The sequence below is a fragment of the Pseudomonas sp. P1_C12 genome, assembly GCF_056406435.1.
In genome coordinates this window covers 343,222-400,892 of the sequence record NZ_JBFUAE010000005.1, presented here as the reverse complement: position 1 = coordinate 400,892, position 57,671 = coordinate 343,222, and the positions used below count along the sequence as shown (strand labels likewise).

Sequence of the window (57,671 nt, the reverse complement as noted above, 5' to 3'; positions counted from 1 at the left end):
AGTTTTAGCGGCAGTAAAACAAAAGGCGACGCCCGTGAGGACGTCGCCTTTTTTGTGGCCGCAGATTTCAAATCCCCCCGGACCACTGTAGGAGTGGGCTTGCCCGCGAAAGCGGTGAGTCAGACGATGTAAATGCAGTCTGGCCCACCGCTTTCGCGAGCAAGCTCGCTCCTACAGGGGCCGTGTCGTGCCGAATCCCAGCTAACCTGTCTCTCTCCTGAACACGCCTGCGAAACACCGCTTCGCAGAAAATGACCGTTGAAACCACCGCCAACCTGCCCCATCTAAGACCCATACCCATTGCGCAGGTGCCCCCATGAGCGACCAGCAGGAATTCCCCGAAGACCCGAGTGAATACGCCGATCCGCAAAGCGCTCCACAACACAAACCCGGCAAAGGCCTGGCCTTGCCCGGCCAGAACCTGCCGGACAAGGTCTACGTCATCCCGATCCACAACCGACCGTTCTTCCCGGCCCAGGTCCTGCCGGTCATCGTCAACGAAGAGCCGTGGGCCGAGACGCTCGACCTGGTGGCCAAGTCCGAACACCACTCCCTGGCTCTGTTCTACATGGACACGCCCCAGGATGACCCGCGCCACTTCGATACCTCGGCCCTGCCGCTCTACGGCACGCTGGTCAAGGTGCACCACGCCAGCCGCGAAAACGGCAAACTGCAGTTCGTCGCCCAGGGCCTGACCCGCGTACGCCTCAAGACCTGGCTCAAGCATCACCGCCCGCCGTACCTGGTGGAAGTCGAATACCCGCACCAGCCCACCGAGCCGACCGACGAGGTCAAGGCCTACGGCATGGCGCTGATCAATGCGATCAAGGAACTGCTGCCGCTCAACCCGCTGTACAGCGAAGAGCTGAAGAACTACCTCAACCGCTTCAGCCCCAACGACCCGTCGCCGCTGACCGACTTCGCCGCCGCGCTCACATCGGCGACGGGCAGTGAGCTGCAGGAAGTCCTCGACTGCGTGCCCATGCTCAAGCGCATGGAAAAAGTCCTGCCGATGCTGCGCAAGGAAGTCGAAGTCGCGCGCTTGCAAAAAGAGATTTCTGCCGAAGTTAATCGCAAGATCGGTGAACATCAGCGTGAGTTCTTCCTCAAGGAGCAACTCAAGGTCATCCAGCAGGAGCTGGGACTGACCAAGGATGACCGCAGTGCCGATCTCGAACAGTTCGAACAGCGGCTGACCGGCAAAGTCCTGTCACCACAAGCGCAGAAACGCATCGAAGAGGAAATGAACAAGCTGTCGGTGCTCGAAACCGGCTCACCGGAGTATGCGGTCACCCGCAATTACCTCGACTGGGCGACCTCGGTGCCGTGGGGCGTCTACGGCGATGACAAACTCGACCTCAAGCACGCGCGCAAGGTGCTGGACAAACATCACGCCGGTCTCGACGACATCAAGGACCGCATCCTCGAGTTTCTCGCGGTCGGTGCCTATAAAGGCGAGATCAGCGGCTCCATCGTATTGCTGGTCGGTCCGCCGGGCGTGGGCAAGACCAGCGTCGGCAAATCCATCGCCGAGTCCCTGGGCCGGCCGTTCTATCGCTTCAGCCTTGGCGGCATGCGTGACGAAGCCGAGATCAAGGGCCATCGTCGCACCTACATCGGCGCACAGCCGGGCAAGCTGGTGCAGGCGTTGAAGGACGTCGAAGTGATGAACCCGGTGATCATGCTCGACGAGATCGACAAGATGGGTCAGAGCTACCAGGGCGACCCGGCCTCGGCGCTGCTGGAAACCCTGGATCCTGAGCAGAACGTCGAATTCCTCGACCACTATCTCGACCTGCGTCTGGACCTGTCGAAAGTGTTGTTCGTGTGCACCGCCAACACCCTCGATTCGATCCCCGGCCCGTTGCTGGACCGAATGGAAGTGATTCGCCTGTCGGGATACATCACCGAAGAAAAAGTCGCCATCGCCAAGCGTCACCTGTGGCCCAAGCAGCTTGAAAAAGCCGGCGTGTCCAAGGGCAGCCTGAGCATCAGCGACAGCGCGCTCAAGGCACTGGTCGACGGTTATGCCCGTGAAGCGGGCGTGCGTCAGCTGGAAAAAAACCTCGGCAAACTGGTGCGCAAAGCGGTGATGAAACTGCTCGACGAGCCGAAAGCGGTGATCAAGCTCGGGCCGAAAGACCTGGAGGCCTCGCTCGGCAAACCGGTGTTCCGCAACGAGCAGGTGCTGTCGGGTGTCGGCGTGATCACCGGGTTGGCCTGGACCAGCATGGGCGGTGCGACCCTGCCAATCGAAGCCACACGCATCCACACCCTCAACCGTGGGTTCAAGCTCACCGGGCAACTGGGTGACGTGATGAAAGAATCGGCGGAAATCGCCTACAGCTACGTCAGCTCGCACCTGAAGTCGTATGGCGGCGATCCGAAGTTCTTCGACGAAGCCTTCGTCCACCTGCACGTGCCAGAAGGCGCAACGCCGAAGGACGGCCCGAGCGCCGGCGTGACCATGGCCAGTGCCCTGCTGTCGCTGGCGCGCAACCAGCCACCGAAAAAAGGCGTGGCCATGACCGGTGAGTTGACGTTGACCGGGCATGTCCTGCCGATTGGCGGGGTGCGGGAAAAGGTGATTGCGGCGCGGCGGCAGAAGATATTCGAGCTTATCTTGCCTGAGGCCAACCGAGGGAGCTTCGAAGAGCTGCCGGAGTATTTGAAGGACGGTATTACCGTGCATTTCGCCAAGCGGTTTGCGGATGTGGCGAAGGTGTTGTTCTGACAGTCATGTAGCGCCAGTACCACCGCTTTCGCTGGCAAGCCAGCTCCTACAGTGGTTGGCGCTGTTCACACAATGTGTGTTCACTGCAAAACCCTGTAGGAGCTGGCTTGCCAGCGAAAGCGTCAGTCCTGGCACTGCAGCCCTTGGCTGGCCATCACACTTTGTCTCATCTTAAGTTATGCTCGCCGTTCGTCGTGAACGCCGGAGCCCCTGAGCCTATGTCCTCCATTCGCCTGCTTGCCCCCTTCGCCCTCGCCCTGCTGGCCGGATGTGCCACGCAACCTGCGCACAACGTGACAGTGGAAAACCAAAGCGAATGTCCGGTGAAACTCACCAACGGGCAAAACCTGATCCTGGCCTTGCCGAGCAATCCGACCACGGGCTATCGCTGGGCGATCCAGGATTCGGCCGGCGGCGTGTTGCACGCCCTGGGGCCAGAGGTTTATCGAAACCCGGAAGATGCCGGCATCGTCGGCGCAGCCGGGGTCTCGACCTGGCGCTTTCAGGCTTTTGCGACCGGCACCGGGCGTTTGCGCCTGACCTCGCAACAGCCGTGGGCGCCGGAAGTGCTGCCGGTGGACTCGTTCGACTGCGCGATCTCGGTTAACTGACCGTGGGCTGGCTGATTCTGGCGCTGATGGGCGCGGTGACCTTTCTTTACGGCCTGAGCGTGCATGCGTCTCTGCTGTGCCTGCTGGTCAAACCGCTGCCCGTGCTGGCCTTGCTCGGCTGGTTGCATGACGCTCCGCCCGGTGAATATCGGCGCTGGATCAGCCTGGGGTTGATTTTCTCCCTGGTCGGCGACGTGTTGCTGGCGTGGCCGGGGGACTTGTTTATATTTGGGCTGGGCGCGTTTCTGGTCGCTCATCTGGCCTATCTGAAAGCATACTTGAGCGACTGCCGGCGTCTGGCGCTGTTGTCGCTGATTGTCGCCCTCGGTGTTGGTGCCGTACTGCTGGGGATCCTGATCAATCATGGACTGGGGCCATTGCTGGTTCCGGTGATCGTCTACGGTCTGGCCATCAGCGCCATGCTCTGGCGCGCACTGGCCCGGCTCGGCACCGAGGTGCCCAAGCGTTCGGCGCTGTGGGCAGCAGCGGGCGCAGTGGCGTTCGTGTTCTCCGACAGCGTGATTGGCATCAGCCGGTTTGTGGTGCCGTTCGATGCCGCGCCTTATGTGATCATCCTCAGCTATTGGCTGGGGCAATGGGGTATCACTGCCTCGGCTTTCAGCAAAAAAACGCAACCAGCATGAGAAAAAGATCGCAACCTGCGGCAGCTCCTACAGGGATCGCGTTTGCAGGGTAGGAGCTGCCGCAGGCTGCGATCTTTTGATTTGGCGCTTTATCAGACAACCCGCGCATCCCCGCGCCAACTTGGCTAAAATGCCGGCCTTTTCCACCTGCACCGCTGGAACCGCCGTGAGCAAAGAACCCGATCGCCTTTTCGCCCAGCCTTTGGCCCAGGTGCCTGACTTCGCCTTTAACGAGGACGTGGTGCGGGTGTTCCCGGACATGATCAAGCGCTCGGTGCCGGGCTATCCGACCATCGTCGAAAACCTCGGCGTGCTTGCCGCGCAGTTCGCCCAGCGGGACAGCGTGCTTTACGACCTGGGCTCGTCGCTGGGTGCCGTGACCCAGGCCCTGCGCCGGCACGTGCGCACCGATGGTTGCCGGGTGATCGCTGTGGATAACTCCGCGGCGATGGTCGAACGCTGCCGCGAGTACCTCAACGGGCAGGATTCGATGTTCCAGGAGTTGCTGCCGGTCGAGGTGATCGAAGGCGACATTCTCGCGCTGGAGTTCCAGCCGGCCTCGGTGGTGGCGCTGAACTTCACCCTGCAATTCATCGCCCCGGACCAGCGCACGGCGTTGCTGTCGCGCATCCGTCAGTCGCTGTTGCCCGGTGGTGCCCTGATCCTCTCGGAAAAACTGCGCTTCGAAGACGAGCAGGAACACGCACTGCTCACCGATCTGCACATCGCCTTCAAACGCGCCAACGGCTACAGCGAGCTGGAAATCGCCCAGAAGCGTAGCGCCATCGAAAACGTCATGAAGCCCGACAGCCTCGAAGAACACCGCGAGCGCCTGCTGGCCGCCGGGTTCTCGAAAGTCGTGCCGTGGTTCCAGTGTCTTAACTTTGCCTCGTTGATTGCCTTGCCATGATTGATCTGTCCCCCCTCGCCCGCCGTCTGGCCGGCACCCCGCTGGCCGACTGGGCCATCACCCTGCAAGCACAACTCGACAAGAAAATGGAAAAAGGTCATGGCGATCTGGAGCGCTGGCAAAGCGCACTGGACGCCCTGCCGAAGATCCAGCCGAGTGAAGTCGATTTGCTCAATGGCCTGAAGCTGGACACCGATTGCGACGATGAAACCCGCGCGCAAATGCGCACTGCGTTGATGGGCCTGTCGCCATGGCGCAAGGGGCCGTTCGACCTGTTCGGCGTGCACGTCGACACCGAATGGCGCTCGGACTGGAAATGGTCGCGGGTCGCCCCGCACCTGGACCTTGCGGGCAAGCGCATCCTCGATGTCGGCTGCGGCAACGGCTACTACATGTGGCGCATGCTCGGCGCCGGTGCCGACAGTGTGATCGGTGTCGATCCGAACTGGCTGTTCTTCTGTCAGTTCCAGGCGGTGCAGCGTTACCTGTCCGAGCCGAATGCCTGGCACCTGCCCTTCCCGTTCGAAGACCTGCCGCCAAACCTCGAAGGTTTCGACACAGTGTTTTCCATGGGCGTGTTCTACCACCGCCGCTCGCCGATCGAACATTTGCTGGCGCTGAAGGATTGCCTGGTCAAAGGTGGTGAACTGGTGCTGGAAACGCTGGTGGTCGAAGGCGACAAGCATCAGGTGCTGGTGCCGGAAGACCGCTACGCGCAGATGCGCAACGTGTGGTTCCTGCCGTCGGTGCCGGCGCTGGAGTTGTGGCTGCGTCGTGCAGGGTTCACGGACGTGAAGTGCGTGGATGTGAGCACCACCACGGTCGAGGAACAGCGCGGGACGGAGTGGATGAAGTATCAGTCGCTCAGTGACTTCCTCGATCCCGAGGATCACAGCAAGACCGTTGAAGGTTTGCCGGCGCCGATGCGGGCAGTGATTGTGGCGAAGAAGTAACCCAATCCCCCGAACACCGAATTACCCTGTAGGAGCTGGCTTGCCAGCGAAGGCGTCGGCAAATCAAACATTGATGTCGACCGATTCACCGCTATCGCTGGCAAGCCAGCTCCTACAGGGCTCACTGTCTTATTCAGAAGGTTTGGCGCGGCGGGCCTTGAAGAACTCGCTGAGCACCGCCCCACATTCCTCCGCCAACACCCCGCCTTCATACAACACCCGGTGATTCAAAAAGCCCTGGGTAAAGAACTGCCCCTGGCTCTGCACGATCCCGGCTTTCGGCTCCAGCGCGCCGTACACCACCCGCGCAATCCGCGAATGCACGATCAGGCCTGCGCACATGCTGCACGGCTCCAGCGTCACATACAGCGTACTGCCCGGCAGGCGGTAGTTGCTCACGGCCTGGGCGGCGGCGCGGATGGCGACCATCTCGGCGTGAGCGCTCGGGTCGCTGGCACTGATCGGGCAATTGAAACCGCGCCCGATGATTTCCCCGTTCTGCACCAGCACCGCGCCCACCGGCACTTCGCCAAGGGCCGCGCCTTGGGCCGCCAGTGCCAGGGCTTCACGCATGAACTCGCGATCACGGCTGCGGTCGATGATGGCGGCGGGACGAATCTGACGCATCACGCCACCTCGATGGCGGCCATCAGGCCGGTTTCCATGTGGTCGATCACATGGCAGTGAAACATCCATACACCCGGGTTATCCGCCACCAGCGCTACCTGCGCGCGCTCGTTCTTGCCCAGCAGGTAGGTGTCGGTGAAATACGGAATGACCTTGTGCCGGTTCGAGGCAATGACCTTGAAGCTCATGCCGTGCAGGTGAATCGGGTGTTGGTACTGAGTCATGTTCTTCAATTCGAAAATGTAGCTCTTGCCCTTCTCAAGTTTGGCAATCGGGCGGTCGGCGCAAGTCTTGTCGCTGATGTCCCAGGCCTTGCCGTTGATCTGCCACAGGCTCGGCGGCTTGCCGTTATCAACGTTGACCGATACCGAGCCGACCCATTCGAAATTGAAGTTGAGTTTCTCGGCATTGGCCAGGTCCGGCTCGGCGATCGGGTTGGCCGGCAGTGCCGGCGGCCACTCGGTCGGCGCATCGGCATTGGCCACCGAACGGAACGTACCCAGGCGTACCGGGCCGTTGCGCAGCGACAACTCCTCACCGGCCGGCGGGGCCTTGATCGCCAGGCAAATACGCATGCCCGGACCGAGCCAGTACTCCTTGCCGAGCGGTCGTGGCTCGACCGGGTTGCCGTCCAGTGCATAGATCTGCGCTTCGACGCCGGGAATGTTCAGGCGATAAGTCAGGGTGTTATCGAGGTTGAGCAGGCGTACACGGGTGATCTGCCCGGCCGGCAAGTCGATCATCGCTTGCGGCACACCGTTGATGGTTGCCAGGCGCCCCGCCGTACCGCCACGGGCCGCTTCACGGGGAATGCTGAACTCGACGAAATTGCCGACGTCATCGACATGCCAGCTCTTGAGGCTCAAGGTCTTTTCATACTTGAAACCGGTCGGCTCACGCTCTTCGATGATCAACGGCCCCACCAGGCCACGGCCGAGCTCTTCGCTGCTGTTCACATGCGGGTGATACCAGTAGCTGCCGGCATCCGGCACGCGGAATTTGTAATCGAAGTATTCACCCGGCAGCACCGGCAGTTGCGAGACGTACGGCACGCCATCCATTTCCAGCGGCAGACGAATGCCGTGCCAATGAATGGTGGTGGCGACTGGCAGGTGGTTGATGAAGCGTACCCGCAACCATTCACCCTGGCGCACCCGCAACTCGGTCCCCGGTGCGGACGGGCCGAACGCCCAGGCCTGAGTCTTGTGCCCGGCCACCAGCTCAACGTCCAGCGGCGCAGCGATCAACTCGTAGTCATGACCGGCGTCAGCATCGGCCATCTTGCCCAGCCAGTAACGCGACGCGCCACCGGCTCCGACACCAACGACAACAAGACCGGCCAGGCCACCGAGGATTTGGCGACGGGTAAAGGACATGAACTCAACTACCTCACGTATCAACCACAGGCGAGGGGCCTGCAAAAGGCGAATACGATACACCTGCGGTTGAGAAACAGTAAGGGCAGCGCGGCGGATGATCACAGTCAGATCACAGGTGGCAATGCATCTGTGGCGAGGGGGCTCGCCCTCTCGCCACAGAATTACGGTTACGCCTGAAGACCGGTGATCAAATGAACCACTCCATCCTCCAGCGTCATCACCCCCGGCACCCCCGCCGCCGTCAACGCCTGCCGATCCATCCGCGCCACATCCCGCAGTTCAACCCGAACCCGGGTCAGCGCCACTGGCTGTTGCGTCTTGAGGTTATCCACACCGCCCAGGGCGGCCACGACATTCGGGGCCAAACCGCAAACAGGCTGAGCCACCACTTTCGGCTCATCCACCACCAGGTCCGGCGTCAAAGCTTTCCAGAACGCCCGCTGCATTTTCTCGAACATGCTCAGTTCTCCAGAACCAGTGAAGTATTGACCGTTGCCTCGTGGTGCTGCCGCAATGCCTCGCGTACCTGCTCGGCACTTTCCAGCCCCAGCACCTGCTGGGCGATGGCCTGACAATCCAGCAGGTCCACTTCGCGAACCGCCGCTTTGATCGCCGGAATCAACGGTACGCTCACCGACAGCTCATCCACGCCAAGCCCCAGCAACAGCGGTACCGCCAGTTTTTCCGAAGCCAGGGCGCCGCACACCCCGACCCATTTGCCATGGGCATGAGCGGCTTTCACGGTGCTGGCAATCAAGCGCAGCACCGAGGGATGAAAACTGTCGGCCTGACTGGCCAGCCGTGGGTGATCGCGGTCCATGGCCAGGGTGTATTGGGTCAGGTCGTTGGTGCCGATGGAGAAGAAATCCACCTCGGGTGCAAACAGGTCAGCCATCAACGCCGCCGCCGGTACTTCGATCATGATCCCCAGTTTCGGCAGTTCCGTGAGCCCTGATGTCAGCGCCTCTTCTTCAAGCAGCTGACGGGCCAACCGCAACTCCGACAGCTGCGTGACCATCGGCAGCATGATGTGCAGGCGAGCCAGTCCGGCGCTGCTCAGAATTGCCTTGAACTGATCGCGCAACAGCTGCGGACGCTCCAGGCACAAACGAATCCCGCGCATACCCAAAAACGGATTGGTTTCGTGGTCCATCGGCACGTAGGCCAACGGTTTGTCACCGCCGACATCCAGGGTGCGCACCACCAGATTGCGCGCGGGCCCCAGGGCGCGGGCGATGGCGCTGTAGGTGGAAGCCTGCTCGTCATGGCTTGGCGCATGATTGCGATCCAGATAAAGAAACTCCGAACGCAACAGACCGACGCCCTCGCCACCCAGCGCCATCGCCTGTTCGGCTTCGGCTAGCGAAGCGATATTGGCGGTGATTTCAACGTGATGCCCATCACGGGTACAGGCAGCCAGCCCTGCATTGGCCAGCTCGTATTGCTGGCGTTTCTTTTGCTGCTGACGATGGGTTTGCAACTGCTCGATGGCGGTCAGTTCAGGATCCAGCTGCAACTCGCCCTTGTCGGCATCGAGCAACACCCGCGTGCCGTTGGCCAGTGCCAGCACCTGAACCGGCAAGCCGCAGATCGCCGGCAAGCCGAAGGCCCGCGCGAGAATCGCCACATGGCTGGTAGCTCCACCGCCGACCGTGGCGAACCCCAGCACCTTGCGCGTGTCCAGACCAGCCGTTTGGGAGGGCGTCAGTTGCTCGGCAATCAGAATCGCCCCGTCCGGCAACTCCATCGCACGATCTTCTACACCGAGAATCAACTTGAGTACCCGTTGACCGACGTCGGCCAGGTCGGCAGCCCGTTCGGCCAGCAAGGCATTGCCCAGGCTTTTGAACAAGGCTGCCGTCGACTCGGTGGCCGCACGCCAGGCGAAAGCGGCGCTTTTGCCTGCATCGATCAGTGCCAGTGCCTGATCCAGCAGGCCAGGGTCTTCGAGCAGTTCCTGATGCGCCTTGAAGATGTCTGCCTGAGCGTCGCCCGTGGCGTTGTCACGCAACTGCTGCAGGGCCAGAACCGCCGCCGCCAACGCCCGGGACAGGTGTTCGCGCTCAACCTGAGGGCTGACGCCGGACTCACTCACCTCGAGGGTCTGCTCCGCAATTTGCACCACCTGGCCAAACGCCGACCCCGGCGATGCACAGACGCCGCGCAGCACCTTCAGCGATGAGGCCTCAGCAGCAACCGTCTCAACCTCTGCCATCACCGTCACGACTTCCCCGCAACCGGCGGCCAGCAACTCGGCCAGCGTCTTGATCGCCATTTCGGCATCCGCGCCCTCTGCGCTGACCTGCAGGATGTCACCATGGCCGGTCTGCAAAGCCATGATCGCCACCAAGGATTTGGCGTTCGCGCTGTTCTGCTGTTTATGCAGGTAAATACTCGCCGAAAAGCCTTTCGCCGCTTGGGCAAACACTGCCGCAGGTCGAGCATGCAAACCGTTGGTATTGGGGAGCGTCACCGGTTTGGAGAACAGCGCTTCGCCCTCCTCCGGCATCGGCTCATCGGCCGCCTCTGCGGATGGATTCAGACTCAGCAGCGGCTGACCGCTTTCCACCACACCCGTTTCGGGTGTCAGCCAGGTGAACGGCTCACCGCTGACCACCAGCATCAAGGTCAACAAACTGCGGGCGTTCAAGGCGATGTAATCGGCGTCGAACTCGATCAGCGCCTGCCCCACTACTACCCGCTGACCTTCCTCCACCAACCGGGTGAAACCCTTGCCGGCCAGGTTCACGGTATCGAGGCCGATGTGCATCAGCACCTGCACGCCATTGTCGTCGGTGATGCTGACGGCATGCCCACTGACCTGCACATTGCTGATCACCCCGGCCAGCGGTGCGCACAAGGTTTGCGAAGTCGGATCAATGCACAGACCGTCGCCGATCACGCGACTGGAAAACACCTGATCGGGCACCATATCCAGCGGCATCAGCACGCCGGACAAGGGTGCCAGCAGTTGCAATTGTTGGGGTGTAGCCATGACGTCACCTGCTGTTTTGTTCTTTATAAAATACGTGCGGTACCCGGTAGGAGCTGCCGAAGGCTGCGATCTTTTGATCTTGGCGTCCTCAAGGACGCCAAAAGATCGCAGCCTTCGGCAGCTCCTACCCGGGGTCATGCGGCGTTTATTTCCACCAATACTCGACCTGCAATCCGACGTTCGAACCGTGTCGCGCCGTGCCGAAGGTGCCGGTGTCGGACAACGCCGAACCCGCCGCCAGTTCGTTGGCCGCCCGTTTGGCCGCCTCGTTCCAGCTGGCATAGGTGTAATACAGACGCACCTCGGGGCGCGCCCAGAATTCCGGGCCCTTGGGCGACCAGGTCGGGGCGAAGGTGAACTTGCTCAGCTTACGCGTCCCGCCCGTGGCTTCGACCTGATCGTGGCCCAGTTCGGTCAGCAGTTTGAACTGCTCGGTGAGCGCATACGCCGGGCGAATCCCAAGGGAAATCCAGTTCTGGTCAGCACCATCCGGGCGAATGTCTTTCTGATAGACCGCTTCGACCTGCCCGCCAAATCGTGGCGTCACTTGCCAGTCAAAGAACTCCACCACCCGGTAGCTTTTGCTGCTGTCGTCCAACTTCACGTTACCGGTATAGCCCAACCCGGTGCCGGGGCCTTCACCGTACTGAAAGGCCAGTTTGTTCTTGCCGCCCAGAAAGCCCTTCTGCACATGCTGGGTGGTGATCGCCCAACCACGATGAGCGTCGCGGCTGTCGGGTTTGTCGATGTAGCTCAGGCCCAATTCCAGTTCGCCGCCCGGGTTGGTATTGAAGCCGGCGACGTTGAAATCGTGACGGTTGATGTAGTCCTTCTGGTACAGGTTGTCCTTGCGCGAAAAGGCGTAGCTGTACTTCAGATCGCCGATCAGCACATCTTCGATACCGCCGCCGGTAGCGCTCTGGTTCCAGTAGTAGAAGTCGGAAATGTGGATATCGTTCCGTTTGTAGTAACGCCGACCGGCCCACAGCGAACCGCCGTTGAGGCTGGGCATGTTCCACCATTGCGCGTACATCTGGGGCATGCGCACCGAGCCGTTGTCACCGTTGAACGTCAGGTCCTTGTCGTACTGGTTATACAGCGATGCCATGCCGTCGACGCTGAGCACCGAACCATCGTCCAGGGTGTATAGATCCTGGCGCAGTTCAAGTTCAGCGTACTGCTCACATTCGTTACCCAGGCGGTATTTGGACTGCGCTCCCTGCAACTGGAAACACTGCTGCTCACCGCTGTTAACCGAGGTCCCGACGCCGCTGCGCAAGTAACCGGAGAACTCCAGCGCCTGGGCTGACAGTGGTAATGCCAGGCACACGCCCGCCGCTACAAGGCTGCGATTTATTGTTGTTTTCAAGAACCACCTCATTATTTTTATTGTGTGATGCAGCAAAAAACGGCGCGCAAAACTCCCCCGCGCAGTGTTCTGCGTGTTTTTTGAAACGGTGCTTTTATTGGTTAAGGGCTAGTGGTTAGTCAGGTGCAGCACGAACGACTCAAACGGCCGTAAAAACACCTGCTGATTGCGCAGCGGACAGTCCGGGTAGTTGCTGATCACCAGCCGTTGCGCCATCGCTTCGCTAATCACCTCATCCGGCATTTCGACTTCGCACGGCGTGCCGTAGAAGTTGTTCAGCACCAGCAAACGCTCGCCATGGCCTTCACGCACGTACGCCCAGATTTGCGTGTGCTGAGGCAACAACTGCCGATACACACCGTAGGACATCAGCGTTTCACGGCGGCGCAGGGCGATCAGCTGACGGTAGTAATGCAACACAGAATCCGGGTCGTCGAGTTGGTGGGCGACGTTGATCTGCGCCGCGTTGGCCGGCACCCCGATCCATGGTTCGGCAGCGCTGAAACCGGCGTTAGGCTCGGCGTTCCAGTGCATGGGCGTGCGACCGTTGTCCCGGGACTTCTGCATGATCGCCGCCATGTTGTCGGCGTCGCTCGCACCGGCCTCGCGCTTGAGCCGGTGAATGTTCAGGGTTTCGACATCGCGGTACTGATCGATGTGATCGAACCCCGGATTGGTCATGCCCAGTTCTTCACCTTGATACACAAACGGCGTGCCCTGCAGGAAATGCAGCGCCGTACCGAGCATCTTCGCCGACACCACCCGATGCTCACCGTCATGACCAAAACGCGAGACCACCCGTGGCTGATCGTGGTTACACCAGAACAGTGCGTTCCAACCGCCGCCGGCCTGCATACCGGTTTGCCAGTCGGAGAGGATGCGCTTGAGTGCGAGGAAGTCGAAATCGGCGCGAATCCACTTTTGCAGGTTCGGGTAATCAACCTTCAAGTGATGAAAGTTGAAGGTCATCGAGAGCTCTTTCGACTCTGGCCGTGAATAGCGGATGCAGTGTTCCAGGCTGGTGGACGACATCTCGCCGACGTTGATCAGGTCATGGCCTTCGAACACTTCACGGTGCATTTGCTGCAAGTAGTCGTGGACGTTCGGGCCGTCGGTGTAGAAGCGCCGACCGTCGCTGTTGTCTTCGGGGAAGTCCGCCGGTTTGGAGATCAGGTTGATCACGTCCAGTCGGAAACCGCCCACGCCTTTGTCGCGCCAGAAACGCATCATCTTGAAGACTTCGGCACGCACCTGGGGATTGTCCCAGTTCAGGTCGGCCTGCGTGTGGTCGAACAAGTGCAGGTAGTACTGACCGGTCTGGGCCTCGTACTCCCAGGCCGAACCGCCGAACTTGGATTCCCAGTTGTTCGGCTGGTCGCGCCAGATGTAGAAATCGCGGTAGGGGTTATCGAGGCTGCTGCGGGCCAGCTGGAACCAGGTGTGTTCGATCGAGGTGTGATTGACCACGATGTCGAGCATCAATTTGATCCCGCGCTTACCGGCCTCGGCGATCAGCAACTCGCAGTCGGCCATGGTCCCGTAGCTCGGGTCGATGGCGTAGTAATCGCTGATGTCGTAACCGTTGTCGCGCTGGGGTGAACGCAGGAACGGCGTGATCCACAGGCAATCGACACCCAGCCAGTGCAGGTAATCGAGCTTGGCCACGACGCCGAGCAAATCCCCCGTGGGGTTGCCGGCGTGGCTGTGAAAACTCTTCGGGTAGATCTGGTAGATCACCGAACGTTGCCAGTCTTGCATGGCGCTATTTCCTTTTTGAATATGTGCTGGCCCTGTAGGAGCTGCCGAAGGTTCGGCAGCTCCTACAGGCGAATGCGATCTATCAGGCGACCCGATACCCGGGCCGGACAATCTTCATGCTCAACCCGCAGGTCAGAACAAACGGCACGACCATGGCAATCACCATCCCGATCACGAACATCGGAATGAACTGCGGAATGATCGAGATGAAACCGGGCAATCCGCCGACGCCGATCGCCGAGGCCTGGACCTTGTTCAGCGACAGGAAAATGCTGCCCAGCGCCGAGCCGATCAGGGCCGCATAGAACGGAAACTTGTAGCGCAGGTTGACCCCGAACATGGCCGGTTCGGTGATGCCGAAGTAGGCAGAAATCGCCGAGGTCGAGGCCATGCTCTTGTCCCGCACACTGCGGGTCATGTAGAACACCGCCAGTGCCGCGCTGCCCTGGGCGAGGTTGGACATGACGATCATCGGCCAGATGAATGTGCCGCCCTGAGTGGAGATCAGTTGCAGGTCGACCGCGAGAAACATGTGGTGCATGCCGGTGATCACCAGCGGTGCGTAGAGCAGCCCGAAAATCGCGCCGCCGACCATGGGCGCCAGGTCGAACAGGGTGACCACGCCTTCGGTGATGAGAATCCCCAGATGACGGGTTACCGGGCCAATCACCGCCAGCGCCAGCACACCGGTGACGACGATGGTAGTGATCGGCACCACCAGCAATTGCACCGCGTTAGGCACCCGCGCCCGCAGCCACTTTTCGATCACGCTCATCACGTAGGCCGCCAGCAGGATCGGCAGGATTTGTCCCTGATAACCGACTTTCTCGATCTGAAACATACCGAGGATGTCGAAGTACGGCAGGCTTTGCCCCTCCAGCCCCGCCACTGCTTTGCCGTAGTTCCAGGCATTGAGCAGATCCGGGTGCACCAGCATCAGGCCGAGCACAATGCCGAGGATTTCGCTGCCGCCAAAGCGTTTGGCCGCCGACCAGCCCACCAGCGCCGGGAGAAACACGAACGAGGTGTTGGCCATCAGGTTGATCAGGCTCCAGAGCCCGTCAAGCTTAGGGTAGGCATCGAGCAGGGTCTTGCCCTCGATGAACATGCCCTTGGCGCCGATCAGGTTGTTGATGCCCATCAGCAGGCCGGCAATGATCAGCGCCGGGAGGATCGGCATGAACACGTCGGAAAATACCCGCACCAATCGCTGCATCGGGTGGATCTTGTCGGCGCTTTTTTGTTTAACGTCGGCGATGGTCGAGGCGGCGAGACCGGTTTGCCGGCGCAGCTCGGCGTAGACCTTTTCCACTTCGCCGGGGCCGATGACCACCTGGAACAGGCCGCCGGTAAAGAACGAGCCTTTGACCAGATCGATCTGGTTCAGCGTGGCGCTGTTGACCAGGCTCGGGTCCTTGAGGGCCAGGCGCAGCCGTGTGACGCAATGCGCGGCCTGCTCGAGGTTGTCGCTGCCACCGAGGCTGTGCAGCAGCTCAGTGACGATATTCGGATAGTCGTGGCTCATGCTTGTTCTTCCACTGTAGTTTTTTGTTATTGGCAGCACGCCGAAACGAAAAGTACTCGTCTGTACGAGTTATTGCAACAACTCGTACAGACGAGTTTGATTTTGTTTATCCTGAACCTGACAGGCAGCGATATTTCCTACATCCGAAGTCAAAGAAACCCAAAGCCGCATGGACAAACCCCTACCCTGCCCTTAAGGTTCGAAACCTTGAGCACAGCGCGGCATAGAGCCATCCCCATGAGTAAATACAACCAGATCTACAGCGATCTGCTTGCCAGCATCACGACCGAACGTCTGGAACGCGGCGCCCGATTGCCCTCCGAAACCGAACTGATGGACAGCTATCAAGCCAGCCGCGGCACCGTGCGCAAGGCCATCGAGCAATTGCAGGAGCGCGGTTTTGCGCAGAAAGTCCATGGCAAAGGCACCTTCGTGCTGTCGACCAACCCGATCGAATTTCAGCTCGGCGGTATCGTCAGCTTCCAGGAAACCTACCCGCGACTGGGCAACGACGTCAGCACCGAGGTGGTCGAATTCACCCAGATTCCCCTCGAAGGCCCACTGCTCGAACACATCAAGGCTGAAGAAGGCAGCCTGATCACGCGGATCAAGCGCGTGCGGCGAATCGACGGCAAACGGGTGATCCTCGACATCAACCATTTCGTCAGCGACGTGATTCCCGGCCTGTCCCGCGACATCGCCGAACAATCGATCTACGCCTTCATCGAGCAGACCCTGCAACTGCAAATCGCCTACGCCCAGCGCACCATCGAAGCGGTGCCCCTCAGCAAGGACGACCAGCAACACCTGGACCTCGACGGCCAGAGCCATGTGATCGTGGTCAGCAACCAGACGTTTTTGCAGGATGGGAGGCAGTTCGAGTACACCGAATCGCGGCATACCCTGGACAAGTTCTACTTTTCGGATGTGGCTCGGCGCTGAGATGCGCTACAGCCTGATAAGGGGAAATGAAGGCGGTCACGTGCGTTTAACTTGCACGAACGAATAGGATGGGATGTGCTAGCTGCCTGACACTGGCAGTTAAAAATCAATCGATCTTGTAACCCCTGCGCTTATCGAACTCCTGATACTTCTGCGAAATGGCCGGGTCATCGAAGGTTCCTTCAATAGTGTCCACCGAAACGAGTCCATCAAGCCCCTTAACTGACTGAATGGCAGCTTCCCATTCGCCCGGATCCAGAGGCGGCTCGATAAAGTCTTTCAAGTAATCATCCAGGATTCCCTTGTCGGGCGTCTCGATCTCGCCACTTAACGCCGACAGGTAAGCGGACTTTGTCGTCCGGCTCCAGTTGATAGAAAACCCTGCTCGATCACACAACACCGAGTGAACCACGAGCATTGTTCGGCCATTGCCATCCAGGAACGGATGACCATAGGCAAAAAAACCCATCCATTTCTGAGATATCCCTTCGCGTCGAAATCCTTGAATGGGTCAAACACTCTTTCTTTCTCTCAAATAGTTGGCGAGTAGATGAACCGCTTCTGTGCCAGTGACCTTTTTCTCTTTTTTCAACGCAATGACCAACTGCTCAATTGAGTCGGTACGAACATCATCCCCAGCCAATCTCGAGACATTCTCCGCCCATTCATCGGCATATGTTTTGATGTAGGAAACCTTGCTGAGCTCGGCCAGATCCAGCACGTACCGTTTGAGGCCAACAGTCGGAATGATCAAGTCACCGGTTTCAGGATGACGCCTTACTGTATTTTTCGCTTTCCGGGAGAGCGCTCGTTCATTGATGTAAACCACCGACCTTCCGCCCAACGACAATTTTCGACGGATTCGGCGATTGCCCTGCACGCATATTTTCGCTTCCTTGCGGGCGACCGAACGGCGCTGTTCTGAAGGCGTCGTTTGCACTGAAGCGCTCATGCCTAACCGTCTAAATGCTTCGACCGCCAGTGTTTCAAGATCCTCGACAGGCGTAATGAGTCCGGTGTCAGGATTTCTGAGGGCTTTAGCATAAACACCAATGCCCATCCGAACAATTACGCCCTTTTTCTGCAGCTCATCAAGAGCGACGGAAACTTGAGAGTGACCACCCAGCGATGCAACATCCGCGCGCAGGATCACATTACCCGACGTGCGCTGGATGGCCATCCGCACGCGTTCTTCAAGCTTCATGTTCAATCCTCCCGACAGCGAGCGAATACTTTACCACCTGTCGAAATAAAACTTCTGCTGGCCATGTCGCTCACTTTATACGTAACAGAAACAGACGTTTCAAAAGCAGTGAAGCACAAAAAAGCCCCTGACCGAGACCGGTTCAGGGGCTTTTCGCAACGATGACTCTAGTGCGGGATCACTCCCACTCAATCGTCGCCGGCGGCTTGCTCGACACGTCGTAAGTAACGCGGGAGATGCCTTCGATTTCATTGATGATGCGGCCGCTGACAGTTTCCAGCAGTTCGTAAGGCAGGTGTGCCCAACGCGCGGTCATGAAGTCGATGGTTTCCACGGCACGCAGGGCCACGACCCAGGCGTAACGACGGCCATCGCCAACCACGCCAACCGATTTCACCGGCTGAAACACCACGAACGCCTGGCTGACCTTGTGGTACCAGTCGGCCTTGCGCAGTTCTTCGATGAAGATGTGGTCGGCGCGACGCAGCAGGTCGGCGTATTCCTTCTTCACTTCACCAAGGATCCGCACGCCCAGGCCCGGGCCCGGGAACGGGTGACGGTAGACCATGTCGTACGGCAGGCCCAGTTCCAGGCCCAGACGACGGACTTCGTCCTTGAACAGCTCGCGCAGCGGTTCAACCAGTTTGAGGTTCATTTCTTCCGGCAGGCCGCCCACGTTGTGGTGCGACTTGATCACGTGGGCCTTGCCGCTTTTCGCGCCAGCCGACTCGATCACGTCCGGGTAGATGGTGCCCTGGGCCAGGTACTTGATGTTGTCCAGCTTGCAGGATTCGGCATCGAACACGTCGATGAAGGTACGGCCGATGATCTTGCGCTTCTTCTCCGGGTCGGCTTCGCCGGCCAGGTTGCCCAGGAACTGCTCTTCGGCGTTGGCGCGGATCACCTTGACGCCCATGTTCTCGGCGAACATGGCCATCACTTGCTCGCCTTCGTGCAGGCGCAGCAGGCCGTTGTCGACGAATACGCAGGTCAGCTGATCGCCGATGGCCTTGTGCAGCAGCGCGGCAACCACGGACGAGTCCACACCGCCGGACAGGCCGAGCAGGACGTTATCGGTGCCGACCTGGGCGCGAACCTGGGCGATGGCGTCTTCAGCGATCTTCGACGGGGTCCACAGTGCTTCGCACTCGCAGATGTCGAGGATGAAGCGCGACAGGATGCGGCCGCCCTGCTTGGTGTGGGTCACTTCCGGGTGGAACTGCACGCCGTAGTAACGACGCTCGTCGCTGAACATGCCGGCGATCGGGCAGCTCGGGGTGCTGGCCAGGATGTGGAAGTCTTCCGGCATGCGGGTGACCTTGTCACCGTGGCTCATCCACACGTCGAGGCCGAACAGGCCGTCGGCGTCGATGTGGTCTTCGATGCCATCGAGCAGGCGGCTCTTGCCGACCACGTCTACGCGGGCATAACCGAACTCACGCAGCTCGGAACCTTCAACCTTGCCACCCAGTTGCTCGGCCATGGTCTGCATGCCGTAGCAGATACCGAAGACCGGCACGCCCAGATCGAAAACGGCTTGCGGGCAGCGCGGGCTGTTGGCTTCGTGAACCGACTCTGGGCCGCCGGCGAGGATGACGCCTTTAGGAGCGAATTCGCGGATCGCATCTTCGTCCATGTCGAACGGGTGCAGTTCGCAGTACACGCCGATTTCACGCACGCGGCGGGCGATCAGTTGGGTGTACTGGGAACCGAAGTCGAGGATCAGGATGCGGTGAGCGTGAATATCGAGGGCCATGATTCAGTCTCGTCTAAGTCATTCAGAAACAGTCGTGATTCAGAAACAACTCGGGGCTGAATAAAACAGCCCCGGTTGCTTAGCTTGTTGCTTGAAGGCTCAACCTACGCGGTAGTTTGGCGCTTCCTTGGTGATCTGCACGTCGTGAACGTGGGATTCGGCCATACCGGCGCCGGTGATCCGCACGAACTCAGGCTTGGTGCGCATCTCTTCGATGTCGGCGCTACCGGTGTAGCCCATCGATGAACGCAGGCCGCCCATCAGCTGATGGATGATGGCGCTCAGGGTGCCCTTGTACGGAACACGCCCTTCGATACCTTCCGGAACCAGCTTCTCGGCGCCTGCCGAGGAGTCCTGGAAGTAGCGGTCGGAGGAACCCTGGGCCTGGGACATGGCGCCCAGCGAACCCATGCCGCGGTAAGCCTTGTACGAGCGACCCTGGAACAGTTCGATCTCGCCCGGCGCTTCTTCGGTACCGGCGAACATCGAGCCCATCATCACGCAGGAAGCACCGGCTACGATGGCCTTGGACAGGTCACCGGAGAAACGGATGCCGCCGTCGGCGATCAACGGTACGCCAGTGCCTTCAAGGGCAGCAGCAACGTTGGCGATGGCACTGATTTGCGGCACGCCGACACCGGCGACGATACGCGTGGTGCAGATCGAGCCAGGGCCGATACCGACCTTGACTGCGTCAGCGCCAGCTTCGGCCAGGGCCTTGGCGGCAGCGCCGGTGGCGATGTTGCCGCCGATGACCTGCACTTCAGGGAAATTCTGCTTGACCCAGCGAACGCGGTCGATCACGCCCTTGGAGTGACCGTGAGCGGTGTCGACTACCACCACGTCAACGCCAGCAGCGACCAGCGCGGCAACGCGGTCACCGGTGTCTTTACCGGTGCCGACTGCTGCGCCAACACGCAGACGACCTTGATCGTCCTTGCTGGCCAGCGGGTAAGCCTTGGCTTTTTCGATGTCGTTGACGGTCATCATGCCCTTGAGGGCGAACTTGTCGTCGACGATCAGCACGCGCTCGATGCGGTGCTTGTGCAGCAGTTCACGCACATCGTTCTTGTCGGCGCCTTCCTTGACCGTGACCAGACGCTCTTTAGGCGTCATCACTTCACGGACAGTGGCTTCCAGACGGTTCTCGAAACGCACGTCACGGGAGGTGACAATGCCGACCAGGTCGCCATTGTGCAGCACCGGAACGCCGGAGATGTTGTGCATGCGGGTCAGTTCGAACAACTCGCGCACGGTGGCGTCGGCGACGATGGTGATCGGGTCCTTGACCACACCGGCTTCGTAACGCTTGACCTTGCGGACTTCGGCAGCTTGCTGCTCGATGGTCATGTTCTTGTGGATGATACCGATACCACCTTCCTGAGCCATGGCGATTGCCAGACGGGCTTCAGTGACGGTGTCCATGGCAGCGGAAACCAGTGGAATATTCAGCTCGATGCCACGGGTAAGGCGGGTCTTGAGACTGACTTCGTTAGGAAGCACCTCGGAATAACCGGGCACTAGGAGAATGTCGTCGAATGTCAGAGCTTCTTGGCTGATACGCAGCATCGCGGGGGCTCCCGAGCGGGAAAATGGAAGCGCGCCATTATAGTCAGACACCCCCTCGGGTTCAATGTAAAACTCTATCTATTATCGACCTTATAGATATACGGAACATATCGCCCCTGTAGGAGCTGCCGCAGGCTGCGATCTTTTGWTGTTGATTTTTAAAAAACAAGATCAAAAGATCGCAGCCTGCGGCAGCTCCTACAGGGGATGCAGTGTTCAAAGTTCGACTTTCACCCAGCTGACCGGCTGATCGAGCCAATCGGCGAATTCATCGATAAAGCTCTGCTTGAACCCGGCTTCGGCCCAGTTATTGAAGATGAAACCGAGGTTGGAGAAGCCGCATTCCTGCAGGAACAGGAAACCGTTGATGTCGTCTTCATGCCCGCATTCGGGGCAGGTGAAGTTGTCGGTGCGCCCCGGCATCCAGTCTTCCAGGCTTTCGAACAGGGCTTCACCGACTTCCTTGCGGCACTCGGCGCAGCCCGCTTCTTCAAGGAAACCCTTGGCTGGCGTATAGATGCAGCGCTTGGTGATGATCTCCAGGCCATTGATCGGCTCGCCGAACGGCAGGGCTTCGGGGTGCAGGACCACTGCGCGGGCACCGTCGGCGATGGCGTGGGCCATGCGATTGCCGGTGCGGCCGCAAGTGGTCAGCTCCTCCTCGATGATGTTCTTGCGCACCAGCCAGCGCACGACGGCCCGGGCCCGGGGTTCGTGGACCGGCAGGGTGGAGATTTTCGGGACGATGATGCTTTGGGAGTTCATGGGTACAGGCCTGGAGCTTTAATGAAGGGTCTTGCGGGTAAATCTGATGCCGGTCGATCAACAACCCCTGTAGGAGCGAGCCTGCTCGCGATAGCGCAAAGCCTGTCAACATCAATGTCGACTATGAATTCGCTTTCGCGAGCAGGCTCGCTCCTACAGTGAATTGCGGCGAGCCCATAGAAGGTATAGGCCCGCCGGAGAGTTTTTTACAGTTCTACGACAACCGCCTGCGAAGCACGGGTCGCCTTGGCGCGGGCGGTTTCGATCGATTCGTCGCGGGCCAGGGCCACGCCCATGCGGCGTTGACCGTTGACTTCAGGCTTGCCGAACAGGCGCAGCGCGGTATCCGGTTCGCTCAGGGCAGCGCCCAGGTTGGCGAAAGCGGTCTGCGTCGACTGCCCCTCCACCAGGATCACCGCCGAGGCCGAAGGCCCGAACTGACGGATCAACGGAATCGGCAGACCGAGAATGGCCCTAGCGTGCAGGGCGAACTGCGACAGGTCCTGGGAGATCAGGGTGACCAGGCCGGTGTCGTGCGGGCGCGGCGAGACTTCGCTGAACCACACCTGATCACCTTTTATGAACAGCTCGACACCGAACAGACCACGGCCACCCAGGGCTTCGGTCACAGCTTTGGCGACACGTTCGGATTCAGCCAGGGCAATCGGGCTCATGGCTTGCGGCTGCCAGGACTCCTGATAGTCGCCCTTCTCCTGACGGTGGCCGACCGGCGCGCAGAAGGTGGTGCCGCCGACGTGGCGCACGGTCAGCAGGGTGATTTCGTAGTCGAAATCGATGAAGCCTTCGATGATCACCCGACCTTTACCGGCACGGCCACCTTCCTGGGCGTAGTCCCAGGCTTTCTGCACGTCATCGACGCTGCGCAACAGGCTCTGGCCCTTGCCCGAGGAACTCATGACCGGCTTGACCACACACGGAAAACCGAGGTCTTCGACGGCATTGCTGTAGTCCTCGAAGGTGTCGGCGAAATGGTACGGCGAGGTTGGCAGGTCCAGTTCTTCAGCGGCCAGGCGACGGATGCCTTCGCGGTTCATGGTCAATTGCGCGGCGCGGGCAGTCGGGATCACGTTGAAACCTTCGGCCTCCAGTTCCACCAGGGTAGCGGTGGCGATGGCTTCGATTTCCGGCACGATGAAGTGCGGCTTCTCGGCTTCGATCACGGCGCGCAAGGCAGCACCATCGAGCATGTTGATCACGTGGCTACGGTGCGCCACCTGCATGGCCGGCGCATTGGCGTAGCGGTCCACGGCAATCACTTCAACGCCCAGGCGTTGCAGCTCGATCACCACTTCCTTGCCCAACTCGCCACAGCCACACATCAATACGCGGGTCGCGGTGGGCGACAATGGAGTTCCGATACGGGTCATCTGAAAGTCCTCAAGGAGCGGATCATCGAGGGAAGCGCGCTTCCCATGGGGAGAAAGCGCGGCATTTTACATGAACTTCAGCTGACGACAGCCTGTTTGCGCAGGCGCCAGGCCATGATCAGCCACACGGCGGTGACCCCGGCGAACTTCGAACCCAGGGCGGTGAGGATCACCCCCGGCGTCAGGGCATCGATCATGCCGAAAAAGATAAAGGTATCGAGGGGAATACTCAGGGCCGAACTTATCCACAGGCGATCATGCAGCGCACGTTTGGTGATGCTGAACACCAGCCAGTCGATGCACTCGGAAACCGCGAAGGCCGTGGCGCTGGCCAGAGCGATGGACGGATCAGAGGTGACATAGGACAACACCAGTGCCGCCAGCATCGCCACGAGGGCGCCATGCCCGAAACGGGCTTGCACCATGTCGCGCAACACAAACACCAGCCCGCCCCAGGCCGACCAGATGATGTCCAGGTCCGGTGCGGTGGAAAAGGCATAGTTGATCAGCACGACGCTGCTGATGTAGGCGATCAGGAAGAGCATGGGGGCACCTGTCAGATTGGCGCACAGGTTACTTCAGCCAAACGCAAAATCAAAAGATCGCAGCCTGCGGCAGCTCCTACATTGGAATGCGATCCCCTGTAGGAGCTGCCGCAGGCTGCGATCCTTTGATCTTCAATTATCGACCAGGTGTCTTGCCGATCATCCAGACAAGCCCGCTGGCCTTGGCCCGCTCATGACACAACCCCAGCACCTTGCGCCGCTCGTCGTTGTCCATGCGGCTCCAGCGGGTAATCTCCTCCACCGTGCGTTGGCAACCGGTGCAGATATCATCGTCGTCCAGCGCACAAATGCTCACGCAGGGCGATGCCACCGGGCGTTCGGTGGCGGTCATTGTTCCTGCTCGGCCAGATCGCGGGCATAACGCTGCGAGTTGTGCACGTAGTGAGCAGCGCTGGCCTCCAGCATCCTGATTTGCGGCTCGGTCAGTTCGCGCACCACCTTGCCCGGTGAGCCCATGACCAGCGACCCATCGGGGATCTCCTTGCCTTCGCCGATCAGCGAGTTGGCGCCGATGATGCAGTTCTTGCCGATCTTCGCGCCATTGAGAATCACCGCGTTGATCCCGATCAGGCTGTAGTCGCCGACGGTGCAGCCGTGGAGCATGGCGTTATGGCCGATGGTCACGCCAGTGCCGATGGTCAGCGGGTAGCCCATGTCGGTGTGCATCACGGTGCCGTCCTGGACGTTGCTGTTCTTGCCGATCAGGATCAACTCGTTGTCGCCACGCAATACGGCGTTGAACCAGACGTTGGCGCCCTCTTCCAGCTTGACCTTGCCCACCAGCACGGCATTGGGTGCGACCCAGCTCTGTGGATGGGTTTCGACGCGGGCGTCGCCCAGGCGGTATTTCATCTGTGTTTCCTCAAGGCTCAGGCGGGCTTTTTGGCCATTCGAACGATGACTTCAGGTATTGATAAAGCTATTGGGAGGCTGATGCAGGCTGATTTTGGCGTCATACAGCAGGTTGATCAACTCGACGATCATGATCGCCGTCAGCCCCCAGATCTTGTATTCACCATAGCGATAGCTCGGCACGTACCAGCTGTGGCCCTGATAATCGATGCGATGGGTATGTTCGCGGGGGTCTTTGCGGAAGAACTCCAGGGGCACGCTGAACACCGCGGCAATCTCGGCATCGTTGGCCCGGTATTCGACAAAATCCGGGATCACCCCGACATAGGGCGTGACCTGGATGCCATGCAGGCTGATCAGCGGGCTGAGCGGGCCGATCACCTCGACCAGCCCCGGCGGCAGGCCGATCTCTTCTTCGGCTTCACGCAGGGCGGTGAAAATCAGGTCCGGGTCTTCAGGGTCACGACGCCCGCCGGGAAAGGCAACTTCGCCGCCATGGGTCGACAGGCCGCTGGCACGCAGGGTCAACACCAGCTCAGGCTCGTCACTGCGGGTGATGGGCACCAGCACCGCGGCCTCGGGAAAACGACGGTCGGTCTCCAGTGTGCGTGGTGTGTGGTTACTAACCCGATGCAGTAGCTCGTCCAGCATGAGTGTTCTCGATCTGTGCCCTACCCGGCATCATGCACCAATCGCTGCGGTCGCCCAACCCCCGCAGCAGCCCCATGTCGCGAAACGACAACTTGCCGACAGACACTGCCGCACGCCAAGATAGGCGCAGCATTCAGGAACCCCAGCATGAAATTTTGCAGCCAGTGCGGTAACCCGGTGACCCAGCGCATTCCCGAAGGCGATTCGCGCCTGCGTTTTGTCTGCGACAGCTGTCAGGCCATTCACTACCAGAACCCCAACATCGTCGCCGGCTGCGTGGCGACCTGGGGCACCCGGGTGTTGCTGTGCCGACGGGCCATCGAGCCACGTCGCGGCTACTGGACCCTGCCCGCCGGTTTCATGGAGAACGGCGAAACCATCGAACAGGCCGCCATTCGCGAAACTGCCGAGGAAGCCTGCGCCCGGGTGCGCAACCTGAGCATCTATACCCTGATCGACGTGCCACACATCAGCCAGGTGCATGTGTTCTTCCGGGCCGAACTGGCGGACCTGGACTTCTCTGCCGGCCCCGAGAGCCTGGAAGTGCAACTATTCGACGAAGCGGACATTCCATGGGATGAGCTGGCTTTCCGCACGGTGGGTCGTACCTTAGAATGCTTCTTCGCTGACCGGCGGACCGAGGTCTATCCCGTTCGGTCTGAATCGATCCCGCCACTTGCTCAGCCTGCCATTATCTGATGTCATCTCGGCATCACACAAAGGCACCGAAAGATCGCCCGAACGCGGCACGAGCCTGCGGCAGCTCCTGCAAAAACTTCTATACATAAATAGTCGCGACACCTCCTGGGGAATCGTTTCAATGCGCTGGTTGCTTGCCCTGTTCTGTTTGTCGTTTGTCACGGTGTCCCAGGCTTCTGCCGTGGAAACCCTGGACGGCAAGGTCATCGAGAAGATCCTGATTCTCAAGTCTTCCCATCAATTGCAATTGATCAATGACGGCAAGCCGCTCAAGACCTATCGCATTTCCCTGGGCAAGCGTCCCAAGGGGCCCAAGCTGATGGAAGGCGACAAGCGCACCCCGGAAGGTTTCTACTGGGTCGACTGGCGCAAGGTCAGCGACCGCTTCAACCTGGCGATGCACGTTTCCTACCCGAACATCAGCGACTCGGCCCGCGCCCGTCGTGAAGGCGTCGAGCCCGGCGGCATGATCATGATCCACGGCACCCCGGACAGCGAAGACACCCCGGAAGACCTGTTCCACACCCTGGACTGGACTGACGGCTGCATCGCCATGCGCAACATGGACATGCGCGAAGTCTGGAACCTGGTGCCCGACGGCACGATGATCGAAATCCGCCCGTAATCCCCCACGACCGTTGGTCGCCCGAAAAAATAAATTAAAAAGATCGCAGCCTGCGGCAGCTCCTACGGAGTTGATACCAATCCCGTAGGAGCTGCCGCAGGCTGCGATCCTTGCCTTCAAAATCCCCACCTCTAATACCACTTCAAACCAACCCCGAGTCTGTGATTGACAGGCCGTTATCGCGAGCAGGCTCCCAGCATGTATCGCGATACTCCCGCCAAATCGTGGCATACATATGTACCACCACCTCCTCCCTCTTCCTCGCCATGCTGCCGGCTCTTTCTACCGACTGAGACCGTTTCCATGAGCACACCCACCCCCCCACCGTCTTTTGAAGAAATCAAAGGCTACCTCAACCAAATCGGCCATCACCTGCTCAACGCCCAAACCCCACTGCTGCCCGACCATAAACCCACAGCCGAACAACGCTACCTGGAACGCCTGGACGGCATCCTCAAGCGCTACCGGGAACAGTTCCTGAGCAAGGCCAAAACCCACTATCAAGGATTAGCCAACAACGACCTGAAAACCTCGGAAGGCCAGACTCTGCTCACCACTCTCAAGAGCACCTTGAACACGCATCTGATGGACATGGACCTGCGTGGGCAGATCGATGGCAGGTCACTCAAATCCTACATGACCTTCGAAGCCGGGTTCACCGCCCTGGAGCATGAGGCCAGGCTCGGCGTCCAGGATCGCCTGCTGCACCCACAAGAAGGCACGATGCTCGAAAGCGTGGCGCTGCCCCCAAGCTTGCGTCCAGGCCTGTACGCCTTGCAGTTCAGTTACCAGGCGCAACAGGTCGAGCTGGCCGGTGCCTTTGTCGCCACAGAAAAAAACAGCGTTGTAGTCAACGACCTGATGAGCGCGCAGGACGTCGGCCAAGTCTTGCTGTTCACACCTGCGCGAGGGATCGAATCGTTCAACACCCTGGCCGAACTCAACACCCACTTGCGGCAAAACATGGAGCACGCCAGCGGGCGCAGTGAGTTCATCGACAGGTTGCCCACGCGCTACCACGCCTTGAGCCCCGCCGGAATCTGGCCCCTGGAACTATCACCCATCGACGACCAGCCGTTGTTCGAACACACCGTCGGTGCACTGATCGCCAAGCGCACCCAGGATATCGACCGGGCCCTGAGCCTGGTGGACAACCCGCAGCACGACCCTGCCCAATTGATCGCGGCCCTCGACCGCGCGATCCGCAGCGCCCTGCCCGACCTCGGTGCCCGTCTGGAACTGCGCGCCCAACGCCTGCTCGAACGGTTGCTGCGCTACAGCGCACCCGATTGGTATCGCAGCGCCAGCGAGGCACACCGGGCCACGCTGGCTGAACATCTGGCCAGTTACAACCAGGCACGCCAACACCTGCTCGATCTGTTGGGCCCCGCCGCGAACCCCCAAGCCCTGGCCCGTTTTCAATGGCTGGAGCGGTTGAGCGATGACCTGGAGATTCACGACCTGAACCCGGAGCACCTACAGGTCAAAACCCAACGGCTTGTGCCCAGCGTCGGCCACTATGAACACAATCGCAACCTGATCGACCTGGCCTTGCGGGGCCTGCATACCGGCGACGAACTGCCTGGCTGCGACTTTCTGACGAAGACCACCTTTACGTATAACGGAGCGCCCTTGCCCGATGCGTACCAAGACCTGACCCCAGCGTGGATCGTGCAACAGTTGATGACCCTGCAACCTCGGTTCGACTTTGCACAGGTGCAACGAGAACTGCACGCCCGGCCCGAGTTCAGCAGCGCCATCGAGCAGATGCTCGACCAGCGGATCAACGCCCTGGCCTACACCGCCTTCCTGCAAGGCCACATTCGCGAAGACGACTACCAGGCGATCCAGCGCCTGCGCCAGGGTACCGATGCGCAACTGAGCGCAGCCACCCAGGGCGCCAGCGTCCTATCGCTGCACGGCGCGCAACTTCAGGACCTCTGGGTGTTGCGCCAGAGCGATACTGACGGGACGATCAACCGCGTACTGCTCTGCACCCCCGAGGCACCACAAGAGCACCAGTTCCAGGTGTTCGACAGCGAGCTTGCGTGCCAGCAACACATCCTCGGCTGGACCCTGGACAACGGCCTCAAGGCCCCACCCGGCACCATGACCGACTACTTGATCCGCCAGGTACCACTGCGCCTTCGCAACTCGATGAAGCACCTCTTGAGCGGTCTGAGCCTGAAGTTTCACGCCCAGGATTACAACAAGATCACGTTCAACGCTGGCAACTATCGCCAGAGCCTGAAATCGATGGCTGATCATGTACTCGCCACACGTATCGATAACTACGAATTCAATACGCCGAGTTGGTATCGCTCAGCCACCATTGATGTCAGGCGAAGACTCTCGACCCTGGCCGGGGATGCAGAAGGCAGCTTGCAGATCTACAACGACCATCCACAGTCCGAAGCCCGCGTCCAAAGCTTCGATGCCTACCTGCATGAAAAGGCCAGGGAGCGCTTGAATCAACTGCTGGGTCGCCGTCAAAACGATGTCGACCCGGACACCGTATGGGCCTATTCACCCTCCGCACTCGGCACCCGGACACCGGCGCCCATGACGTATACCCAGCTCTACCGTGATGGCTACGCCGATGGCGTCGGTTTTCTCGACGAAAAATTCTCCCGCTCGGCAAGGTACAGGGGCCCGCAAGGCGTTGACCTGAGCACCCTGAACGCCAATCCAGAAGCCGTCGCGCGCTCGGTCACCGGCGTCTGGATTGGCCAGCGCTACGTCGACAAGGTCAAGGCCGAGTTGCTGGACCCGGGCAGCCCGGCGTTTACTTTCAGGCGCAATGCGGTGCTGGCTATTACTCAACGACAGATGCTCAGTGCCGCATTGGAGTGTCGCCTGCAAGGACACATCGCCGGAGTTGACCTGCAATGGCTTGAGCGCTGCATCGCCAGTATGGGCGACACGTCGCTGGAGACTCGCGGCAACTACGCCATCCATCGCCTGCTGGTCGACGGCGAATGGGTCATCGACACCTACCTGTTCAGCCACGCTGACAACCCGGTGCTGCTCTATACGCCCCATGCCCCCGACGGCATCACCTTTCGCGAGGCCAGGCAGTTCAATTACCTGCTGAAAAAACTCCCCGACTTCATCCGCTACCTCACCCTGCGTGTCGATGTTCAATCCCGGGGCCGGATCCAGGCATTTCTGGAGGCCGCCAAACAAGGGCTGCCTGAGGACCTGGATAAAACCACCCCCAGCCCCCCACGTTACGACTCGACCCGGGCACTGCCTCCGGTGCTTGACCTGCGCCGTTTGCTGTACAACATGAAGCTGCAACGCAAGATCGACGAAGTGACCGCCACCACCACTAACCGCACTCAGATGATCACCAGCATGCTCTGGACGTGCGTGGAGTTCGTGGCCGCCATCGCCACTGCGCCTTTCCCGGCTCTGAGTCTGAGTGTTGGCCTGCTACTGGCCTTCAAGGACGGCATGCTCGCCCTGCATGCGTACAACCAGGGCGACACCTCGGCCGCCCTTGAGCACTTCGCCGGGTATCTGTTCAACAGCGCCGGCGCCCTCTTCACCGACCTGCGTCCGGTCCTGCACTCGTTCAAACCCATCGGCAAATCCGTGCGCCTGGCAGTTGCCAGCACCGAGCAAGGCCGGGCGATGAAGCTGATCAGCCAGCTGGAAACCGCCCCCCCGGCACCTGCAGGCATGCAGCCTGTGTTGTTCAACGGCGAGGTGCTCTGGGCGCCGAAGACCCCGGATGTGATCGGTCGCTACTTGCTGTATCGCCATGACCCGGTCAGCGGCAAATGGGTCTCGACCACGCGCCTGGCCGCACCGAACGCCGAGGGCATCTGGACCCGCACCGGAGTTTCCGGCGGCGCGCCGAAATATGAAACAGTGCCTGAAACTCCCGGACCGTCAAAAGACTATGGGATGCCACAGAAGTACTGGAGCAGGCTTGAGCCGGTCATGGACCCGCAGATACGGGCGCTCATGATCAGCCAGGCAGCCGATATTGACCAAGGTTTAGTCGCCACTGTGCTGGGCAGTGCCGCCAATGAACTGCGTTCGTTACGCACGGTTTACCTGCAGCAGGTCGAACGCCTGACCAAGGACGCGGACAACTTCTTCCTCTACCTCGACACGCTGCCCGCTCGCGCCAGCGTGCCTGCCGTAGATGCCAGCACCCCGCTGGCCCGACTGGTCGTCAACGATGCCTTTGCCGGCAACAGGAACCTGGTCATCGGTGCCGTGCCAGGCTCCATCGCCAGCAAGCAGGCACTGATTACCAACATGGATGCCCTGGTCAAGCAAGGTTTCAAGCGCCTGTATGTGGAGTTCCTGCCAGGGGATGTTTTCAAGCTCAAGCTTGAAAAGTTCAACCAAGGGAAATCATGGCGGCACATCAAAGAACATTTGAAGGCCATAGACCGGTCCTTCGGCATCGCAAAAGACGCCGAGTACTCTTACTTGGCCCTCGTACGCAAGGCCAGGGAAAAAGGCGTGCAAATCAAGGCGCTGGACGCCTCGACCTCCTATCGACTGGACGATGTCCTGCTCATGGGCGATAGCTCGCCGACCACGCCCCAGCCCAACAGCCTGAGAAACTACTACTCGCACAAAGTCATTGAAGCCGACATGGCCGATGCACCGCACGAACGCTGGATCGCCCTGGTCGATCGCTCGCGCATGACCACATACAACGGGACACCTGGCCTGGCTGACTTGACCAATGCGGTTGCGCTGCGCATCGAAGACGTCGGCTTGAATCAATCGGTGGGCATCTGGTCAGACACCCCCGGCAAGATACCAGGTGATGCACTCGCCAAAGGTGACTACCACATGACCCTGCAAACACCGTACAAGACACCCGAACCCATCTCGGCGGCTGCCTCTACATCCGTCGTCAGCACTGGCCATTTCAACGACTTCGATATTGCACCGTCGCTAAGAGATGAGATCGCCCGCATGAGCGACCAACCGCGCGGCCTGGACTCTCGCTACGCACCGTCCCAGCCAACGCGAACTGAAGCGTTCTCTGAATTCATCAAGCTACGCAGAAACTTGAATACCAATGCCAAGAGCTTCTTTGCCGACTATGTTCCGCCTGCCAGGCCAACGTTGCCAACGATCAGCACCAGCACCACGCCCGAGTCGTTCCTGAAACAAATCAGCGAAAGCCGCCTGCCGGGGTTGGTGATTGGCGAGGCTCACTCGGCAGAGTCGAGCAAGGCATTTCTGATAAAGCAGATGAAGCAGTTGAAGCAGCAGGGCTACAAGACGCTCTACGTCGAACACCTGCTCACCGACCTGCACCAGGCTGAACTGGAGGTGTTCCATCTAACCCAGCGGTTTCCCGACAACCTCAAGGCCTACCTGAAAGCCCAGGATCGGGGACATATGCCGTTCTACAATGGCTCTGACAACTACTCGGAAGTCATCCAGGCCGCCAACAAATATGGCATCCGCATCAGGGCGCTGGACTGTACCGCCAGCTATCACCTCAAGGGCTTGCCTGATCCGGAAAAAGCCCGCAACCAGATGTTCAACTACTTCGCTTCCCGGGTCATCCTGGCCGACCAGGCGGCACACGGCCCCCATAAGTGGATTGCCTTCATCGGCAGCGCCCACACCAATAACTACCAAGGCGTATCGGGACTGGCCGAAATCCTGGGCACGGTCAGCCTGCATGTCAGGGATTGCGCGCCGTCACTGTCCAGAGGCATTCACCTCGGGTACTGGGAAACCGATCTCACGGGGCCTGGCTGGAGGGCGATACGCAGTGACTTCAAACTGGAAGTCAGCAACGCCCGGCAACGAGTTCCCGCGCCCTTTGCACCTGTCGACAGGTCAAGATTACGCCAGGCGGGGCACTTCCTGATCGAACGCCCCTCGGCTGTCGAGACCAACCTGTTGCACCGCTCCCGCAGCGGTGAAATTGTTTCCACACCGATTCAGGTGGACGATAACGGATTGTTCTTTATCGACCGCTGGGACATGTCGACACGACACTTCGAGTACCAAAACATGCTGATCGAAGCACTCAAGGCAGACGTTCCCCTGACGCCAGCGCCGTAATCGGCGCCAGTCACCTATTATCACGCCCAACAAAAAACCCGCTGAAATCTCTTTCAGCGGGTTTCTCATTTCAGCAGCCAGGAAGATCAGAAATCCTCCAACCGCCACACTTCATAAGCCGGCGTCTCGTAGGGATGACTCTGTTTCAAAGCCGCCACCACCGCGCGAATCAACTCATCCGCCACCACCAACTCGACCTTCCATTCCTCGACCTGTTCGACCTGCCCCGCTTGCCCAATGAACGGCTGGCTGCCGTCCAGTGGACGAAACTGACCCAGGCCCAACACCTGCCATGCGCAGTGATCGTAAGCACCGATCCGTCCGCCACCGGCGGCGAATACGGCGCTCTTCACGTCTTCGACATGACTGGTTGGAACAAAAAAGCTGAGCTTGTACACGGCGCTTAGTTCACCCGTTCTTAGTTCACCCAGACGCGAGCATTACGGAACATGCGCATCAGCGGTGCATCTTCGTTCCAGTCATCCGAACGCCACGAGTTCTGCACGGCACGGAATACACGCTCCGGGTGCGGCATCATGATGGTCACGCGACCGTCGCGGCTGGTCAGGCCGGTGATCCCGCGCGGCGAGCCGTTCGGGTTGGCCGGGTAGCTTTCGGTGACCTTGCCGTGGTTGTCGACGAAACGCATCGCCACACAACCCGACAGATCGGCTTCCAGCAGTGCTTCTTCGCTGGCGAACTCGGCATGACCTTCGCCGTGGGCGATGGCGATCGGCATACGCGAACCGGCCATGCCTTGCAGGAAGATCGAGTTCGACTCCTGGATCTGCACCATGGCAACACGGGCTTCGAACTGCTCGGAACGGTTGCGCACGAAGTGCGGCCAGAACTCGCTGCCCGGGATCAGCTCGTGCAGGTTGGACATCATCTGGCAACCGTTGCACACGCCGAGGGTGAAGCTGTCGTTGCGTTCGAAGAAGCCCTGGAACGCATCGCGGGCACGGCTGTTGAACAGCGCGGATTTCGCCCAGCCTTCACCGGCACCCAGTACGTCGCCGTACGAGAAGCCACCGCAAGCGACCATGCCCTTGAACTCGTTCAGGTCGACACGGCCGGCCAGAATGTCGCTCATGTGCACGTCGATCGCGTTGAAACCGGCGCGGTCGAACGCCGCCGCCATTTCCACCTGACCGTTGACGCCCTGCTCACGCAGTACGGCAACCTGTGGGCGAATGCCTTTCTTGATGTAAGGCGCGGCGATGTCCTGGTTGATGTCGTAGCTCAGCTTGACGCTCAGGCCCGGGTTGTCTTCTTCCAGCAGCACGTCGAACTCTTGCTCGGCGCAGTCGGCGTTGTCGCGCAGACGCTGGATCTGGTAGCTGGTCTCGGCCCACTGACGCTGCAGCAGACGACGCTGGCCTTCGAACACGGTTTCGCCGTTGAAGGTGATGCTGATCTCGCCGTTGTTCATCGGCTGACCGATCACCGACACGCAGTCACCCAGGCCGGCAGCGCTGAACTGCGCAAGGATGTCCGGCGTAGCGTCCTGGCGAACCTGGATCACGGCGCCCAGTTCTTCGTTGAACAGGATGGCGGCGATGTCGGCGGAGGTTTCTGCCAGACCGTCGAGGTTCAGGCTCAGGCCGCAGTGACCGGCGAACGCCATCTCGACAACGCTGGTCAGCAGACCACCGTCGGAACGGTCGTGGTAAGCCAGCAGGTGGCCGTCGGCGTTGAGGCCCTGGATCACGGCGAAGAAGGCTTTCAGGTCTTCGGCGTCATCGACGTCCGGAGCCTGCTTGCCGAGCTTGCCGTGAACCTGCGCGAGGATCGAGGCGCCCATGCGGTTCTGGCCACGACCCAGGTCGATCAGGATCAGGTCGGTGGTGCCCTTGTCCATGCGCAGTTGCGGAGTCAGGGTCTGACGGATGTCAGTCACTGGCGCGAAACCGGTCACGATCAGGGACATCGGCGAAGTCACGGACTTGTCCACGCCTTCATCGTTCCAGCGCGTGGCCATGGACATCGAGTCCTTGCCCACCGGAATGGTGATGCCCAGCTCAGGGCACAGCTCCATGCCGACCGCTTTCACGGTGTCGTACAGGCGTGCATCTTCACCCGGGTGACCGGCAGCGGACATCCAGTTCGCCGACAACTTGATGTCGGAGATCTTGCCGATGCGCGAAGCGGCGATGTTGGTCAGGGTTTCGCCGATGGCCATGCGGCCCGACGCCGGAGCGTCCAGCAGTGCCAGCGGAGTACGCTCGCCCATGGCCATGGCTTCACCGGTGTAGACGTCGAAGCTGGTGGCGGTGACGGCAACGTCGGCCACCGGCACCTGCCACGGGCCGACCATCTGGTCACGGGCCACGAGGCCGGTGATGGTGCGGTCGCCGATGGTGATCAGGAAGCTCTTGCTCGCCACGGCCGGGTGATGCAGGACGCGCTCGACGCAGTTGGCGATGTCGAGGGTCGACGGATCGAAATCATCGCCCAGTTCGTTTTCACGAACCACCGAACGGTGCATGCGCGGGGCTTTGCCCAGCAACACTTCCAGCGGCATGTCCACCGGGCTGTTGCCGAAGTGGCTGTCGGTGACGGTCAGCTGCGGTTCGGCAGTGGCTTCGCCGACTACGGCAAACGGGCAACGCTCACGTTCGCAGATCGCCTTGAAGCGCTCGAAGTCAGCCGGGCCGACGGCCAGGACGTAACGTTCCTGGGATTCGTTGGACCAGATTTCGTGCGGGGCCATGCCCGGCTCGTCGTTTGGAATGTTGCGCAGTTCGAAACGGCCACCACGGTCACCGTCGTTGACCAGCTCCGGGAAGGCGTTGGACAGACCGCCCGCACCCACGTCGTGGATGAAGCTGATCGGGTTCTTGTCGCCCAGTTGCCAGCAACGGTCGATGACTTCCTGGCAGCGACGTTCCATTTCCGGGTTTTCGCGCTGTACCGAAGCGAAGTCCAGGTCTGCCGAGCTGGTGCCGGTGGCCATGGAGGAAGCCGCGCCGCCGCCCAGGCCGATCAGCATCGCCGGGCCGCCGAGCACGATCAGCTTGGAGCCGACCAGGATCTCGCCTTTCTTGACGTGTTCTTCACGGATGTTGCCCATACCGCCAGCCAGCATGATCGGCTTGTGGTAACCACGAACTTCGTCGCCGTGCGGGGTGGTGATCGATTGTTCGAAGGTACGGAAGTAGCCGGTCAGGGCCGGACGACCGAATTCGTTGTTGAACGCAGCGCCGCCCAGCGGGCCTTCGATCATGATGTCCAGCGCGGTAACGATGCGCTCAGGCTTGCCGTACGGCACTTCCCACGGCTGTTCGAAGCCCGGGATCTGCAGGTTGGACACGGTGAAGCCGGTCAGGCCAGCCTTTGGCTTGGCGCCACGGCCGGTCGCGCCTTCGTCGCGGATCTCGCCGCCGGAACCGGTGGATGCGCCCGGGAACGGGGCAATCGCGGTCGGGTGGTTGTGGGTTTCAACCTTCATCAGGATGTGCACCGGCTCCTGCACCGCGCCGTACTGGCGGGTCTCAGGGTCCGGGAAGAAACGACCGGCCACGGAGCCGACGATCACCGAAGCGTTGTCCTTATAAGCAGACAGGACACCTTCGCTGTGCATCACGTAGGTGTTCTTGATCATGCCGAACAGGCTTTTTTCCTGGCTCTGGCCATCGATGTCCCAACTGGCGTTGAAGATCTTGTGACGGCAGTGCTCGGAGTTCGCCTGGGCGAACATCATCAGTTCGATGTCGTGCGGGTTGCGCTTCAAGCCGACGAAGGCATTGACCAGATAGTCGATCTCGTCTTCGGCCAGGGCCAGGCCCAGCTCGGTGTTGGCTTTTTCCAGCGCGGCGCGGCCGCCACCCAGCACGTCGATGGCGGTCAGGGGTTTCGGTTCGGCGTGGCTGAACAGACCGGCGGCCTGTTCGAGGTTGCCCAGGACGATCTGGGTCATGCGGTCGTGCAGACCGTCGGCGATCAACCGAGCTTCAGCGTCGCTGAACTGGCCGGCCACATAGAACGCGATGCCGCGCTCCAGGCGCTGGATTTTCGCCAGGCCACAGTTGCGAGCGATGTCGCTGGCCTTGCTCGACCATGGCGAGATGGTGCCAAAACGCGGCAGCACCAGAAACAGACGACCGGTCGGTTCTTGTACCGGAACGCTTGGACCGTACTTCAGAAGGCGCGCAAGCACCTGCTGTTCGTCGCCGGTCAGGACGCCGGTAACTTCGGCGAAGTGAGCGAATTCAGCATACAGGCCACTGACAGCCGGAACCTTCTGGCTCAGTTGCTCAAGGAGTTTGCTGTGGCGAAAGGCAGAAAGGGCAGGAGCGCCGCGCAGGATCAACATCTTCGGGACAGCCTCGGGAAGGGGTGTGCTTTGAGGCCGTGCATTCTAGCCTAAACAGCCCGCGACAGCACCCGAAACGCTACGCACGGTTGCACTCGGGTCTCGATCTGTGTTTCTGCCTCTAAAGTCAGGTTAACCGGGTGTGTGACAACAGCTTATTTTTACTGCGAAAAAATGCAGGCAAGGCCCATTTCTGGGGGGTTTCAGCCGTTTTTGTGATCTCTAGCAGACAACCCCCTCACTGTCGAGATATGGCGCCCGTGGTCCTTTGCGTATACTGCGCAGATGTTTTTCCCAACGGCTTTGCGTCCGCGGTACGCCAAATGGCTGATCGCAACCGGACTCTTCCTGATGCTCGGTGGCTGTGTTGATAAACCCAACACGCTCGAGCGCGTAAAGGAGGATGGTGTGCTGCGGGTGGTTACCCGAAACAGCCCCGCCACCTACTTTCAGGATCGCAACGGTGAAACCGGCTTCGAATACGAGCTGGTGAAGCGCTTCGCCGACGATCTGGGGGTCGAGCTCAAGATCGAGACGGCCGACAACCTCGATGACCTGTTCAACCAGGTCGGCAAGCCCAATGGCCCGGTACTGGCGGCTGCCGGCCTGGTCAGCAGCGAAGAACGCAAGAAGCAGGTGCGCTTCTCGCACTCCTATCTGGAAGTCACCCCGCAGATCATCTACCGCAACGGCCAGTCACGGCCGACCGACGCAAAGGATCTGGTGGGCAAGAAGATCATGGTGCTCAAGGGCAGCACCCACGCCGAACAACTGGCGCAGCTGAAACAGAAATTTCCCGGCATCGAATACGAAGAGTCTGACGCAGTCGAGGTCGTCGATCTCCTGCGCATGGTGGACGAAGGACAGATCGACCTGACCCTGGTCGACTCCAACGAAGTAGCGATGAACCAGGTGTACTTCACCAACATCCGTGTCGCCTTCGACCTTGGTGACGCCAGCAACCAGAGCTGGGCCGTCGCGCCGGGCGACGACAACAGCCTGCTCAACGAAATCAACGAGTACCTCGACGAGGTCAAGAAAAACGGCACCCTGCAACGCCTCAAGGATCGTTACTACGGGCATGTCGACGTTCTCGGCTACATGGGCGCCACCACGTTTGCCCAACACTTGCAGCAACGCCTGCCCAAGTACGAACAGCACTTCAAGTCGTACGCCAAGAAAGAGAAAGTCGACTGGCGCCTGCTGGCGGCCATCGGATACCAGGAGTCGTTGTGGCAACCGGCCGTCACGTCCAAGACCGGCGTGCGCGGCCTGATGATGCTGACCCAGAACACCGCGCAAGCCATGGGCGTGTCCAACCGCCTGGACCCCAGGCAGAGCATCATGGGCGGCGCCAAGTACCTGGCCTACATGAAAGACCAGCTCGACGGTTCGATTCAGGAACCGGACCGTACCTGGTTTGCTCTGGCGGCCTACAACATCGGCAGCGGCCACCTGGATGACGCACGCAAACTGGCGGCCAAGGAAGGGCTGAACCCGGACAAATGGCTGGATGTGAAGAAGATCCTGCCGCGCCTGTCGGAAAAGAAGTGGTACAGCAAAACCCGTTACGGCTACGCCCGTGGCGGCGAACCGGTGCATTTCGTGGCGAACATCCGTCGCTACTACGACATCCTGACCTGGGTCACGCAGCCGCAGCTTGAAGGCGACCAGGTCGCCGAGGGCAAACTGCTTGTTCCGGGGATCGACAAGACCAAGCCGGCGCAAGAGCCTGCTCCGCTATAAAGCAAAAGATCGCAGCCTGCGGCAGCTCCTACAGGGAAACGCATTCCCATGTAGGAGCTGCCATAGGCTGCGATCTTTTGATCTTATGCCTTGGCAGCCGCCGCCAGAATCAGCGCCTTCATCTCCGAAACAGCCGACTTGAAGCCAACGAACAGCGCATGGGCCACCAGCGCATGGCCGATGTTCAGCTCGTTGATGCCCTTGATCGCCGCCACGGCTTCAACGTTGTGATAGTGCAGGCCATGGCCGGCATTGACGATCAGGCCCTGGGCCAGGCCGAAGGCCACGCCATCGGCCACACGCTTGAGTTCTTCGGCGACTTCGGTCGGCGTCTCGGCATCGGCATAACGCCCGGTGTGCAGTTCGATGGCAGGCGCGCCGACACGGCGGGAGGCTTCGATCTGGCGCTCATCGGCATCGATGAACAGCGACACCTCGGAGCCGAGCTTCGACAGGCGCTCGACCGCTGCCTTGATCCGCGCTTCCTGCCCCGCCACGTCCAGGCCACCTTCGGTGGTCAGCTCCTGACGGGTTTCCGGCACCAGGCAAATGTGCGCCGGGCGGATGCGCTCGGCGAACTGCATCATTTCTTCGGTGACACCCATTTCGAAGTTCATGCGGGTTTGCAGCACGTCCTTGAGCAGCAGAACATCGCGCTCCTGAATGTGCCGGCGGTCCTCGCGCAGGTGCACGGTGATGCCGTCAGCGCCCGCCTCTTCCGCGTCCAGTGCTGCCTTGACCGGGTCCGGGTAACGGGTGCCCCGGGCCTGACGCAGGGTGGCAACGTGGTCGATGTTCACGCCAAGAAGAATGCGGGTGCTGGTGGTCACGGAAAGCGCTCCAGAAGAAGAGAAAGTTCGGTGCACAGCATACACGGGGAATTTACGGCTTTCGAAACAACTCTCGGGAAACCAGCGGTCGACCGCCCAGATGAACAGCCAGAGCTTGGCGCATCAGACGCTTGGCTGCCGATAGAGCACCCGGTGCGCTCCAGTCGGCTTCGGCCATGGCCAGCAGTTCAGTGCCATTGAACAGACCGGGTTGCAGCAGGTAGACACGTTCAAGCCCCGCATCCACTTGCAAACGATAGAGGCCGTCGGGAGCGATGGCATCACTGTGGATATCCGTGGTCAGTGAGAATCCGTATCCGAGGTCATCGAGCAGGCGCCACTCGAAGGAACGCAGCAACGGCTCCAGCGCGCGGCCCTCGGCCAAGGCGAGCAAAGTGGCGGCGTAATGATCGAACACGGCGGGGTGCGGATCTTCGGCGGGCAGCAGACGAATCAGCAGTTCATTGAGGTAAAGACCGCTGAACAGCGCCTCGCCATTGAGCCAGGTGGAAACGCCGGCACTTTCCATGCGCCCGACATTCTTCAGCTCACCCTTGCCCCGGAACTCCACTTCCAGCGGCACGAATGGCCGCGCCAACGTCCCGGCCTTGCCCCGCGCACTGCGCAACACCGCCCGCAGCCGGCCTTGCGGCGTCAGGAAATCCACCAGAGCACTGTTTTCACGGTAGGCGCGGGAGTGCAGGACGTAGGCGGGTTGGGCGATGGGCGGAGCAGTCGACATGGCGAAGATTTACCGGTCAGGAAACACAAAAAGATCGCAGCCTTCGGCAGCTCCTACATGGGTATTGTGTACACCCGTAGGAGCTGCCGAAGGCTGCGATCTTTTGATCGTTGAATCCTTGTTACAAGTCGCCATAACCCAACGAACGCAACGCACGCTCGTCATCGGACCAGCCGCCCTTAACCTTGACCCACAGGTTGAGCATGATCTTGGAGTCGAACAGCAGCTCCATGTCCTTGCGCGCTTCGGTGCCGATACGCTTGATGCGCTCGCCCTTGTCGCCAATGATGATTTTCTTCTGGCCGTCACGCTCGACGAGGATCAAGGCATGGATATGCAGGGTCTTGCCCTGCTGCTTGAACTCTTCGATTTCGACGGTGATCTGGTACGGCAGCTCGGCGCCCATCTGGCGCATGATTTTCTCGCGCACCAGCTCGGCGGCGAGGAAGCGGCTGCTGCGGTCGGTGATCTGGTCTTCCGGGAAGAAGTGATCGTTTTCCGGCAGGTGCTCGGCAATCACGCGTTCCAGTGCATCGAGGTTGTGCCCGTGCTGCGCGGAAATCGGGATGATCTGCGCATTCGGCAACTGTTCCTGCAACCAGCTCAGGTGCGGCATCAGCTCGGCTTTGTCTTCGATGCGATCGGTCTTGTTCAGCGCTACGATCAGCGGGCCGGTCACGTACTGGACGCGCTCGAGAACCATCTGGTCCTCTTCGGTCCATTTGGTGCGGTCGACCACGAAGATCACCACGTCGACGTCTTTCAACGCCGCCGAAGCGGTCTTGTTCATGTAGCGGTTCAGAGCCTTTTCGCCGCCCTTGTGCATGCCAGGGGTGTCGACGTAGATCGCCTGCACGTCGCCCTCGGTCTTGATGCCGAGCATGTTGTGACGAGTGGTTTGCGGTTTGCGCGAGGTGATCGCCAGCTTCTGACCCAGGATGTGGTTCAGCAGCGTGGACTTGCCCACGTTCGGACGGCCGACGATGGCAACATAGCCACAGCGAGTTGCATTTGTATCAGTCATTGCCATTCTCCACACCCAGGGCAATCAGTGCTGCGGCGGCCGCTACCTGTTCGGCAATACGACGACTCACACCCTGACCTCGGCTTTTTTCATTCAGTAAGATGATTTCGCATTCGACGAAGAACGTCCGGCAATGCGGCTCACCCTGGATATCCACCACTTCGTAACGCGGCAGCTCACAACCCCGGGACTGCAGGAACTCTTGCAGGCGGGTCTTTGGATCTTTGTTGGTGTCGACCAGCGTCAAACCTTCGAACTCGCCGGCCAGCCAGGCGAGCACACGCTCACGGGCCATTTCCATACCGGCATCGAGGTAGATCGCACCGATCAGCGCTTCCAGTGCATCGGCCAGAATCGACTCGCGACGGAAACCGCCGCTTTTCAGCTCGCCCGAACCCAGGCGCAGGTATTCGCCCAAATCGAAACCACGGGCCAGAACGGCCAGGGTCTCACCTTTGACCAGGCGCGCGCGCAAACGCGACAACTGGCCTTCGCGGGCCAGCGGGAAGCGCTCGAACAGCGCCTCGCCAGCGACGAAGTTGAGGATGGCGTCACCGAGGAATTCCAGGCGTTCGTTGTTACGCCCGGCAAAGCTGCGGTGAGTCAGGGCCAGGACCATCAGCTCCTGATCCTTGAAGGTGTAGCCGAGCTGACGCTCTAGACGGCTTAAGGAGACGCTCACGATTTACCCACGCTGAGTTCGTGGCTGGATTCCACCGCCATCGCCGTGAGGCGGCGCAGGCTTGGGACAATTAACGCTGTGTTCAAAAATAACATCCTGAATATCATTGTTTTCATGCGTCTGGCGCCCATTGTGCCGGTTCCAGAAATGCATTCGGCGCTGTGTTCAACAGCGCCGTGTCTGATTACTTGATCAGGCCAACCCGCGAGAAATTCGGCAGGTGGCTGAGTTTGGGTTCCGGCCAGCTCATCCAGACCGCGAAGGCCTTGCCGACGATATTCTTGTCGGGAACCATGCCCAGCAGATCCTTGGGAATGCTTGGATCATCCCAGTAGCGACTGTCGTTCGAGTTGTCGCGGTTATCGCCCATCATGAAGTAGTGCCCGGCCGGCACGGTCCACGAATGGTCCGGCATGGCGCGGTAGCGGCTCATTTCCTTGCGGATCATGTGCTCGGCCGCACCGAGTTTTTCCTTGTAGAGCTCAGCGCTGCCCAGCGTGCCCGGCTCGGCGCCGACCAGTTGCTCGGCAATCGATTGACCGTTGACGAACAGGCGCTTGTCGGCGGTGTAGCGAACCGTGTCGCCCGGCAAACCAACTACACGCTTGATGTAGTTGACGTTCGGGTCGCTCGGGTAGCGGAACACCATCACATCGCCGCGCTGTGGATCACCGACTTCGATGACTTTCTTGTCGATCACCGGCAAGCGGATCCCGTAGGAAAACTTGCTCACCAGGATGAAGTCGCCGACATCCAGGGTTGGCTTCATCGAACCGGAAGGAATCTGGAACGGTTCCACCAGGAACGAACGCAGCACCAGCACGATGAACAACACCGGGAAGAACGACTTGCCGTATTCAACCAGCAGCGGTTCCTTGCTCAGTTTCTCGACCACTGCGCCATCAAGCTGGCTCACACTGCCCTGATAGGCATTGATGGCAGACCGGCGCCGTGGCGCCAGGAACAACAGATCGAGCAACGCCAAAAGACCGCAGACGAATACGGCGATGACCAGCAACAGCGGGAAATTTAGTGACATAGGACCTAACTATCCAACCTGAGCACTGCAAGGAAGGCTTCCTGTGGAATTTCCACGTTGCCGACTTGCTTCATGCGTTTTTTACCGGCCTTTTGCTTTTCCAGCAGCTTCTTCTTACGGCTGACGTCACCACCGTAGCATTTGGCCAATACGTTCTTTCTGAGCGCCTTGACGGTTGTCCGCGCCACAATCTGCCCGCCAATGGCGGCCTGGATTGCCACGTCGAACATCTGCCGCGGAATCAGTTCCTTCATTTTCTCGGTCAACTGGCGACCTTTGTAGTGCGAATTGTCGCGGTGCACGATCAGCGCCAGGGCGTCGACCTTGTCACCGTTGATCAGCACGTCCAGTTTCACCAGACTAGCCGATTGGTAACGATCGAAATGGTAGTCCAGCGAAGCATAGCCGCGACTGGTGGATTTCAGGCGATCGAAGAAGTCCAGCACCACTTCGTTCATCGGCAGGTCGTAGGTCACTTGTACCTGGGAGCCGAGGAACAGCATGTCGACCTGCACACCGCGTTTTTCGATGCACAGGGTAATGACGTTGCCCAGGTGCTCTTGCGGCACAAGGATATTGGCGCGCACGATCGGCTCGCGCATGTCTTCGATGGAAGACAGATCCGGCAGCTTCGACGGGTTATCGACGTAGATCGTCTCGCCGGTCTTGAGCAGCAGCTCGAAGATTACCGTCGGCGCCGTGGTGATCAGGTCCAGGTTGTACTCGCGCTCCAGGCGCTCCTGGATGATTTCCATGTGCAGCATGCCGAGGAACCCGCAACGGAAGCCGAAGCCCAGGGCGTCGGAGCTTTCCGGGGTGTACTGCAGGGACGAGTCGTTGAGCGTGAGCTTTTGCAGGGCCTCACGGAAATCTTCGAAGTCGTCGGAGCTGACCGGGAACAGACCGGCGTAAACCTGCGGCTGAATGCGTTTGAAGCCTGGTAGTACATCAACGTCCGGCGTCGAGCTCAAGGTCAGGGTGTCACCGACCGGTGCACCGTGAATGTCCTTGATGCTGGCGATGATGAAGCCCACTTCACCGGCCTTCAGGTCAACGGTAGGGGTGTGTTTCGGGTTGAATACACCGACGCTGTCCACCAGGTGGATCTTGCCGGTGGATTTGACCAGGATCTTGTCGCCCTTCTTCACACGACCGTGGCGCACGCGTACCAGGGAAACAACGCCCAGGTAGTTGTCGAACCAGGAGTCGATGATCAACGCTTGCAGCGGATCTTCGTAGTTACCGGTTGGCGCAGGAATGGTGGCGACCAGGCGTTCGAGTACTTCGTCGACGCCCAGACCGGTCTTGGCAGAGCACTCGACTGCATCGGTAGCGTCGATGCCGATGATTTTTTCGATTTCTTCTTTAACACGGTCCGGATCGGCCTGTGGCAGGTCGATCTTGTTCAGCACCGGCATCACTTCCAGGCCCTGCTCGATCGCCGTGTAGCAGTTGGCAACCGACTGAGCTTCAACGCCTTGACCGGCATCGACCACCAGCAGCGCGCCTTCACAGGCGGCCAGCGAACGGCTCACCTCATAGGTGAAGTCAACGTGGCCGGGGGTATCAATGAAGTTCAGCTGGTAGTTGATACCGTCGCGAGCCTTGTAATACAGGGTGACGCTGTGCGCCTTGATGGTGATCCCGCGTTCACGCTCAAGGTCCATGGAGTCCAGGACCTGGGCTTCCATTTCGCGCTCGGCGAGGCCGCCACACATCTGGATGAAGCGATCGGCCAGCGTCGACTTGCCATGGTCAATGTGGGCGATGATGGAGAAATTGCGGATATGACTCAAATCACTCACGGATCAACACTCAAAAAGGCTGCAGGCATGGCCCGCCGAAAAATAGCCGGGAATTGTACCTGATCCACGGCGCAAGCGTCACGTTTGCAGGTCAGACGGTGCCTACAAAAACGCCCCGGTCTTGCGACCGGGGCGTTCTAAATCGTCAAAGCGGTCGGAAAATGCCCGCCATCAGCCTGCTCGACGCAACAACCAGAGCCCCGCCAAGGCACAAATACCCGCCGGCAGCAGCACCGAAAGCAACGGCGGGAAGCCGAATACCAGGCTGGAAGGCCCCAGCAAATCCTGGACGATGCGGAAGGTGAAGCCCACCAGCACACCGGTGAATACACGCTGGCCGAGAGTTACCGAACGCAATGGACCGAAAATGAAGGAAATGGCCATCAACACCAACGCGGCAGTGACCAACGGCTGCAACACCTTGACCCAAAATGCCAGCCAGTAGCGGCCATTGTTCAGCCCCTGGTCTGCCAGATAGTGGATGTAACCCCACAAGCCGCTGATCGACAGCGACTCCGGCACCATGACCACGGTGTTCAGCAACTGCGGACTCAATGCGACTTCCCAACGCTCGATCGGGGTCGAAACCACTTCGGTGCTGCGCTCGTGGAACAGCGTGGTCGTGACGTCCGTCAACTGCCAGTGATCGGTGTCGAACTCGGCACGCTTGGCGAAGCTCGCCGACAGCATGTGCCGTTCGTTGTCGAAGCGATAACGGGTCACGCCATACAGGATGCCATTGGGTTGTACCGAGTTGACGTGAATGAATTCATCGCCCTGGCGGTGCCACAAGCCGTGCTTGGCGCTTTGTGCATCACCGCTGCCCTGGGCCAACGAGCGATTGGCTTGCGCGGTGGTTTCGGCAGGCGGCGCGATGTACTCGCCGACCAGCACACCGGCGAGCATCAATACCAGCATCGGCTTCATGACCGCCCAGACGATCCGGCCAATCGACACACCAGCGGCACGCATGATGGTCAGTTCACTGTTGCTGGCCAGGCTGCCCAGACCGATCAGGCAACCGATCAGCGCGGCCATCGGCATCATTTCGTACATCCGGCGCGGCGCGGTCAGCGTCACATAACTCAGAACATCGACCAGGGTGTAGGTATCGTTGACTTCACTCATCTCGTCGATGAAGGCAAACAGTGTCGCCAGACCAAGAATGATCCCGAGCACCGCCAGAATCGCAATCAACACACTGCTACCAATGTAGCGATCCAGCTTAACCACGGGCCACCTCCAGCGCGCTGCGGCGACTCGCCCTCTTCAAACGCAGGGGTTCCCAATAAAGCAGGCCCAGGCCAATGGCCAGGAAAATCCCGTGCACCCACCACAAGCCCAGCACCGCGGGGATCTTGCCCTTGTCGAGGGCACCGCGGGCGGCAATCAGAATGGTCAGGTAAAGCATATAAAGAAGAATCGCCGGCAGTAATTTGAGGAATCGGCCCTGACGCGGATTGACCCGCGACAGCGGCACCGCCATCAAGGTCACGATGAACACCAGCAATGGCAGTGACATGCGCCATTGCAACTCGGCGCGCAGGCGAATGTCTTCACTGCCGATCAACTTACTGGTCGGCATCGCATCACGGTCGGTGACTTCGTCGCTGACGTCCGGTTTTGGCAGCAACACACCGTACTCGTCGTACTTGATCGCCCGGTAGTCGGCCTGCCCTGGATTACCGTCATAGCGATAGCCGTTATCAAGGATCAGGTAGCGGTTGCCGTCCGGGCGAATTTCCTGACGCCCCTTTTCTGCTACCAGGACAGAAATACCGCGATCCTTGTTATTGGAACTGATGTTTTTTTGCGAGATGAACACGCCCCCCAGATTGACGCGGTCATCGGTCATGCGCTCTGTGTAGGTGACCCGGGTACCGTCTCGCAGGGCCTGGAAACGCCCTGGCTCCAGGGTATCGAATTCGGTCAAGGCATCCTGCTTGTTCAGTAGCAACTGAAACTGATTGGCCCCCTGCGGCGCCAGGCTCAGGCTCAGCCACGCCACGATCAGTGCAACCAGGGTGGCCGGAAACATTGTCATCCAAACCAGCCGCTGCTGGCTCATGCCGGTGGCCGAGAGCACGGTCATTTCACTTTCGAGGTACAGGCGCCCGTAGGACAACAGGATCCCGAGAAACAGCCCCAGCGGCAGGATCAGCTGGAGGAAGCCCGGCAGACGAAAGCCCATGATCAGGAACAGCGACCCCGGATCCAGCAGCCCCGAGGCCGCCTGGGCGAGGTATTTGATGAAGCGACCGCTCATGATGATGACCAGCAGCACGGCGCTGACGGCGCTCAAGGTCAACAGGACTTCGCGGGATAGATAACGGAAGACGATCAAACCAGACACTCCAGGATTGTCAGGCTAAGGCGGCCAAACAAGCAAACGTATCGGACAGCCCGCAAGGCAGAGCCGCCGAAAAAAGATGGCGCATTATCCTGTGATTGGGTGCACCTGTCACTGCGCAATGCATTGGGGGTAGGTGTAGGAGCGAGCTTGCTCGCGATGGTCGTCAACGATTACGCGATAAGCCTCAAACCCCGAGACGGCCTCAGGTTCTTCGCTAGCAGGCTCGCTCCTACAATCGTACAACCGAGGGTTGTCAGCCGCCGGTAGCGAGGTTCAAACTGCGGCCTTTGTCGCCGGTCGATCCTGGCGCCTTTCTGTTTATAAGCAATCGACGCACATAAAGTGTCGGGCGCATGCGTGATAACCATCAATTCAGGGACCCGGACATGGAACTGGTTGTAAAAAGCGTCAACCCCGAAACGTTGAAGACCGCCACTCTCGTGGTCTCCGTCGGCGAAGGCCGCAAGCTGGGCGCGGTTGCCAGACAACTCGACGAACTGAGCGGCGGCGCGATCAGCGCAGTGCTCAAGCGCGGCGACCTGGCCGGCAAGGTTGGCCAGAGCCTGTTGCTGCACAGCCTGCCGAACCTCAAGGCCGAGCGCGTGCTGCTGGTCGGCGTTGGCAAAGACGACGAACTGGGTGACCGCCCGTTCCGCAAAATCATCGCCGGCATCCTCAATACCCTCAAAGGTTTGGGCGGCAACGACGCTGTGCTGGCCCTGGATGAAGTGGTCGTCAAAGGCCGCGACAGCTACGGCAAGACCCGCCTGCTGGCCGAAACCCTGATCGATGGCGAATACCAGTTCGACCAGTTCAAGAGCCAGAAAGCCGAACCCCGCGCCCTGAAGAAAATCACCCTGCTGACCATCAAGGCGGCTCAAGCTGAAGTGCAGCGCGCCGTGGCCCACGCCACTGCCATCGCCAACGGCATGGCTTTCACCCGCAACCTGGGCAACCTGCCGCCGAACATCTGCCACCCGACCTTCCTCGGAGAGCAGGCGAAAGACCTGGGCAAAGAATTCAAGGACCTGAAAGTCGAAGTCCTCGACGAGAAGAAGATCAAGGCCCTGGGCATGGGCTCGTTCTACGCCGTCGGCCAGGGCAGCGCCCAGCCGCCGCGCCTGATCGTCATGCAGTACAACGGCGGCAAGAAATCCGAGAAGCCGTATGCGCTGGTCGGCAAAGGCATCACCTTCGACACCGGTGGCATCAGCCTCAAGCCGGGCGCCGGCATGGATGAAATGAAGTACGACATGGGCGGCGCCGCCAGCGTGTTCGGCACCCTGCGTGCCGTGCTTGAGCTGAAGCTGCCGATCAACCTGGTGTGCATCCTGGCCTGCGCCGAAAACATGCCGAGCGGCAACGCTTCGCGCCCGGGCGACATCGTCACCACCATGAGCGGCCAGACCGTGGAAATCCTCAACACCGACGCCGAAGGCCGTCTGGTGCTGTGCGATGCACTGACCTACTCCGAGCGCTTCAAGCCGCAAGCGGTCATCGACATCGCGACCCTGACCGGCGCCTGCGTGGTCGCGCTGGGTTCCCACACATCGGGCCTGCTGGGCAACAACGACGAACTGATCGACCAACTGCTGAGCGCCGGCAAGGCTGCCGACGACCGCGCCTGGCAACTGCCGCTGTTCGATGAGTACCAGGAACAGCTGGACAGCCCGTTCGCCGACATCGCCAACATTGGCGGCCCGAAAGCCGGCACCATCACCGCGGCCTGCTTCCTGTCGCGCTTCACCAAGAACCTGAACTGGGCGCACCTGGACATCGCCGGCACCGCCTGGACCAGCGGCGGCAAGGACAAGGGCGCCACTGGCCGCCCGGTTCCCCTGCTAACCCAGTACCTGCTGGACCGCGCCAAAGCCTGAAACCGATGATGGGCGGCGGCGTCACTTTCCGGTGACGCCGTTTGCCGCTCTGGAACCGCAATGACCAAAGTCGACTTCTATATCCTGCCCAGCGCCGATCCTTCGGCACGCCTGGACTTTGCCTGCAAGCTCACCGAGAAAGCCTGGCGCATGGGCCACCGCATCTACCTGCATTGCAGCGATGCGGCCCAGCGTGACGATCTCGATGCGCGGCTGTGGACGTTCAAGGGCGAAAGCTTCGTGCCCCATGGCCCTGCCGACAGCGAACCTGACGGCTTGATTGTTTTGGGGGTGGGCGATGACTGCGGTCAGCATCAGGATTTGCTGGTCAATCTCGACCTGAAAGTCCCGGCCTTCGCCAACAGGTTCGCCAGAGTGGCGGAAGTGGTGGTGGAGGATCCAACGATCAGAGCGGCCGCGCGGGAGAGTTTCCGTTTCTACCGCGAACAGGGCTATCCTCTGCAAGATCACCGTTTACAGCGACTCTGAGCCTTCCAATGGACACTCCAAAACCGCTGCAACAGTCCGCGCACCTGCTGGACGACCTTGAGTCGATCCGCCAATTGCTCGGCGATGACAACCTGCAACCGCCCCTGCTGACCGACACGGTCGAGGACGGCGACCAGGAACAGATTCCGATGTTGTTCGACGCCGTGAGCGAGCCTTCGCCACCTGTCGAACCAACACCTGCTGCTCCCGCCGTAGAACCAGCAGCGACGCCAGTCGCCAGCAAGAAGCCGGACGACTTGCTGCACCTGGACAGCGAATTGCGCGCTGCCGCGGAGCTGATCATGCAAGACGTGATCGACGACTTCGCTCCGCATATCGAAACCGAAATCAAACGCCGACTCAGTGCACGGCTTGAGCGGTTGTTGAGCCAGTACAACGACTGAACAGCTTGCGGGGGGAGCTCGCTCCCACAAAAAGCTCCCCGCCACAGGTTGAATCTTCAGGTACTGAGATAGCGCCCGATCAACGCGATCCCGCTGGCAAGTACCAGCCACGTCACCAGGCGTATGAACGCCTCGCGGGACAAGCGCATGGTCAGCCTTCGACCGAACCACAGCCCCAGCACCATGGCCGGCAACAGACAAACCGCCAGCGCCAGCAAGGGCAGATCGGCATACACACCGGCGATGGCAAACAGGCTCAAACGCACCACCGTACTGCAACTGATCAGCGCACTCTGGGTGGCCCGGGCCGCCTCCTTGGGCAAACGGCTGTTCAAATAGATCGCATAGAGAAAGCCGCCGCTGCCAAACAACGCGCCAAACATTCCGCCCACCGTCCCCATCGGCAGCGCCCATACGGCAGACAATTGCGTCGGGCGGGTTTTGATCCACAGGCTGTAAATCGCATAGGCGCTGATAAACACCCCCATCAACAACAGCAACAGATCGGACTTGAGGTTCAGCAGGAAAATCACCCCCAGCGTGCACCCCACCGCCATGCAGGGCAGTAACCGCAACAGCTCCGGCCTGGCGACATCACGCCGCGAAGGCAACAGATTGCCGAATGCCGCGACGAAATCGAGCAGCACCAGCAAGGGCACGATCTTCGACAGCGGCATGAACAGAATCAGGATCGGCCCCGCCACCAGCGCGGTGCCAAAACCGGCGATGCCGAACACGATGTAGGCCAGGGCGATGCCCGCACCGATGATCAGCCAGTCCATGGCGCTGAAGGGCCATTGGTTTAACAATTCAACCAGCATTTCACTCAATCCCTGTAGGAGCTGCCGAAGGCTCCTACAAGGGATCGTGCATTCAGTTGGAAAATGCCTTTAAACTGCGCCCCATGATTAAAGATCCCTTTTCAAGACTCGGCCTGGACCGTGAGGTCCTGACCGTCAGCCAGCTCAATGGCCGCGCGCGGGTGTTGCTCGAAGACGTGTTCAGCAACATCTGGGTCGAAGGTGAAATCTCCAACCTCGCCCGTCCGGCTTCGGGCCATGTGTACTTCACCCTCAAGGACAGCGGCGCCCAGGTCCGTTGCGCACTGTTCCGGCAGAACGCGGCACGGGTTCGCCAGGCACTGAAGGACGGGCTCGCGGTCAAGGTGCGCGGCAAAGTCTCGCTGTTCGAAGGGCGCGGTGATTATCAACTGATCCTCGATACTGTGGAGCCGGCCGGTGATGGCGCCTTGCGCCTGGCCTTCGACGCACTCAAGGAAAAACTCAGCGCCGAAGGCCTGTTCAGTGCCGAGCGCAAGGTCCCGCTACCGGCGCACCCGCAACGCATCGGCATCATCAGTTCGCCCACCGGGGCGGTGATCCGCGACATCATCAGCGTGTTCCGCCGTCGCGCACCGCAGGTGCAGTTGACCCTGATCCCCACCGCCGTACAGGGCCGCGAAGCCACCGCGCAGATTGTCCGTGCCCTGAAACTGGCAGATGCCCGGGGTTTTGACGCACTGATCCTGGCCCGGGGCGGCGGTTCGCTGGAAGATCTCTGGTGCTTCAACGAAGAAGCCGTGGCCCGCGCCGTAGACGCTTGCGTGACGCCGATTGTCAGCGCGGTCGGCCATGAAACCGACGTGTCGATCAGCGACTTCGTGGCCGACGTTCGCGCGCCCACCCCTTCCGCTGCCGCCGAATTGCTGGCACCGGACTCCAGCGATCTGGTGCGTCGGGTCGAAAGCCTGCACCGACGGTTGGTGATGCGCATGCGTGACCGCTTGATGCGCGATCGACTACGCCTGGAAGGCATTTCCCGGCGCCTGCGTCATCCCGGCGAGCGCCTGCGCCAGCAAGCACAACGCCTGGATGACCTGGACATGCGCATGCGCCGCGCGTTCGAGCGCAGCCTCAACACCCGTCGCGAACGCTTGATCCGCCTGGAAACCCGTCTGGCCGCACAACATCCCGGCCGGCAATTGGCAATGCTTCGCCAGCGCCTCGACAGCCTGGCCGAGCGCTTGCCGCGCGCCATCCGCGAAGGGCTGAAGAACCGTCGCCTGCAATTGCACAGCCAGATGCAGACACTGCATGTGGTCAGCCCGTTGGCGACCCTCGGCCGTGGTTACAGCATTTTGCTGGACGAGCGCGGCAACGCGATCCGCAACGCCGCGCAAACCCATAACGGCCAGCGTCTCAAGGCCAAGTTGGGCGAAGGCGAACTGCAAGTGCGGGTCGAAGACAATCACCTGACGCCCGTCACCCTTTCTTTATTGGATTAATCTATGCCGCGTTTTCTCAGCGTCCTGTTTCTGCTATGCCTGACGTTCAATGCCCACGCCGACAGTTACATCACCCGCCTGCTGAACAAACCAGTGCCCGGTGGAGTTGCGGTGGTCAATCTAGGCCCGTCAGCACAAGCACCAAAAGTCAGTTACCAGGGCAAAGCCGTGCTGGTGGTCAAGGAGCAGAACGACTGGCTTGCGATTGTCGGCGTCCCCCTGACCGTCAAACCCGGCAGTCAGCAGATCAGCAGCGGCGATCGCAACCTGGCGTTCAACGTCGGTAGCAAGAAGTACCCCGAACAGCACATTACGTTGAAGAACAAGCGCCAGGTCAATCCGAACCCGGACGATCAGAAACGCATTGATCAAGAAATCCCTTTGCAACTGGGTGCCTACCGAAGTTTCAGTCCCAATACCCCCAGCAACCTGTTGTTGGACAAACCCGTTAACGGACCACTATCGAGCAAGTTCGGCGTACGCCGGTTCTTCAACGGCGAAGAACGCAATCCCCATGCAGGACTGGATTTCGCCGTGCCAACCGGTACCCCGATCAAGACCCCCGCCGGCGGCAAAGTGATCCTGACAGGCGACTACTTCTTCAACGGCAACACCGTATTCGTTGACCACGGCCAGGGTTTTATCAGCATGTTCTGCCACATGTCGAAGATTGACGTAAAAGTTGGCCAGCAACTGGCCCGAGGGGAAGTGGTGGGGAAAGTCGGTTCGACCGGCCGCGCGACTGGGCCGCACTTGCATTGGAATATCAGCCTCAATGAGACTCGGGTGGACCCGGCTATTTTCATCGGCGCATTCCAGCCATAGATGTCACGATGTGGATTGCGCATGACGAACTGTCTGCGCAATACCCATAAACAATCCCATAGAAACAGAAGATAAAATCTCGCAAAAAAAGACTTTTCGAGTATTCCTCTCAATTTTTTTCGACTGCTTGCCAACCTTCACCCCCGCGGTTAGGGTTGAAGGCATGAAAACCTCTCACACCCTCATTCAGCTCCGCCAGCACCGCAGCCTGTGCCTCGTCAGTGCACGACTGCCGGGCTGAATCGTGGTGCCTCGTCCCAAGCGTTACTCCAAGAACTTTTGATCCACCGGCAGGCCGCCTTTTTTCGGCCCACACAATAAGGATTTCCTGATGAGCATGCTCAAAGACCCGTCTTCGAAATACCGCGCGTTCCCGACCATCGACATTCCGGACCGCACCTGGCCGTCGAAAACCATCACCGCCGCGCCGATCTGGTGCAGCTCCGACCTGCGTGACGGCAACCAGTCGCTGATCGAGCCGATGGACGCCGTCAAAAAGCTGCGCTTCTGGAAAACCCTTGTGCAGGTCGGCGTGAAGGAAATCGAAGCGTCGTTCCCGGCCGCCTCGCAAACCGACTTCGACTTCGTTCGCACCCTGATCGAAGGCAAACACATCCCGGACGACACCACCATCCAGGTGCTGACCCAGGGTCGTGAAGACCTGATCGAACGCACCTTCGAATCCCTGCGCGGCGCGAAGAAAGCTATCGTTCACCTGTACAACGCGACCTCCCCTTCCTTCCGCCGCATTGTCTTCAACCAGGACAAGGACGGGGTCAAGGCCATCGCCGTGAACGCCGCCAAGCTGTTCGTCAAATACGCGGCCATGCAGCCGGACACCGAGTGGACCTTCGAATACTCGCCAGAAACCTTCAGCGCCACCGAAATGGAGTTCGCCAAGGAAGTCTGCGACGCGGTGATCGAAGTCTGGAACCCGACGCCCGAGCACAAGATGATCCTCAACCTGCCGGCCACGGTGGAATGCGCGACGCCGAACATCTATGCCGACCAGATCGAATGGTTCGGCCGTCACATCAACCGTCGTGACAGCGTGATCATCAGCCTGCACACCCACAACGACCGTGGTACTGGCGTTGCCGCCACCGAACTGGGCCTGATGGCTGGCGCCGACCGTGTCGAAGGCTGCCTGTTCGGCAACGGCGAGCGTACCGGTAACGTCGACCTCGTGACCGTGGCCCTGAACCTCTACACCCAGGGTGTGAACCCTGAGCTGGACTTCTCCGACATCGACGGCGTGCGTAAAGTCGTCGAAGAGTGCAACCAGATCCAGGTGCACCCGCGTCACCCGTACGTCGGCGACCTGGTGCATACCGCGTTCTCCGGCTCGCACCAGGACGCGATCCGCAAGGGCTTCGCCCAGCAGAAACCGGATGCACTGTGGGAAGTGCCATACCTTCCAATCGACCCGGCCGACATCGGCCGCAGCTACGAGGCGGTCATCCGCGTCAACAGCCAGTCGGGCAAGGGTGGTATCGCCTACCTCCTGGAACAGGAATACGGCATCAGCCTGCCGCGTCGCATGCAGATCGAGTTCAGCCAGGTCGTGCAGCGTGAAACCGACCGCCTGGGTCTGGAAATGACCGCCCAGCAAATCCACGCATTGCTGCACAGCGAGTACTTGCAGGCCAACACCCCGTACGCGCTGGTCAGCCATCGCCTGCAGGAAGAAAACGGTCACAGCGCCGTTGAAGTGGAAGTGGCCAGCCAAGGCCAGGGCGAGACCAACCTGCACTGGCGCGGCAAGGGCAACGGCGCCCTGGAAGCGCTGGTGGCCGGCCTGCCGGTACCGGTGGAAATCATGGACTACAACGAGCACGCCATCGGCGCGGGCACCAATGCCAAGGCCGCGGCCTACATTGAACTGCGTGTGAACGGTGAACGTGCGGTGCATGGCGTCGGCATCGACGAAAACATCACCACCGCCAGCTTCAAGGCCCTGTTCAGTGCGCTGAACCGTTCGCTGAGCCAGCCGGAAGCGAAAGCGGCGTAACCATCGCTGAAATGCAAAAGGCCCCGGGGTGTGAACCTCGGGGCCTTTTTTGTTTGTGCGGTTTTAAGATCAAAAGATCGTCCGAACGCGGCCCGAGCCTTCGGCAGCTCCTACATTGGAATGCGATCCCCTGTAGGAGCTGCCGAAGGCTGCGATCTTTTTGGACTCACCGAAATATCAGGTGAACTCGAAGGTATCGGCATCCAGATTCGCCGGAAACCGCGTGCGATACGCCGCCAGCTCCACCGCATCCAAAGTCACCTTGAACACCCCATCAGCCTCTCCCGCACTGAGCAACGTCTCCCCCTGAAAATCCAGCACCTGGCTGTCACCGGTGTACGCGAAGCCTTTGCCATCCGTGCCAATGCGGTTCACTGCTGCCACATAGCACAGGTTCTCGATCGCCCGCGCCGGCAGCAAGCGGTTCCAGTGCTGGCGCCGTGCTCCTGGCCAGTTGGCGGTGTACAGCAGCAGATCAGTGTCCTGGGCGTCACGACTCCACACCGGGAAACGCAAGTCGTAGCAAATCAGCGGTCGCACGCGCCAGCCCTTGAGCTCGAACTGCACCTGGCGCTCGCCGGGGGTGTAGTGGTTGTGCTCGCCGGCCATGCGGAACAGATGACGCTTGTCGTAATGCAGCACCTCACCGTCCGGTCGCGCCCACAGAAGGCGATTGCGATGGCTGCCATCGGCTGCCTGAACGATCACGCTGCCGGTAATCACCGCATCAAGTTTCGCCGCCTGAGCCCGCAGCCATTTGCTGGTCGGACCATTTTCCGCTTCAGCGAGGGTTTCGGACTCCATGGAAAAACCGGTGGTGAACATCTCCGGCAGGATGATCAGGTCAGCGCCACGAGCCTGCTCCAGCAATGGCTCGAAATGCTCCAGATTGGCCTGACGGTCGTGCCAGGCCAGGGACGTCTGGATCAGCGCCACGTCCAGATTGGGCAATGCACTCAGATCACGCATAGTTTTTCCGCTGCCTCCCGCAGGGTCTCCTCACGCTTGGCAAAGCACAGCCGCACCAGGCGCTGGCCGACCGGTGGCGCCTGGTAGAACACCGAGATCGGGATACTGGCCACGCCATGCTCGCGCGTCATCCACAGGGCCATCTCGACGTCATTGAGGTCCGGGCGGATCTGCGAGTAATCGACCAACTGGAAATAGGTGCCGGTCACCCGGGTGAAACTGAAACGCGACGGCGCCAGCAGATCACAGAACAAATCGCGCTTGGCCTGATAGAAACCCGGCAGCTCTTCGACGTGTTCCGGGTGTTCGGCCATGAAGTCGGCCAAGGCATATTGCAGCGGCGTCACACCACAAAAATTCACGTACTGGTGCACCTTGCGCAACTCCGCCGTGAGGGCCGGTGGCGCGACAACGTAGCCGGTTTTCCAGCCTGTGACGTGATAGGTCTTGCCGAACGAGCTGACTACGAACGCACGCTGATACAGCTCTTCATGGGCCAGCACGCTGACATGGGGAACACCGTCATACACCAGGTGCTCGTAGACTTCGTCGCTGATCACATAAATGTCGCGATCGCGGATCAAGGCTGCCAACTGGTCGAGTTCGGCACGGCTGATCAACGCACCACTCGGGTTGTGCGGGGTGTTGAGAATGATCATCCGCGTGCGCGGGCTCAGTGCCTGGGCAAGCTTCTCGAAGTCGATACTGAAGTCGTTCAGGCCCAGTTGCACATGCACGCAACGACCGCCGGCCAGCTCTACCGAAGGCTCGTAGCTGTCGTAGGCCGGGTCAAACACAATGACTTCGTCACCGCTGTGGATAACCGCCTGAATGGCACAGAAAATCGCCTCGGTCGCGCCGGGGGTGACCGTCACTTCAGTATCCACATCCACCTGCGCGCCATAACTGCGGGCGATCTTCGCCGCGATCTGCTGACGCAACACCGGCAGCCCGGTCATTGGCGAATATTGGTTATGGCCGCTGGCGATATGCCGGCCGACCGCATCGCACAGGGCCTGCGGGGCCGCGAAATCGGGAAAACCCTGGGACAGATTGAGCGCGCCGGTCTGTGCCGCGAGCTGAGACATCTGAGTGAAGATAGTGATGCCGACATTCGGCAGCTTGCTGGTGATCATCGGTGGTTCCCTGCTCTACACCCGGCTCTACGGCGGCGCGGGGGAGTCCGAGGATAGCCCAAACGGCGCCCATAAAAAAAGGGCGCTCTGGTGAGCACCCTTCTTATCGCCGAACCCTGTAGGAGCTGCCGCAGGCTGCGATCTTTTGATCTTGTCTTTAAAGCAAAATCAAAAGATCGCAGCCTGCGGCAGCTCCTACAAAAGCACGCCCCAGAACGCTCGAATCAGCGCTTGTCGCGGCGCTTCTTGTCGGCTTTCTTGTGGTGCGACATCAAACGACGCTTCTTGTTGACCTGACGGTCGGTGAGCGTGTTCTTGTTGCCTTCGTACGGGTTCTCGCCACCCTTGAACTCGATGCGGATCGGCGTACCGACCAGCTTCAGCACACGGCGGTAAGTGTTTTCCAGATAGCGAACGTACGACTTCGGCACTTTCTCGATCTGGTTGCCGTGGATCACGATGATCGGCGGGTTCGCGCCACCCAAGTGGGCGTAACGCAGCTTGATCCGGCGGTTGTTGACCATCGGAGGGGCGTGCTCACCGACCGCATCTTCCAGGATC

47 protein-coding genes and 2 pseudogenes (2 of these 49 only partly in view) are annotated in these 57,671 nt (G+C 60.2%); 18 read left to right on the top strand and 31 right to left on the bottom strand.

Annotated elements, in window-relative coordinates; all coding sequences use genetic code 11:
• From AC1D19_RS12225 to cmoB, 6 genes are all read left to right on the top strand, one after another.
• Position 1, top strand: partial view of a glucose/quinate/shikimate family membrane-bound PQQ-dependent dehydrogenase gene (locus AC1D19_RS12225; RefSeq protein WP_477763326.1) — a 1-nt sliver only. It extends 2,411 nt beyond the left edge of the window; a 1-nt sliver of its 2,412-nt coding sequence is all that appears in the window; its start codon lies off the left edge, out of view; its stop codon straddles the left edge of the window (only 1 of its three bases is visible, at position 1).
• 315 nt (positions 2-316) lie between these two features.
• Positions 317-2,734, top strand: coding sequence for an endopeptidase La (gene lon / locus AC1D19_RS12220; RefSeq protein ID WP_477763325.1), 2,418 nt, complete (start codon positions 317-319; stop codon positions 2,732-2,734).
• A 218-nt stretch (positions 2,735-2,952) separates the two neighbouring features.
• Positions 2,953-3,345: a protease inhibitor I42 family protein gene (locus AC1D19_RS12215; RefSeq protein ID WP_477763324.1), complete on the top strand. Its 393-nt coding sequence runs from the start codon at positions 2,953-2,955 to the stop codon at positions 3,343-3,345.
• Between the two features lie 2 nt (positions 3,346-3,347).
• Positions 3,348-3,989: a lysoplasmalogenase gene (locus AC1D19_RS12210; RefSeq protein ID WP_477763323.1), complete on the top strand. Its 642-nt coding sequence runs from the start codon at positions 3,348-3,350 to the stop codon at positions 3,987-3,989.
• Between the two features lie 166 nt (positions 3,990-4,155).
• Positions 4,156-4,899 (top strand): carboxy-S-adenosyl-L-methionine synthase CmoA, encoded by a 744-nt coding sequence (gene cmoA, locus AC1D19_RS12205; RefSeq protein ID WP_477763322.1) that lies wholly within the window; start codon positions 4,156-4,158, stop codon positions 4,897-4,899.
• On the top strand, positions 4,896-5,852 hold the full coding sequence (gene cmoB, locus AC1D19_RS12200; protein ID WP_477763321.1) for a tRNA 5-methoxyuridine(34)/uridine 5-oxyacetic acid(34) synthase CmoB: 957 nt from the start codon (positions 4,896-4,898) through the stop codon (positions 5,850-5,852). Before cmoA ends, cmoB begins: the two co-directional genes overlap by 4 nt.
• A 129-nt stretch (positions 5,853-5,981) precedes the next feature.
• Here the strand turns inward: cmoB and tadA are convergent, their stop codons facing one another.
• From tadA to treP, 7 genes are all read right to left on the bottom strand, one after another.
• Positions 5,982-6,479: a tRNA adenosine(34) deaminase TadA gene (gene tadA / locus AC1D19_RS12195; protein WP_477763320.1), complete on the bottom strand. Its 498-nt coding sequence runs from the start codon at positions 6,477-6,479 to the stop codon at positions 5,982-5,984.
• A complete protein-coding gene (locus AC1D19_RS12190; protein WP_477763319.1) occupies positions 6,479-7,855 on the bottom strand; it encodes a multicopper oxidase family protein in 1,377 nt (458 codons plus the stop codon). Before AC1D19_RS12190 ends, tadA begins: the two co-directional genes overlap by 1 nt.
• Before the next feature lie 170 nt (positions 7,856-8,025).
• A complete protein-coding gene (locus tag AC1D19_RS12185) occupies positions 8,026-8,316 on the bottom strand; it encodes a PTS sugar transporter subunit IIB (protein ID WP_477763318.1) in 291 nt (96 codons plus the stop codon).
• Between the two features lie 2 nt (positions 8,317-8,318).
• Entirely contained in the window at positions 8,319-10,853 is a 2,535-nt protein-coding gene (ptsP, locus tag AC1D19_RS12180; protein WP_477763317.1) for a phosphoenolpyruvate--protein phosphotransferase, read from the bottom strand.
• A 145-nt stretch (positions 10,854-10,998) separates the two neighbouring features.
• Positions 10,999-12,222 (bottom strand): carbohydrate porin, encoded by a 1,224-nt coding sequence (locus AC1D19_RS12175; RefSeq protein ID WP_477763316.1) that lies wholly within the window; start codon positions 12,220-12,222, stop codon positions 10,999-11,001.
• Between the two features lie 108 nt (positions 12,223-12,330).
• Positions 12,331-13,980 carry an alpha,alpha-phosphotrehalase gene (treC, locus tag AC1D19_RS12170; RefSeq protein ID WP_477763315.1) on the bottom strand — a complete coding sequence of 550 codons (1,650 nt, stop codon included), beginning with the start codon at positions 13,978-13,980 and terminating at the stop codon, positions 12,331-12,333.
• A gap of 82 nt (positions 13,981-14,062) precedes the next feature.
• Positions 14,063-15,505, bottom strand: coding sequence for a PTS system trehalose-specific EIIBC component (gene treP, locus AC1D19_RS12165; RefSeq protein ID WP_477763314.1), 1,443 nt, complete (start codon positions 15,503-15,505; stop codon positions 14,063-14,065).
• Between the two features lie 237 nt (positions 15,506-15,742).
• On the opposite strand from treP, the gene treR reads away from it, so the two are divergent.
• On the top strand, positions 15,743-16,447 hold the full coding sequence (gene treR / locus AC1D19_RS12160; protein ID WP_477753502.1) for a trehalose operon repressor: 705 nt from the start codon (positions 15,743-15,745) through the stop codon (positions 16,445-16,447).
• A gap of 106 nt (positions 16,448-16,553) precedes the next feature.
• Here the strand turns inward: treR and AC1D19_RS12155 are convergent.
• The 10 genes and pseudogenes from AC1D19_RS12155 to AC1D19_RS12110 form a co-directional block, all read right to left on the bottom strand.
• Positions 16,554-16,916, bottom strand: a pseudogene (locus AC1D19_RS12155) (Fic family protein); the annotation flags it as partial.
• Positions 16,917-16,958: 42 nt separating this feature from the next.
• A complete protein-coding gene (locus AC1D19_RS12150) occupies positions 16,959-17,651 on the bottom strand; it encodes a hypothetical protein (protein WP_477763313.1) in 693 nt (230 codons plus the stop codon).
• A 178-nt stretch (positions 17,652-17,829) separates the two neighbouring features.
• Complete coding sequence (gene guaA / locus AC1D19_RS12145) at positions 17,830-19,407, bottom strand: glutamine-hydrolyzing GMP synthase (protein ID WP_008053207.1); 1,578 nt, start codon at positions 19,405-19,407, stop codon at positions 17,830-17,832.
• A gap of 99 nt (positions 19,408-19,506) precedes the next feature.
• On the bottom strand, positions 19,507-20,976 hold the full coding sequence (guaB, locus tag AC1D19_RS12140; RefSeq protein ID WP_008053208.1) for an IMP dehydrogenase: 1,470 nt from the start codon (positions 20,974-20,976) through the stop codon (positions 19,507-19,509).
• 216 nt (positions 20,977-21,192) lie between these two features.
• Entirely contained in the window at positions 21,193-21,741 is a 549-nt protein-coding gene (locus tag AC1D19_RS12135) for a hypothetical protein (protein WP_046040989.1), read from the bottom strand.
• Between the two features lie 206 nt (positions 21,742-21,947).
• Complete coding sequence (gene purT / locus AC1D19_RS12130; protein WP_477763312.1) at positions 21,948-23,129, bottom strand: formate-dependent phosphoribosylglycinamide formyltransferase; 1,182 nt, start codon at positions 23,127-23,129, stop codon at positions 21,948-21,950.
• 77 nt (positions 23,130-23,206) lie between these two features.
• The gene (locus AC1D19_RS12125) at positions 23,207-23,674 is read right to left on the bottom strand and encodes a preQ0 transporter (RefSeq protein ID WP_477763311.1); all 468 of its coding nucleotides are present in this window, start codon (positions 23,672-23,674) and stop codon (positions 23,207-23,209) included.
• 136 nt (positions 23,675-23,810) lie between these two features.
• Entirely contained in the window at positions 23,811-24,026 is a 216-nt protein-coding gene (locus tag AC1D19_RS12120) for a DUF1289 domain-containing protein (RefSeq protein WP_477763310.1), read from the bottom strand.
• Positions 24,023-24,547: a gamma carbonic anhydrase family protein gene (locus AC1D19_RS12115; RefSeq protein WP_218429474.1), complete on the bottom strand. Its 525-nt coding sequence runs from the start codon at positions 24,545-24,547 to the stop codon at positions 24,023-24,025. The genes AC1D19_RS12120 and AC1D19_RS12115 overlap by 4 nt, the downstream gene beginning before the upstream one ends.
• 51 nt (positions 24,548-24,598) lie before the next feature.
• Positions 24,599-25,198: a CoA pyrophosphatase gene (locus AC1D19_RS12110; protein ID WP_477763309.1), complete on the bottom strand. Its 600-nt coding sequence runs from the start codon at positions 25,196-25,198 to the stop codon at positions 24,599-24,601.
• Positions 25,199-25,345: 147 nt separating this feature from the next.
• Here AC1D19_RS12110 and AC1D19_RS12105 point away from each other — a divergent pair, with 147 nt between their 5' ends.
• The 3 genes from AC1D19_RS12105 (at position 25,346) to AC1D19_RS12095 (ending at position 32,579) form a co-directional block, all read left to right on the top strand.
• Positions 25,346-25,897 (top strand): NUDIX hydrolase, encoded by a 552-nt coding sequence (locus AC1D19_RS12105; RefSeq protein WP_477753510.1) that lies wholly within the window; start codon positions 25,346-25,348, stop codon positions 25,895-25,897.
• Positions 25,898-26,018: 121 nt separating this feature from the next.
• Positions 26,019-26,522 carry a L,D-transpeptidase family protein gene (locus tag AC1D19_RS12100; protein WP_477753511.1) on the top strand — a complete coding sequence of 168 codons (504 nt, stop codon included), beginning with the start codon at positions 26,019-26,021 and terminating at the stop codon, positions 26,520-26,522.
• 303 nt (positions 26,523-26,825) lie between these two features.
• Positions 26,826-32,579 carry a membrane-targeted effector domain-containing toxin gene (locus AC1D19_RS12095; protein WP_477763308.1) on the top strand — a complete coding sequence of 1,918 codons (5,754 nt, stop codon included), beginning with the start codon at positions 26,826-26,828 and terminating at the stop codon, positions 32,577-32,579.
• A gap of 86 nt (positions 32,580-32,665) precedes the next feature.
• On the opposite strand, the gene AC1D19_RS12090 is transcribed toward AC1D19_RS12095, so the two are convergent.
• Positions 32,666-32,977: an NGG1p interacting factor NIF3 gene (locus AC1D19_RS12090; RefSeq protein WP_477763307.1), complete on the bottom strand. Its 312-nt coding sequence runs from the start codon at positions 32,975-32,977 to the stop codon at positions 32,666-32,668.
• A 20-nt stretch (positions 32,978-32,997) separates the two neighbouring features.
• Complete coding sequence (gene purL, locus AC1D19_RS12085) at positions 32,998-36,894, bottom strand: phosphoribosylformylglycinamidine synthase (protein WP_477763306.1); 3,897 nt, start codon at positions 36,892-36,894, stop codon at positions 32,998-33,000.
• Positions 36,895-37,179: 285 nt separating this feature from the next.
• On the opposite strand from purL, the gene mltF reads away from it, so the two are divergent.
• Positions 37,180-38,640, top strand: coding sequence for a membrane-bound lytic murein transglycosylase MltF (gene mltF, locus AC1D19_RS12080; protein WP_477753515.1), 1,461 nt, complete (start codon positions 37,180-37,182; stop codon positions 38,638-38,640).
• Positions 38,641-38,723: 83 nt separating this feature from the next.
• Here mltF and pdxJ read toward each other — a convergent pair whose 3' ends face one another.
• The 8 genes from pdxJ to lptF all read right to left on the bottom strand — a co-directional run bounded on the left by pdxJ (position 38,724) and on the right by lptF (position 47,106).
• The gene (pdxJ, locus tag AC1D19_RS12075) at positions 38,724-39,470 is read right to left on the bottom strand and encodes a pyridoxine 5'-phosphate synthase (RefSeq protein ID WP_477753516.1); all 747 of its coding nucleotides are present in this window, start codon (positions 39,468-39,470) and stop codon (positions 38,724-38,726) included.
• Between the two features lie 52 nt (positions 39,471-39,522).
• Positions 39,523-40,212, bottom strand: a complete 690-nt coding sequence (recO, locus tag AC1D19_RS12070; protein ID WP_477763305.1) for a DNA repair protein RecO — start codon at positions 40,210-40,212, stop codon at positions 39,523-39,525.
• Between the two features lie 121 nt (positions 40,213-40,333).
• A complete protein-coding gene (era, locus tag AC1D19_RS12065; RefSeq protein ID WP_007973959.1) occupies positions 40,334-41,236 on the bottom strand; it encodes a GTPase Era in 903 nt (300 codons plus the stop codon).
• Positions 41,229-41,918 (bottom strand): ribonuclease III, encoded by a 690-nt coding sequence (gene rnc, locus AC1D19_RS12060; protein WP_008053221.1) that lies wholly within the window; start codon positions 41,916-41,918, stop codon positions 41,229-41,231. The genes era and rnc overlap by 8 nt, the downstream gene beginning before the upstream one ends.
• A gap of 184 nt (positions 41,919-42,102) precedes the next feature.
• Positions 42,103-42,957 (bottom strand): signal peptidase I, encoded by an 855-nt coding sequence (gene lepB, locus AC1D19_RS12055; protein ID WP_477763304.1) that lies wholly within the window; start codon positions 42,955-42,957, stop codon positions 42,103-42,105.
• Positions 42,958-42,962: 5 nt separating this feature from the next.
• Complete coding sequence (lepA, locus tag AC1D19_RS12050; protein WP_477759833.1) at positions 42,963-44,762, bottom strand: translation elongation factor 4; 1,800 nt, start codon at positions 44,760-44,762, stop codon at positions 42,963-42,965.
• A 171-nt stretch (positions 44,763-44,933) separates the two neighbouring features.
• Complete coding sequence (gene lptG, locus AC1D19_RS12045) at positions 44,934-45,995, bottom strand: LPS export ABC transporter permease LptG (protein WP_477763303.1); 1,062 nt, start codon at positions 45,993-45,995, stop codon at positions 44,934-44,936.
• Positions 45,988-47,106 carry an LPS export ABC transporter permease LptF gene (gene lptF, locus AC1D19_RS12040; RefSeq protein WP_477763302.1) on the bottom strand — a complete coding sequence of 373 codons (1,119 nt, stop codon included), beginning with the start codon at positions 47,104-47,106 and terminating at the stop codon, positions 45,988-45,990. Before lptF ends, lptG begins: the two co-directional genes overlap by 8 nt.
• Before the next feature lie 165 nt (positions 47,107-47,271).
• On the opposite strand from lptF, the pseudogene AC1D19_RS12035 reads away from it, so the two are divergent.
• From AC1D19_RS12035 to AC1D19_RS12020, 4 genes and pseudogenes are all read left to right on the top strand, one after another.
• Positions 47,272-47,352 (top strand): annotated as a pseudogene (locus AC1D19_RS12035) (outer membrane lipoprotein carrier protein LolA); the annotation flags it as partial.
• Between the two features lie 149 nt (positions 47,353-47,501).
• Positions 47,502-48,992 (top strand): leucyl aminopeptidase, encoded by a 1,491-nt coding sequence (locus tag AC1D19_RS12030; protein ID WP_477763337.1) that lies wholly within the window; start codon positions 47,502-47,504, stop codon positions 48,990-48,992.
• A 60-nt stretch (positions 48,993-49,052) separates the two neighbouring features.
• Complete coding sequence (locus tag AC1D19_RS12025) at positions 49,053-49,481, top strand: DNA polymerase III subunit chi (RefSeq protein ID WP_477753523.1); 429 nt, start codon at positions 49,053-49,055, stop codon at positions 49,479-49,481.
• A gap of 8 nt (positions 49,482-49,489) precedes the next feature.
• Complete coding sequence (locus AC1D19_RS12020; protein ID WP_477753524.1) at positions 49,490-49,885, top strand: DNA polymerase III subunit chi; 396 nt, start codon at positions 49,490-49,492, stop codon at positions 49,883-49,885.
• A 56-nt stretch (positions 49,886-49,941) separates the two neighbouring features.
• On the opposite strand, the gene AC1D19_RS12015 is transcribed toward AC1D19_RS12020, so the two are convergent.
• Entirely contained in the window at positions 49,942-50,706 is a 765-nt protein-coding gene (locus tag AC1D19_RS12015; protein ID WP_477763301.1) for a sulfite exporter TauE/SafE family protein, read from the bottom strand.
• An 83-nt stretch (positions 50,707-50,789) separates the two neighbouring features.
• Between AC1D19_RS12015 and xseA the strand changes: the two genes are divergently transcribed.
• From xseA to leuA, 3 genes are all read left to right on the top strand, one after another.
• Positions 50,790-52,169 carry an exodeoxyribonuclease VII large subunit gene (gene xseA, locus AC1D19_RS12010; protein ID WP_477759836.1) on the top strand — a complete coding sequence of 460 codons (1,380 nt, stop codon included), beginning with the start codon at positions 50,790-50,792 and terminating at the stop codon, positions 52,167-52,169.
• A 3-nt stretch (positions 52,170-52,172) separates the two neighbouring features.
• A complete protein-coding gene (locus AC1D19_RS12005; protein WP_477763300.1) occupies positions 52,173-52,994 on the top strand; it encodes a peptidoglycan DD-metalloendopeptidase family protein in 822 nt (273 codons plus the stop codon).
• Positions 52,995-53,325: 331 nt separating this feature from the next.
• Positions 53,326-55,005 carry a 2-isopropylmalate synthase gene (leuA, locus tag AC1D19_RS12000; protein ID WP_477753528.1) on the top strand — a complete coding sequence of 560 codons (1,680 nt, stop codon included), beginning with the start codon at positions 53,326-53,328 and terminating at the stop codon, positions 55,003-55,005.
• Positions 55,006-55,182: 177 nt separating this feature from the next.
• Here the strand turns inward: leuA and AC1D19_RS11995 are convergent, their stop codons facing one another.
• The 3 genes from AC1D19_RS11995 to der all read right to left on the bottom strand — a co-directional run.
• Positions 55,183-55,974, bottom strand: a complete 792-nt coding sequence (locus AC1D19_RS11995) for an amidohydrolase (protein WP_477763299.1) — start codon at positions 55,972-55,974, stop codon at positions 55,183-55,185.
• Positions 55,962-57,110 carry a pyridoxal phosphate-dependent aminotransferase gene (locus AC1D19_RS11990; protein WP_477763298.1) on the bottom strand — a complete coding sequence of 383 codons (1,149 nt, stop codon included), beginning with the start codon at positions 57,108-57,110 and terminating at the stop codon, positions 55,962-55,964. Before AC1D19_RS11990 ends, AC1D19_RS11995 begins: the two co-directional genes overlap by 13 nt.
• A gap of 224 nt (positions 57,111-57,334) precedes the next feature.
• On the bottom strand, positions 57,335-57,671 hold the end of the coding sequence (gene der, locus AC1D19_RS11985; protein ID WP_477763297.1) for a ribosome biogenesis GTPase Der. 1,133 nt of this gene lie beyond the right edge of the window; 337 of the gene's 1,470 nt are visible here — the last part of the coding sequence; its start codon lies beyond the right edge, outside the window; it ends in the stop codon at positions 57,335-57,337.

Coding starts and splice junctions, on each gene's coding strand:
- lon (WP_477763325.1), top strand. CDS start 317: ATGAGCGACCAGCAGGAATTCCCCGAAGACCCGAGTGAATACGCCGAT.
- AC1D19_RS12215 (WP_477763324.1), top strand. CDS start 2,953: ATGTCCTCCATTCGCCTGCTTGCCCCCTTCGCCCTCGCCCTGCTGGCC.
- cmoB (WP_477763321.1), top strand. CDS start 4,896: ATGATTGATCTGTCCCCCCTCGCCCGCCGTCTGGCCGGCACCCCGCTG.
- tadA (WP_477763320.1), bottom strand. CDS start 6,479: ATGCGTCAGATTCGTCCCGCCGCCATCATCGACCGCAGCCGTGATCGC.
- AC1D19_RS12190 (WP_477763319.1), bottom strand. CDS start 7,855: ATGTCCTTTACCCGTCGCCAAATCCTCGGTGGCCTGGCCGGTCTTGTT.
- AC1D19_RS12185 (WP_477763318.1), bottom strand. CDS start 8,316: ATGTTCGAGAAAATGCAGCGGGCGTTCTGGAAAGCTTTGACGCCGGAC.
- ptsP (WP_477763317.1), bottom strand. CDS start 10,853: ATGGCTACACCCCAACAATTGCAACTGCTGGCACCCTTGTCCGGCGTG.
- treC (WP_477763315.1), bottom strand. CDS start 13,980: ATGCAAGACTGGCAACGTTCGGTGATCTACCAGATCTACCCGAAGAGT.
- treP (WP_477763314.1), bottom strand. CDS start 15,505: ATGAGCCACGACTATCCGAATATCGTCACTGAGCTGCTGCACAGCCTC.
- treR (WP_477753502.1), top strand. CDS start 15,743: ATGAGTAAATACAACCAGATCTACAGCGATCTGCTTGCCAGCATCACG.
- AC1D19_RS12150 (WP_477763313.1), bottom strand. CDS start 17,651: ATGAAGCTTGAAGAACGCGTGCGGATGGCCATCCAGCGCACGTCGGGT.
- guaA (WP_008053207.1), bottom strand. CDS start 19,407: ATGGCCCTCGATATTCACGCTCACCGCATCCTGATCCTCGACTTCGGT.
- guaB (WP_008053208.1), bottom strand. CDS start 20,976: ATGCTGCGTATCAGCCAAGAAGCTCTGACATTCGACGACATTCTCCTA.
- AC1D19_RS12135 (WP_046040989.1), bottom strand. CDS start 21,741: ATGAACTCCCAAAGCATCATCGTCCCGAAAATCTCCACCCTGCCGGTC.
- purT (WP_477763312.1), bottom strand. CDS start 23,129: ATGACCCGTATCGGAACTCCATTGTCGCCCACCGCGACCCGCGTATTG.
- AC1D19_RS12125 (WP_477763311.1), bottom strand. CDS start 23,674: ATGCTCTTCCTGATCGCCTACATCAGCAGCGTCGTGCTGATCAACTAT.
- AC1D19_RS12120 (WP_477763310.1), bottom strand. CDS start 24,026: ATGACCGCCACCGAACGCCCGGTGGCATCGCCCTGCGTGAGCATTTGT.
- AC1D19_RS12115 (WP_218429474.1), bottom strand. CDS start 24,547: ATGAAATACCGCCTGGGCGACGCCCGCGTCGAAACCCATCCACAGAGC.
- AC1D19_RS12110 (WP_477763309.1), bottom strand. CDS start 25,198: ATGCTGGACGAGCTACTGCATCGGGTTAGTAACCACACACCACGCACA.
- AC1D19_RS12105 (WP_477753510.1), top strand. CDS start 25,346: ATGAAATTTTGCAGCCAGTGCGGTAACCCGGTGACCCAGCGCATTCCC.
- AC1D19_RS12100 (WP_477753511.1), top strand. CDS start 26,019: ATGCGCTGGTTGCTTGCCCTGTTCTGTTTGTCGTTTGTCACGGTGTCC.
- AC1D19_RS12095 (WP_477763308.1), top strand. CDS start 26,826: ATGAGCACACCCACCCCCCCACCGTCTTTTGAAGAAATCAAAGGCTAC.
- purL (WP_477763306.1), bottom strand. CDS start 36,894: ATGTTGATCCTGCGCGGCGCTCCTGCCCTTTCTGCCTTTCGCCACAGC.
- mltF (WP_477753515.1), top strand. CDS start 37,180: ATGTTTTTCCCAACGGCTTTGCGTCCGCGGTACGCCAAATGGCTGATC.
- recO (WP_477763305.1), bottom strand. CDS start 40,212: ATGTCGACTGCTCCGCCCATCGCCCAACCCGCCTACGTCCTGCACTCC.
- era (WP_007973959.1), bottom strand. CDS start 41,236: ATGACTGATACAAATGCAACTCGCTGTGGCTATGTTGCCATCGTCGGC.
- lepB (WP_477763304.1), bottom strand. CDS start 42,957: ATGTCACTAAATTTCCCGCTGTTGCTGGTCATCGCCGTATTCGTCTGC.
- AC1D19_RS12030 (WP_477763337.1), top strand. CDS start 47,502: ATGGAACTGGTTGTAAAAAGCGTCAACCCCGAAACGTTGAAGACCGCC.
- AC1D19_RS12025 (WP_477753523.1), top strand. CDS start 49,053: ATGACCAAAGTCGACTTCTATATCCTGCCCAGCGCCGATCCTTCGGCA.
- AC1D19_RS12020 (WP_477753524.1), top strand. CDS start 49,490: ATGGACACTCCAAAACCGCTGCAACAGTCCGCGCACCTGCTGGACGAC.
- AC1D19_RS12015 (WP_477763301.1), bottom strand. CDS start 50,706: ATGCTGGTTGAATTGTTAAACCAATGGCCCTTCAGCGCCATGGACTGG.
- xseA (WP_477759836.1), top strand. CDS start 50,790: ATGATTAAAGATCCCTTTTCAAGACTCGGCCTGGACCGTGAGGTCCTG.
- AC1D19_RS12005 (WP_477763300.1), top strand. CDS start 52,173: ATGCCGCGTTTTCTCAGCGTCCTGTTTCTGCTATGCCTGACGTTCAAT.
- leuA (WP_477753528.1), top strand. CDS start 53,326: ATGAGCATGCTCAAAGACCCGTCTTCGAAATACCGCGCGTTCCCGACC.
- AC1D19_RS11995 (WP_477763299.1), bottom strand. CDS start 55,974: ATGCGTGATCTGAGTGCATTGCCCAATCTGGACGTGGCGCTGATCCAG.
- AC1D19_RS11990 (WP_477763298.1), bottom strand. CDS start 57,110: ATGATCACCAGCAAGCTGCCGAATGTCGGCATCACTATCTTCACTCAG.